Raw genomic sequence first — 56,549 nt, 5'->3', positions numbered from 1 at the left:
CGTCGATCAAACGCTGCAGTGAATCCCGACCCGCAATGTTTAGGCCGCTTCTTCCCTCATCAGCGTAGGTGTGGACGATCTCGAAGCCCCTCCGGGCAGCATAGGCGGCAATGATCTCAGCCTGATTTTCAGTCGAGTATTTCTGATGGTCGGTCGACATCCGGACATATTGCGCCGCGCGGATCACGGGACGCTCTTCTTCGGAAATAATGCCGATGCCCCTTTGCACGATCACCTCTATCGGATGCGAACTGACCAAATCGAGGTCATATTTCGCTCTCCATCTATGTGGAGCGTGGGGTCATGTCGTTTACGGAGAACGACCGAAAAATTCAGTCGGAAAACGGAAAAGCTTTTCCGCCGGGTGAGCAAACTGAGCCGCTACCGCCATTCGTGGTCGCCATCGCTCGTGCCCTACGCGGCGAGTTCGGCAATTCCCCGAGCACCATGAAAACCGTTGCGCGCATGACCGGTACGAACGAACGAACCGTCAGAAATTGGTTCGAGGAGAGGAATGGCCCGACCGGCGAGAACCTTGTCGTTCTGATGCAGAACTCGGACCAGGTGTTGCATACGGTTCTGCTGCTAGCGGGTCGCAACGATCTTCTGGTCGCCGCCAAGATCGCCACGACAAGAACTCAACTGAGAGAAACACTGAGCGCCCTTGATCAACTCCTGTCAGGTGACGAGCGATCGGCGTAAAGCATCCGAAGACGCAAGCGCCACAAGATCAAAGGCAATCGTATGCAGGTGATCAGATGGATGTCGGCAACTGATCGAATGTCCATGTGCTACCTTGGCGCAGGCACTGGCCCGCGAGCTGATCGACCGCCTACACGACCTCGTCAGTGCGATCGACTGGCTCAGGGGTCGCCAGACCCGCGCCGCTGTGTTGTCGGAAATTAGGGTGAAGTTGAACGAGCTGCCGGAGGCACCCTATCCCGAGGACCTTTGGAACGGGAAGGTTGAGCAGGTGTGGGATTTCGTGCTGCACCGCTACGCGGCGTGATCACGAAGCGTGGACTGCCTATCGCGGGCCAACTTGCGCCGCCTGAACCTCTCGAACGGTCCAGAGCGTGTGGTACATGGTCGAAGTAGTTGAGCCCGGCATATCGTCGCTACGCCACGGACCAAGCGATAACGTCTGCCCCTTCGGAGCCTTGATAACTATCCTTGCCGATGTCGCTTCGAGAAGCTCGGCCGGAACTCGCACGTCGTTGGGACCCACAATGAAGAGTGACTCGCCTGTGTTCGGAAAATCCCGCTTCCGATCACCAACTATCTGCGAGCTCTCCATAAGAGTGAATACCGTCCCGATGCGAGGTTCCACCGACATATGGTAGGCAAGCCAGTCCATACTGGCGATCTGGGGTCGCGGCGCTCGGTCTTCAAGGGCGCGAAAGTGCCGCCTCCTCATACTCTCCTTGCTGGCTGATCATTGCGTCCGGTGTCGATGTCTTGATCGCCGCTATTCTCTAGACGCGCGGGCGAGGCGAGTCCGCAATATTGTCGTGGCACTCGGCACGCGCCAGGGTGTGCGGGCGTGACCGGCGCGCGTAAGATGACGCGGGACAAGGACTATCGCCCCCCCTTTTTGAAGGCTTCTGGCGCGTTCCGTAAGCGTTTCGACTTCGTGATCCGCCGGCGGTTTGCGGAGATTTCAAGGAGCCACGGCCTTGGAGATTGCTCCGCTTCAGAGTCGATTTTGGACTTCGTGCTGCTGGCGGCTCGAAAATCTTGTCGTTGACGTGTGAGATAACCATCGGCAACTTCCCGAAAGGGGGCTGAAGTGCATGCCGATTGAGCAACGACCGAGTATTGACGTAGCAATTCTGGCCGGACGTGTCCCTCACAAGGATCGGCTCTATGCGATCGGTCCGTTTGCCGAGCGGGTCAGTTTCGCGTCGCAGCAGCGGCGGGCGATGAACCTGATCTGCGCCATCCACGACGAGATTTGCCGGAGCGGCGATGATGCCGGGCTGAAGGGAAAAAGTGCCTGCGTCGTCGGGGCCGGGCTTGCCGGCCTGACGTGCAGCATTGCGCTGGCGGCCTTCAACTGCACCAACTGGATATTGGAAGCCTCGCACCGGCCACTCAACACGACGCGGCATGCCAAGCATCGCGAGATCCATCCGACGATCAATTTCTGGCCCCGCGAGACAGTGAGCATCTCGACCGAGCTGCCGTTCATGAACTGGTACCAAGATCGGTGCGATCTTCTCATGGCGAGGTTGCTCGACAAATGGGAGCGCTTCGCCACCCGGTCGGAGATCATGCCAATCACCTACCGTTCGACGGTGACAGGCGTGCAGCGCAAATCCGGCAAATGGCAGGTGACCACCACCGGCACGGCTTCGCCCGTGCAGGATTTCGACCTGGTCATCTTCGCAACCGGGTTCGGGCTGGAAAAGATCGTCATGAACTCGGGTTCTCCGGCATATTGGAGTCTCGATGGCGACCGCATCGACGCGATCCGTGACGCCTCGCCGCCGGTCGTCAAGAATTTCGTGGTGGGCGGCACCGGCGATGGCGGTCTCATTGAAGTGTTGCGCCTGCTCTACCGGAATTTCCAGGCGGGTCGCGTCAGCTACGGCACCGAAGCCACGCTCGAGAATGACTGGATCCTGAGAACCTTGCGCGAGATCGAGGGACGCGTGAAGCTGCGCGTCTCGGACTATATCCTTCACGAGGGCTTCCCGGTCGATCCGAAGACTAAGGACGAGATCGCGCGCGCGCTCTGGGAGGAATATGCGTCCATCTACGTCAGGCTCGGCGCGCGATTTCGGCAGAGTCTCGAGGAGCAGCGCACTGCGCTTCCCAAGGTCATCCTGATCGGCAAGCGCGCCACACCGGCCGAGCACACGGCGTCGCCCTATCATCGCCTGCTGATCATGCACGCGATACACGAAGGCTGGGTCGAGTATTATCAGCACAGCGGCAGTGTGGTGGTGGCGGATTGCTCGGCGCCCGGGGATCATCGGGATGCGGACCGGCTGCTGGTCAAGCGCAAGCATGTCTCATTCCGGGGCCGGAAGTCCATGATCGGCGACGGCGGCAGCGTCGCGAGCAAACGGCTTCGCGGTACCATGTCGCTCGAAAACTGCTTCTTCATCAACCGCTACGGCACCGACTCGCCGCTGAAGGACATTCTAGACCCGATCTCACCGGACCTGATCGACCAGGTCAAGAAGCGCCAGCTGCTATATGCCGATCAGGACTGGATTTCGCTTGCCCAGGCGAGTGACCTTGCCGAGCGGCTCGGCTGCGCACGCCCCGACGAGCCGGTCAACTGGCTGTTCGAGCAAATGGACGAGGCGCGCATGTTCTTCAGGGACCGCTACCGGCTCCGGGTCCAGGACGAGGTCGTCGAAGGCACGCCGCGGCTACTTCTCTATACCGGCAACGGCAATGATCGTCGGTGGTCCGATGTGAATGAAGCAGGCCCTATTCCCGAGCACTTCTTCGGCGTACCGATTGACAGAACGAAAGTCGTCACGATTCCGCTTGCAAGCAGGACCGGCCACTAAATGGCGGAAATCTCACATCTGACTTCAGTTTGGCGGATAGAACAGCCTTCCGCAGTCGGCCGCCTCGGCCTGATACTCATCGACGACTCGGCCGGCGACGCGATCGCGCTGACCGCCGCGCAAATCACCCGCGGCGCGGACCTAGTCATCCACAAGGGCGGTCTCGTCGGCGCCTGCTCGACCGACAATGATCGCTCTTGGAATCATTTCGACGAACGCCCCGCCTGGACGATGATCGAGGCGGTGCGGATCGACCATTCGGCGGTGCTGGCAGATCCTTCCGTCCGACTCGCGGGGGACCGCCGGACCCCCGGTTTCGGGCTTTGCCGCGACCCGCATTCTCTCGCCGGCAGCCGCGTGCTGGTGCATGGTGGACAGTCCGGACCGCGGCTGGGAATATTGCGCTCGGTGCGCGGGCTCTTTCGCATGCCCGTTCAGGATTTTGCCGAGCCTGTCATTTTCTACGACGCGCTGGTCGTCAACAGCCTCGATGCGGCGCCGCTCTCCGTCGAGGGAGACTCAGGTGCCGCGGTCACCGATCTCGACGGGAACGCGGTCGGTGTCGTGATATGCGGGATCGGAACGACGACCTATGCCGCTCCCATAGGAGCGTTTCTGAGGGGTGACGTGGAGCTGCGGTCGGCTACGCTCGGGGATATCGATCTCTGGAACGCTGACGCCCACTCCTACGAATACGACGAGACGGCGGCGCCGGACGCGGACACGGAAGTGAGGGAGCCCGCGGACGCTGAGAAGCGCAACTGGCTCGCAACCGACGGCTCCGACGAAGACCTTGCCAGAGCTGGGAAGGAGCTCGCGGCCGAATGCCTGTGAGGGAGCCCTCGACCGGCCGAGGCCCCAGCCCCGAGGCAGTACATCGACTATCCACGGATATCGCCAATGCAGTCAATCTACGGGAATTACTCTACCATCGCGATCTAGATCACAAGTTCATCGCATCTGGCGGCAGGATATGTTACGCGATCGACTCCAATATTCTGTACAGTTACTTCCGTACCCAGTCACAAACGACGACGCCGATGTCGGCCCGGATATTCGAGGGCCCCCCGGGGGAGACACGGCCGATCGCGGAAGACCGCGTCCTCGACATCATCGTCACCTATCTGGTGCAAAACCTCGTAAATCGGGACAGCAGCCCCTTTCCGTTGCTCGTGCTCCCCGGCCACGTCATGGAAACCAGGTTTCTCTACGATACGCTACTTCAGAAGCTCGACGACAGCCGCCACGAGCACCGCACCGCAAAGATGCTGCTCCTCACCACGCTGAGAGCGTTGGCGCAGGCGCCTGAAGGCGAGCAGAAGGCCTTGGCGGAGCGAAACGAGGAGCTGCTTCACAAATTGCTATACGCGATCGACGACGGGCGCGAGAAGCTCCGGCGCTTCAATGCGTTGATGGCCGACGGCAAGCTTCGTACCGCGGCCAAGCTCTCGCATGATCGGCAGTGGGCGGCGGTGATGCGCACTCGGCCCGCGATTCACGCGATCCTAGAGGCGGGCGCCGAGACCGAGGCTCGCGACGACGACGGCGAGGGGTCCGCCGAATGGTGGCGGCGCCGCCTAACTTCGATGCCCGAGCGCTTCGTCCAGCGCGACAAGGCCGCGCTTTCGACGCTCGATCGGCTGAACCGGCTCCTGAAGGACGACGGAATCCGGATCGTGCTCTTCACCGAAAACTACGCGATCGAGCGGCAAGGCCGCCGGTATCGCCCGTTCCGGCATCTAGACGAGGACCTCGGGCGCTATACATTCAGTGAGCTGTATATCCGGCATCCGAAGGCATTGTTGTTCGAGTCCGCGATTCTGCATCCCGGCCAGGAAGAGGAGGCGGTCTCGGACCCGGGCTGGCTCGACGCCTTCTTGTCCAAGGTGATCGGGAGCGACGGCGCTAGAGGCCTGATAGCGTTTCGAACGCATCTCCAAGGGGTGCGGGGGCTCGACGGGTACCGCGAGGTGGCCAAGGCAGCGCTCAACGATTGGAGCGAGGCCCACTCGCAACTCTATGCAAACTGGCTGGAGCACATTCACAACATCACCTTGGCCCATTCGGCGACCAGTTCGGTCGGTCGACGGATGATGGAGCAGATCCTTGGGCAACCTCGCGAACCCCTGCCGGATTTGAGCGCCCTCGAAGAGGAACTCGATACCCTGACCGAGATCAGCTGGGACAGCTTCTACATCACTGCTGCTAAATCCGGCTATGAGATGATCGGCATTTCTCCGGAGAAGGTCCGAGGGCAGAAGCGGAATGTCCCGATCCTGTTCCTTCGCGACATGGACCCCGGCGAGGAAGCGCTCGACCTGATCTACGAGCATGATGGCGTCATCATCAACGAGCAGGCGATCCGGCAGCTTCTCGGTCAACTGGACGGGTTGACGACGAGGCGCGCGCGCTATTTGAGTTCACTTTGCTACGCGCTGTTGTTTGCCTATGCGGACCGCTGGTCGGTTGCCTCGTCGCTTGCCAAACGGGCGGTCGAGATCGCTGAGCCGGCGCAGTCCGAGGTGGCACCGCGTTTCATCGACAATGTCACCGGCCGCGAAGCTTATTACCTCGCTTGCGTGACCCGGCGACTGACGAGCCGGGAGCGCGGAGATTTGGCAATATGCCAGCATTATCTCGAGCTCGCCCGCGAGGCGCTGGCCAAGGATGTTCGGGCCGAGCGCGAAGGCGAGAAGATCTATCCGCCCATCACGGGCTTGCGCTTCGATGCAGAGGACGTCGCAGTGGCGACCGCTCGGGCCCTGTTCGACGGGTTTGCCCAGAAATGGAGGCTTGCGGGCAACACCCACCTCGTCGGACAGGTTCGCGAAAATCTGCATCGAATTGCCGAAATCCTCAATCCCGACGATGTCTGCGGCGATGAACGAATCCGCCGTCATTCGTATCTGAGCCTTCGGACCAACTATTTCTCGAACCTGTTCCTTCTGGAGTGCGCCGGCGTCCTAGGCGCCCCGGATCTCGTCGATATCTCGCGCGTGGTTGCTGGCCAGCTCAGCGATTGGCGCGCAGGCGTCGGTCTCGACGAAAGGGTCGATGTCTCCGCAATGGACATGCAGACGCTTCTCTACGGGGGTTCCCTGATGGCTCTCCCCGATGTTCCCAGCTCTCTCGCCACGATCGAATTTTTCCAGGCCTATCCGGCTACCGTCGGCGGTCGTTTCCTCATGCCCTACGACCAGAGCCGCTACGAAAGAATGGCGGCACTTGCCGCAAGCCATCGCTCGCAATTCCCCGAACAAAGCTGAGGCGACTCCTCCCAACCGCTCGACGCACGGCAACGAACGCCGATCTCCGACCTTGGGTGCCGATGGTGACCGCCCCAGGGCCGGCGCCTCGCGCGCCGGCCCGGCAGTGGAACGTAGGATTTGCGGTGCCCGCACGGGCGTTTGGCTGGCCCCACCCCACTAAATCAGCTGGCTGCGCTGACGACGATGCGCGCGGCGGAACTCCGTATCAGTCGGACATGGCTGTCAGCGCGGCGCAGATATGTTTGGTGGATGACGAAGGGCCAATGCATCGGTGCATCTTGGGCGGCGAGAGGAAGCCTGACAATAGTTCGGTCCGGTGCCGGGGTTTTGAAGGCGGACCATGGCTACTCGAGACCCCAACGTCACGATAAACAGCGACGCGATAAGGAGAGTAGCTTGGGCGATGATCTCGACGCAGTGCGGATTATGTTCGCCGCGAATAGTCCGGCACGCGCCGCTTTCGAATATATTCTGGCGCATGCGAAGGCCGCGTCGTTCCGCTTCGTTCTGCGGACCAACGAGGTGCGGGCGGTCGAGCTGCAGCGGCCAGATCGCAAGCTGAATCCATTCGCGATCCAGGCCCAGGCAAACCATCTCAATTTCTATCTACGTCGCCCGATCCTAAGTGAGCACCCGGGTCTGTTCGAGGCGGCGGTCGCGACTTTTGGCCCGGTCAAACCAAATAGGCTTGGCGAATATCGCACCCATCTGAAGGACGTCGCTGAAGTTGACGCCATGCTCGCATTCTTACGAAATCACGATGCGTGGCCGTCGAAGCGGTCCGACCGCCGCTTCGTGGCCGAGACATTCGAGCGGCTTACCGGTGAGCACTTCTTGCATTCGGCGCGCCGGCTCGCGGCTGGCTTCAAGGATCATCCGTTCGGGCCATCTACCGACTACGACCTGCTATTCGACGGGATGCGCTTGCCGCCCAAAGCTGTCTTCGGTCTAGCTGCGAGCGAAGCGCTCGGTTTTCCCGTCAAGCCGGAGAATTTCAGCGCCGGCGAAAGCATGGTCTGTTTCCGCATGCTCCGCGCAAGTGGCTATCAGATCGTTGCCAAGGGGGAGAGCGACACGATCGATCCATCGCTAATCAGCGACGAGGATCGCAGCTGGTCCGAAGGGCGCCCGCGGCTCGTCACGCACTTGCGCCGCGAGCGTGGCACGGGATTGGGGCGCGCCAAGCGCGATCAATTCCGCGCCACTCATGGCTATTTGTACTGTGAGCGATGCGGCATGGACCCAGTTTCGACGTTTGGCTCGGACGTCGGCGAGGCCTGCATCGAGGTCCATCACCACAGCACCCACGTCGCTGAAATGGATGACGGCCATCAAACCAGGCTCGAAGATCTTCAATGTCTTTGCGCAAATTGCCACCGGGTCACGCATCGAGAACTCAAGGCCCAGCTGACCGGGTTGCATTGAAGCCACCGGAATCAATAGCTAGTCCAGCGCGAGTACGTCGTCATTTCATCCCGTGGCGATATTCCCAAGATTGGGCAGAATGGCAGACTATAATCTCAACAAGCTTTCCCATGCGGACTTCGAGGAATTGATCCATGATCTGCTCGAAGCCGAGTGGGGAATGCCGCTCGAGAGCTTCAAAACCGGCCGTGATGGGGGCGTGGATCTGCGCCATATCGATGCCGGTTCCCGCACCGTCGTTCAGTGCAAGCACTTTGAGGGCAGCAGCTTCTCCTCACTTCTTTCCAAGCTCAAATCGCACGAGCTTGCCAAGGTGCAGGCGCTCGCCCCTACGCGATACATCCTTGTCACTTCGGTTGGGCTCACGCCTGGAAATAAGGACTCGATCGTCGAGGCGATGCAGCCTTTCATATTGACGCCCAACGACGTCATCGGCGCATCCGAAGTCGAGGATTTGCTGCGCAACCACAGCGACGTCGTCAAGAGTCACTACAAATTGTGGCTGACCAGCACGGCGGTGATGGAGCGTGTACTGCATGCGGCAGAACACGCGCGCACCGAAATCCATATCGAGAAGATCATCCGGAAACTGCCGCTGTTCGTGCGAAACGACGCGTTCCCGCGAGCACTCAAGGCGCTGGAGGATCATCGGCAAGTGATCCTGTCCGGTCCACCAGGCATCGGGAAAAGCACGCTTGCAGACATCTTGTTGTACGCACATTTGGAAGACGGATTCCTGCCAGCGATCATCACCGGGGATCTGGCGGAAGGCCATGTGCTCGCATGTGCGGGTAAGCGCATGCTATTCTATTACGATGATTTTCTGGGCGAAACCTATCTCGGCGATCGGCCCGAATATCTAGGGCGTAAGGAGGACAAGGCGCTTGTCGATTTCATCGACTATGTGCAGCAATCCGAGGGCAGCCGCTTCATACTGACTTCACGCGAGCACATCTTAGCCGATGCGCTCCAACGTTCGGAACGTTTGCGCCAAAGCGGGTTTGCGGATCATCGCTGTGTGATTGAGCTCTCGGATTACACCAAAGCCCAACGCGCTCGCATTCTTTACAACCATCTTTATTTCAGTGGCTTACCTGAGCCATACAAGGAAGAGATGCTCAAGGAGGATTTCTTCCTAACCATCATTGAACACGAGCATTTCAATCCTCGTGTGATCGAATGGCTATCGACGCTGCGCCGACTGCAAGCCGTGCCTCCGGAAGCATATCGGGATTACGTCACCCGGTTGCTCGAAAATCCCGAAGAAATCTGGCGGCACGCATTCGAGCAGGAGATTTCGCGCGCAGCACGCGGCGTTTTGATCTTGGTGTACAGCTTGGGCTATTTCGTCGGCCTGGATGATCTGCAGCCTGCTTGGGCAGCGTATGAGCGCCACTGCGCCGCAAAATATAACTACAGCACAGCGCCGAACAGCTATCGCGACGCGCTCAAGGAGCTCGACGGTTCATTTCTCCGATATTCGGAAGGGCGCGTTCTCTTTCTGAATCCCTCGGTCAGAGATTTCATGGCGACCGTCATCGCGCACAGCCCGGAAATCATCTCAGACCTGTTTTCGACGGCCGTTAGATTTCGGCAGATAGCTGATATTTCGGATACGGCGCTGCTGCCCGACGCTTCGCCCGAGCTGAAAGCATTTGTGCAGCGTAATGCGCCGGAAATGCTCGTGGCTTATGGCCGACTCATCAGGACTGAGAGCCTCAAATGGGTTCGGGAGAAGCGCGGCCGAATCGGGCACTATGTCGACTTTTCACCTTCGCAAAAGGTGCGGCACCTTATTGACGTCTCGGACGACTTACGGACGGCTGCGGCGCTAGACGTAGTGCGTCAGGCGCTCGATCACTTGCTCACATCCAACGACGTCGGCGGTCTCGTCTATGCAATCCAAGGGTTTCTGGAGAACAGCTGGCTCAATCAGAAATCCACTCGCCATCTGGTGGAACCCGCCATCGAGCGACTGCTGGAACTGTTGCCGTTCGCTCAAGCTTCCGATTGCCTAACCTTGCTCGACGTCATGCAAAGCGGCCTCTCTTTCGACGCGCCGGTCCGTAAGCAAATCGACGACGCCATAGATGAGCTCGTACATGACGGCTTTTCCAGCGAGCGCGACAACTGCAACGGCGCCGACGATCTCACGGATCTAAAAGATACAATGACGCGTATCCAGGACCGCCATGGCAAAAACCTGAAAGTAGAGATCACGTCTCTTACCGATGCTATTGCTGAATACGACGAGGACGAAGAAGATACTGGGACTGGTGAGGGGTTAACGGTATCGAATCAGCCAGCGACGGCCGGTGCCTATGGCGACGATGATATACGCGAACTTTTCGGAACGCTCTTTGATTGAACCTGGATACTGTTGCGGCCCGACCGTGTTTCGATAGCGACCTCACAGATCCTTATTCACGTGAAGGCTGGGGTAGGCAATCGCTATTAGCAATTCAAAGGAGATGGGCTTTCGGCCAATTTCGGTCGCTCGAGCTTTAGCCAGCGCCCTGCTGGTCGGGCTGCACTAGCTCGATGTGCGACACCCCTAACGCCATTGCGATCTCGTAGATCGTGACGATCGTCGGGTTGCGTTGGCCGCGCTCCAGACCACTCAAATACTGCTGACTTAGCCCGCAAAGCTCAGCCAGCGCTTCCTGGGTCAGACCACGCTCGCGGCGGATCCGCGCGACATTCGCACCGACGAGTTTGCGCATGTCCATGCACAAACCACTGGCGATCAACGCCGCCGGAGTTTATCAACTATAGTATGTATTTCGTATTGTGCGCCCGTGACTTAATCTCTCTGCCGAACATGACCAATGGTGGCGCGTTGCTTGGCGGGCCAAATTGATCAGCCCTTCTCCGACCATCGCCCGCGCAACGGCAACGAGCATTCGCACCAGGGCGGCCGAGGTCGCGTTTGGCCAATCTCTTGTCACAAATAATCTGCGAGGCCTCGTCGCCGAGACCATCGTCGCCTCGATCTTAGGGCCTGAGTGGCGGTGGTGCTCCGCGGACTGGGCAGGATGGGATTTCGAGCGCAATGATGGGCTCAGGCTCGAGGTGAAGCAGTCGGCCTCACGACAAACGTGGACGAGGTCGAACGGCAAGCCGAGCAAATGCCGGTTTGATATCAAGGCGCGCCAAGGGCGCTATGAGGGTGCAGATTGGTATCCCGGGCACGGGCGTAATGCTGACGTGTTTGTAATGGCGCATCATTTCGTCAGCGACGACGCGGCCGACCACTGTGCGCCTGAGCAATGGCGGTTCTTTGTCATCCCGGAAACGCGGCTTCCTCAAACCGAGAGTATAGGAGTCCGGCCACTCGAAAGACTCGTCGACGCGTGCGGCTACGACACGCTCGCCAGGGCCATCGCAGTGTGCGCGAACACATTACGCCCACGAGGCACTATCGTTGGTAATTCGGGTTGTATTTAATCTGCCATTCCTCCTCGGTCATTGCCTCGCGTACAATAAAAACTCCCTTTGGGATGGAGGATTGCTCTGAAGCATCCTCGCCTGTGAGATAATCATAGAGGTTCAGCGCGCGCGGATCGCCCCTGGCTGCGGCATTGCGCACTGCGAGAAGCACCAACTCTAGAGTCGATGCCCTACGCCGCTGTCCCGCCTCTACATATTCGCGGACCTCCGCCGCAATCTGGCGGACCCATGACTTCTGATTTCGCGAGCCGCGGGGTCGCCCCCTCGGGTTGGGTGACGGGGAGCCCTTTTGAAATTGGTGAGCTACGGGTGGCCGTGCGTAACCAATCTCGTAATCGAGGTCATCGGTTGGTCCATCTGCCATCTTGCTCGCGCCTGTCTGCCGGTATGAGGCCATCTCGCTCACCCGGCCACGGTGGCGGTCCGAGTTCATCGAACTTTGCCCTCCACTCATCATAGTCCCATTCCTTGGGGACCCTATGAACGTAGACGTGGTCGTCCAATGCTTCCGGCATCTCAAAGAGGCCCGCTGATTCGCATTGTTTTAGAAAGCGTTTTGCAGCGCGCATGCAGCCGCCAATCGCTTTTGACGCCACGGACCTGATCGAGGCTTCGGCGGGGTGCATCCCCTTGGTCACGCCGCCTTGCACGACCTGGATCCGGCGATGCAGGATTTTTCCAATATCAAGCGGGGCTTCTCCAGCCCGTGCTGAGCGGGCCTTCCCCGGTTTACCGGGCTCGGTCGTATTCATTCAACGGACCCTGCAGCAGCGACATCTCGAGAAGATCGGGACGCCCTCACTTGCGAGAATGTCTGGCCATCGCACGCTAACGTTGCTTCCAAGCCCTCGGATTCAGCACGGCGGATGATCACATCGCAGTAGTGCGGATCGAGTTCGATCAACCTGGCCTTGCGACCGCAACGCTCCGCGGCAACCAGTGTGGTGCCCGAACCTCCGAACGCGTCGAGGACGACGTCGTTTGGATCACTGACATCTCGGATGGCCTCGGTGATCATGTCGAGATTTTTCACAGTAGGGTGCATTGCGAGATCCGATTTCGATCGGCCACCTGTCGAGTTTGCACCCGGATATTCCCAGACGTTGGTTCGATATCGCCCATTCGCACCCAGGGCGACGTTGTTCTTGTGAGCCCGCTTACCGTGCTTGAAGAGCGCGACCATCTCGTGACGAGACCGATAGAGCGTGCCCATGCCGCCGTTGCTTTTCACCCACACAATGATGTTGATCAGCTCATCAAACGCCTCCTCCCCCGCGGCGAGCAGGGCGCCAATCGATCGCCAGTCCATGAAGATGAAATGCAGCGAGCCAGAGCGGCTGAACCGAGCCAAATTCACGCATGTTAGCGACAGGAAACGCTCGAACTGCTCGGGCGTCATTTCGCCCGACGCCATCACAAATTCGGGGTGTTGGATGACCCCGCTGCCACAAACGTGGCCCGAAATAGCAACGTTGTATGGCGGATCTGTCACGACCAGATCGGCCAGCTCTTTGCCGAGCAATCGGTCATAAGAACCTGGATCGAGCGCGTTCCCGCAAAGGAGACGGTGCTCCCCAATATCCCAGATATCGCCAAGCTGGCTAATCGGGGTCCCAGATCTCTCCACTGCCGGCACAGGGCAGTCAGGCTGGCGAGTTTTTGATCCGGCGACATCGCGCAGCAAATCCAGGTCATGCACTTCGAAGCCGGTAACCGTGAGATCTAGGTCTATCGCGATCTCGCTCAGCTCTGCGATTTCGAGAGAAAGAAGCTCCCGATCCCAGCCCGCCAAACTGGCAAGCTGATTGTCGGCAATGACATATGCTCGGATTTCCTCCGGGCTAAGATGCTCAAGCATGAGCGTGGGGATCTGCGAAAGCCCCAGGATTTTGGCCGCCATCAGGCGACCGTGCCCGGCAATCACAGTCAGGGTCGGGTCGATGAGGATTGGGGTGACGAACCCGAACTTCTCAATGGAATCTGCAATTTTCCGGATCTGCTTCTTGCCGTGGGTCCGAGGATTTCTGGCCCTGGCACGCAGAGCTGCGACCGCGCGCATGACAATTTTTGAGTTCGTAAGCGACATGGCTGGATTCTCCGGCGCACTGCGACCAGGGCCGAAAAGCGCGCTATAAATTCAAGGGAAAACCCACCGACCATCGGTCAAGCGAGGGTGCGAGCCATCGGCTCACTGGTTTCGGCTTCGCCGAGTGCCATGGCTTACCACAGCAGCCTGTCCGAGATCCTCGGAAGGCACTCGTGTAGATTCACCCCGAAAGCAGGTCATGTCAATTCGGGTTCGGCGGGGCAGCCGATTTTGCCTGTTTTTGCCTGATAGGGTGAAAGAGGTTCCCTGTTACCTGCTTTTGGTTTCCCTGTTCTGGGATCCAGCTCTTTCAACGAAGAGGCGAAAAACCCTCGGATTTCTGCCATATTTTCAGGCGAGATGACGCGACCGAATTGATCAGAATTCCCTGTTTTCGCGTGAGACCGGTTCGCGAGTGACTGCGTCGCGCACCATCTTTTTCAATCACTTAACGTTTTCATAACCTGCGGTTGAAACCCGCTGGTGTAATTCCTGTGTAATCAGGCCGCGATTTCACCGATCCCAAGGCTGATTCGATCCTCAAGCTTATCCATCGCCGCGTCGATGTGCGCGCCGTTGGCATGGGCATAGCTACCCGCACCCTGGGTAAGACTAGAGGATCAAGTGCATTGCAATTTTCTTTGATTACGGCGAGTGTCTCCGAAGACGCGGAGAGGGGGCACCGGTGTCAACAGGAAGGCAGTTTGACGTAATTCTCAACAATCGGCTTAAGATTTCCGATTGATGGCCGACAGGAAATCGAACCTCAGTCCTGCCGAAATCAAAGCGCGGACCCTCGCGTGGTGGTCGCGCAAGCCCTTTTCTCCGCCAGCGCCGCCGCTGTCGGTGCACGAACCACCGCCGTTACTTCATAGCGACTCCCTAGGGCAAAAAGGGGAGGAACCGCATCCACACCGGCATTGGATCGTCGCCGAAGAGAAGACGACGCGCACGACATTGCTGACGCTTGCGATTTGCAGCGCCATCTTTTTCTTCGCACTCCTTTGGCAGCAGCGAATCGATGGTCCGGACGATTATCCGGAGCTGCTGCGGCGATGCGTCGGCGGCGCGACGATTCTTGAAGATTGCAAGGCCGCAATCACCGAGTTTCACGAGAAGCGGCACACTTTTCGCGGCATTGATATGCCCCTCGCCGGGGTCGATGTGCTGAAGTCTCTAAGTGTCGCTCTATTGGTTTCAGTAGTCGTGTCGAACCTTTTTGAGCGAGGCAACCGCAAGCGATTGAACGACACATTGAGCGCCAAAGCTGAGCAAATCTCCATCAATGTATTTGACGGCCTCTTTGGAAACTCCCACCCGCCCGCTGCCCTCACTGCGATCAAAAAGATGCTAGAGCGGCCGATTCTCAGAAAGCGGTTGGACATCTCATACACGCTTACAATCTGGGAGACATCCGAAGGCCGTCTGGCAGGACGAAAGTTCGTATGCGTCGACGTCGTTTTTGCCGGTCTTACGCAAAATATTGCCAATCCCAAGATGTCTCAGGACGCGTCGTTCGATGTCCCCGTTTCTCTAAGTTTGCCTAATCCGCTCGTCGACGAGCTGAGACCGCTGGTTGTGCTCAAATCGGTAAAGATTAACGACGAGCCGATAGCCGACGAAGCATTGGACAGGGCGAACGCGCAGATTCAAGCTGGGTTCGCCGAGGACAGTGCGGACGGCAACGTCGATATCTGTATCTACAATCTCAAGCCCGGCGAGGAACTGCGCGTAGAAGCCTGCTACACGATGATGAAGGAATTTGAAGATACCGAGGTGTTTCGATCATTTCAGATCACGGAGGCGCTAACGCTCTCGGTCATCGATAGAACCGGGGAGAACCTCCTAATTCGGGCGCGGGCGATCCATCCCGGGACACTGCGCAGTATCGGGTCAAACGCGTCCTTCCTGAAATGGGAGCTATATGACATCGTGCTGCCGCAGCAGGGTCTAATGGTCTGGTGGAAAAAGCCTTTGCCGAGTGCGTCGCAACCCGTTAGTGCGCGTCAACCACGGCGCAAAGCCGGAACAGGGGGGGCGGCTTAAGCATTCGGTCAGCTTGCCGTACCATAAGGCCGAAGAGGGAGTTCATAATGACGATCCAGGTGCGCACGCTGGTTGACGGCGGTTCCGGCTTTTGATTTCGACCTCGCGCTTTGTGCGGAGTTTTCGCACGCGCATTCAGTTTTAGCGCTGACAGTTGTGGCAGGGAGCCTCGGTTCCTTTCCGCTCCGGCTCTCGCTCTCCAAACAGCCTCTGCTTCACGTTGATCGCATCGGGTTTGACGGCCTTACAGTTGTGTCTGAGCACGCCGGCCGACGCGTATTCGCTGAAACGACTGCGTTCCTGCTCTGGTGTAATTCCTGTGTAGAGGCGCCGGGATTACGCAGGCTTTCGCGAGAACAACCGCGAACCGTGCCGGCGATCTAATCGCCCAACCGCCTTGAAGACAGAGCTGAATGGAACAGCCCAGAACCCGCCGGATTAGTCGCCAAGGAAACTGAAAATCGCAGTGTCGGCGGTTCGACTCCGTCCCCGGGCGCCACTATTAAGTATCTGTTTTAAGACGATTTTTTCTCTCGGATACACCTGCAATAGTGGCGTGCTTTCCGTCGCTTGCGCCGATGGCAGTATCACTTTCGGGGACAGAGACACTTTCAGCCCGAGGAAATACTCGCAATCCAGGGCTCCGTCTCTCCAAGGCATTGATGGAGCACTGAAAATTATTACGACGTCGACGGCATCCACGCCGCTTGGCGCTTGCGGCCGCTAATCAATCGTCTTTCGGCTTCGCGTTTTCTCGTGGTGCGCCCGTTGCTTTGAGCGCTTTGGCCAACGTCACCCCACCCCAAGCCGTGTCGGCCTTCGCCGGCGTCACCCGAGGCATCGCTATTGCCTCCCGAGCGCAGTTCGGTTGATGTGCGTTCCTCTGCCGCGCGCTCGACAGCCGTATCGCTCATAAGGACGCGGTCGATTCGCTTCGAGAAACGGTCGGCCGCGCTCAGGGGCCGGTCGAATAAATGGGATCGTGCCGATTTCGCCAGTTTCACCTGTGTGCCTGTTCCCTGCGCGAACCGTCGTGGAGGAATCCGGTGCTATTGCCGCGCGGATACGCGATGCGCTTCTGCGGCGCCGGCCGGTAGTGCTCCGACGCTTTCTCGACGCCGATCTTCTCCGCCTGCTGATCCGAATCCTGTCGGATGCGAGCTTCGTGCCGTCGAACATCGACGATGTCGGTGCCCGCACAATCGAGGCGCCCGGCCATGCAGGCGATGCGCTCTGCCTGGCGCTCGGGCGGCCGGAGGTGTTGCGGTTCATGGAGTCGCTTGTCGGCGATGCGCGGCTGACCGAGGTCGCGGGCGCGGTTGCGCAATTCGGCGCGGCTTCCGGGGATCGGCTCGGTTGGCACGACGATCGCGTCGAGCCGCGGCGCAAGCTCGCGATCACGATAAATCTCGGCACCGTCGGGTATCAGGGCGGCGTATTCGAGTTTCGGGATCTGCAATCCGACGCCCCGACGTTTCGCCATGTCCATTCCGAGCCGGGCGAGGCGCTCTTGTTCCCGATCGGCGCTGGCTTGCAGCACCGGCTACTGCCAGTGACTGCGGGCGGCCCGCGAACGGTGTTTGCCGGGTGGTTTCTCGGAGACGCGAATTGATCAAGAATGGGCTCTACGGCCTTGTTTCACTCAACGGTGCGCCGCTCGACCGCGCCGATTGCGCGACGTTGGGACTCGCCGTGCCGGTTGCGAATACTTCTGTCGCCGTCGGATTGCGGGACGAATCCGCCGAGGTGGCGGATTCGAGCATCGGCGAAACCGGCGAGATCACGGTCGCATTTCTGGGATATCTCGATGACAAACCCGGCCTCGCCGCCGCACTCGCGCGGCCGGCCGCAACCGAGCCCGCGCTGCTCGTGCTCGCCGCGCTCGAACGTTGGGGAGACGCGGCTTTTGCTCGGCTGCGCGGCGAATGGAGCCTGCTGCTATTCGATCGTCGCGAGCGCGTTTTGCATCTCGCGGTGTCGGAGACCATGCGCGATCAGATGTATTTCGCCTGTGACGGCACGCGCGTCGCCATCGCTCCCCAAGCGGCCACGCTCGCCCGGCTGGCCTGGGTCGGAGGCGAATTCGATCCGCTGGGCCTGATCTGCTCGATGGGGCGATGGTCGTTTCGCAAGCAGCGCGAGGGTCGCACCTTTCTGCGCAATGTGACGTCGGTCGAATGCGGAACGGTGCACCGTATCGACGGCCTCGGCCGGCGCCGGACCGTGTTCGCGGCGCAGCCGGCCTTCGATCCCTGGAACGACAGCTACGAAGATGCCATCGCCGCGCTGGAGGCGGAAACGCGCACGGCGATTCGTCGCCATCTTCACCGTCACCAAAGCGCCGCGGTGATGCTGAGCGGTGGCCTGGATTCTTCGCTGATAGCGCTGCTGGCAATGGAGGAAAAGCGGCCGGGGCAGAGGTTGTTTGCGCTTTCGTCGGTTGCACCCGACGGGAGCGGCCTGCGCGACGAGCGCGAATTTATGGAGATTGTCGGCCACGCACTCGGGCTGCCGGTCACCTATCTGTCGCCGTCCGCGGACAGCAACGCCTATCGGCCACCAGCCAATGTCTTCGCGCATGCCGAGGAACCCGTCGTTGGCCAGCGTCATTATCTTTACGGCGCATTTTACGACGCGGCGCAGCGCGAAGGCGCCACGCTGCTGCTCGACGGCGTCTTCGGTGAGATGGCGCTCACGCGAGCTGCGCCTCAGGCAACGTTTATCGGCCGTTACAGGAGGCTTCGAACGAACGCCCGCAGGATCGTGACCGAGGCGATCCACCCCCCGCGCTGGCCCCATGAGGGTCTGCTGGTCACCCTCTCGCCCTGGGCACTTGAACTGTTGGCGCAAAGCTTCGGCACCAGGCCGATCAAGCTGACCAAGGTCTTTCCGGTCATGCGCCCCGATCAACCGCTCGGCCTGGCCGCGGCCTATTTCAAGAGCGGCAAGGTCGCGACCGCGACATGGCAGCCGTCGGTGCGTCAGGTCTATCCGTATCGCGATCGGGCGCTGCTACAGCTCGCCGCGCGGTTTCCGTCCCGCTTCACCGAAGGCCTGGGACTGCCGCGCTCGCTCGCGCGTGCGATCATGCGCGACCGACTCCCCGACCGGATCGTGATGCGCAACACCAAGGACGTCTTCTCGCCCGATTTCCATCGCCGCCTGATGCGCCAGGCGCCAGCGGCACGCGAAAGGCTGGCGCTCCACCGCAGCAACGGTGCCGCGGACTGGCTGGATCTCGATTGGGCCGAAGGCCAACTCGCCGCGCTCGGCGCAGGCGGCTCGCTGGTGGGCGAGGCATGGTCGCGTATTCAATCCACGGTCATCGCCGCGGAATTTTTCACATGGTGGGCCGACGCGATGCGCGCCGATTCGGATCAGGCCTGATCGTCAGACGTGATTGCAGTCCGCTACGCCGCCGTCGCTGAGGACGCTGGGGTTGTTTGCGGTCCGGCTGATTTCAAGCTCGCCGAGCTCGGGGGCCGTCCATGGCTTCCGCGCCGCGCCGGCGTCGCGCTCCACGTCCGATTTTTCCTGCTGCATTACTTGGCGCCCTTTTGTCACTGTTGCATGCTTGCTTACTCCGCAGCGCAGTTCCGGACAAGGACGGACTTCGGAGCGGGCTGTGCACCAACCGTCGGACGTCGGAATCGATCCGTCGTTCGATGCGCTAAGCGGCCTGTCGGACCAGCCCCTTCGCAAGGAGCTGGTTGAAAAACCTGTCCACGTCGCCGCTGCACTGTTCGGGCGATACCTCGTAGGTATCGGTCAATATTTCGACGAGTTGCGCGAGGGTCCGGGGGGTTTGCAGCAAATCCCAGATCGCCAGCGCTGTATCGTCGAATGAATAATAACGGCCCGAATCCAGATCGAGGATCACGGTTCCCTCTCCGACCGGGGCAGAGACAAATCCGTCGGTCCGTTGCCACATTTGCGAGTCCGCCACGATCAAGGTCCACATCCGATGAATGACGCCCGGCTCATTCACGCATCTGGCGCAAGGTGCAATCCCGAACCCGCGCACAAAGCGGCGACCTCGCTCTCACCGAGCGCAACTTGGCCCTCCTCCCTTCGCCAATCATACATCGGGACGGCCTCGGCGATGCGCGCCAGCGCCGGCAGCATCGTCCTTGCCAGACCGAGCATGCGCGGAATGCGGGGACGATATTGGTAAGCCAGCAGGACGTGCATGCGACGTTCCACAGCCAGTGCGTGAAACGCGGGTGCCTCTGGCGCGCGGGGCACGGTCAGCACATGAACCGCATCCAGCACCGCCACGGCACATCGCTGCTCAAGGGGAATTTCGCAATATGAACCTCCCGCGCTCGCTGACAATCCAGCGGGGAGCCCGCTGATCGCAAACCCGGGGGTTATCCGGATGATGTCGTCCGCCACAATGCGCGCGCCGGCCTCGGCACATTGGCGCAAGACCGTCGTCTTGCCGCTCCCGGAGTGGCCGGCGACGATGATTGCCGCATCGGCGCCGGGCAGGATCACGGCTCCCGCATGCAAGAGAATATCGCCGCGCATCCACAGCAGCGCCGGGATCGCAAAGGCGGATAGCCCGGCGGCGATATCGGCGGCGGCGGCGCCAGGGGCCGGGTCCACGAGAATGTGATTCGAGTCCGCGCATAGATAATTCGCGCGGCCTGGAAGCGAGGCCACCATTCCCCGGCCCAGGCGGGCAAAGTGTCCGCGGCGATCGTACCAGGATTCGAGCGCGACGTGCTGCTTCATAATCGTGACATCAGGGGTGACCCCGGCTTCGCCACGTTCGATTTCGGTCGCGCCCGGAATGTCGAAGGCGGACTCGAATATCAGATCATAGCCCCGGTAGCGCCGGCTCATGCGGTTTCGACGCCCGGGCGACGATCGGGGACGATGTCGAATGCCACGCTGATCCGCTTCGCCGGCGATCCGGTCGGGAGAGTCCGGTGGTAGAGATGCGACGGGAACAACAGCAATTGACCCGGCCACGGCTGGATCCGACGCCGCCTGCCGTTGAACGTCCGCTCGACACCCGGGAGTTCGGGACAGCCGAATTCGATGCTGCCCGAGGAGGCGCCTTGCGGCCGATCGGGAATCTGGACGTAATAGACCCCGCTCATCCACCCGCGAACATGCATGTGCCAGGCATCGAACGCATCGTCGTGCGTGGTCATGCTCCACGCATGCAGCAAAGCGTGGGCGGGGCGCGCCTGGCACCAGATATGATCCCGGCCGAGAAGTGCCGCGACCTGCTTTTCGATCTGGATCCGCAGCGCCGTCAACAGCGCCGGCACGACCCGCGAGCGCTCGAGCAACAAATTATCGACGCGCCATCGCGCATTGCCTTCGCTTCCCTGGCGCGGACGCTTGCGCCCGGGATGCGCGAGCAATTCTTCGGCGAGCGCGGCGTTGAACGCGTCCAGCGAGTTCCAGCCTTCGGGAGGCTGCAGCATGCCTTCCCACAGCAAATCGTCCATGGCCTCGAAGTCCGCCGCTGCGGCCGTCCGCGACAAAGCACTCAGCGCGAGATAGCGCCCGGCCAGAACGCTGGAATCCGCGACGCCATCCGCCAGCGTCGACTCGGCGCGATCCAGAAGCTCGCGCTCGCGATGTTCGCGCAGGTCCAGCGTCGTAATCCGCGAGAATCCGTAAGGCGTACGTGCATCCTCTGTGAGGGCGGCGTCGAGCGCCGCGCGCGCTTCGTGATCGTGTCCCGACAGGAGATGCGATTTGCCGAGCTCGGAAAGCGCCGCGGCCCGCGCAAGCTGGCCCGGGGCGGACTCCACTGCTTTCTCAAGGGGCCGGCGCGCGGCGATGGCATCACCTTCGCCATTCCGGCCGAGATACGAAAGCCCCAGGAGCATGTTTCGCGGATGCGCGTGCGTCCGGTCGAGCGTTTCGTCCGAAAGCAGTTCGATGACCTCACCGTCGCGGTGCAGTGCCTGGAGCAATTGCGCGAGCTTCAGCGTGTAGGCTCCACCGCCCTCGCGGTCGCGAGCCATTCGCACCAGCGCTATCTCTTCCGAGGGCGTCAGGGCCTTGGGCGTTGGAAGCGCGAGCGAGAACGGGCCGGGCATGACTCTTCCCTAGGCCGGTGGCGAAGACGCGCCAAGGTCGGCGCCATCGCGTGGCGACGACAGCGACAGGTCCGCCCCGTCGAGGCGGCGGATCTGCGTCGGCGCTGCGGGCAGGTGATGGCGCGCGATCCGGCGGTACGAACGATCGAGGAAGGTCACGAACCCCGGGATGAGCTCGCGTACCGGCCGGTGTCCGAACAGCGAGCTGCCAACAACGATTTCGTCCACGCCAACCGACAGTCCGCGCGTCATCAGGGCGTCGATCTTCACCACGGTCTCGCGCACGTCGATCAGCGATCCGTGCAGCGAATTGCACACCAGAAACCGGTCATCTTCGAGCATCACGATGTCGTGACACGCCATATCCAGCAGAGGGATACGGCGGCGCTCGCGGAACGCGCGATCGACCTCGAGGATCTCGCTCGGTCGCTCGAGCCGTCCGTTGTGGAGCAACAGGAAGATCGAATCGCCGCGGCCGAGGAAGGAATTGACGTGGAAATAGTCGGGACCCGCCTCGCCGTAGCGTACCGGCTGCACTGGAAAATGTGTCCCAGACAGCCGCCAGTCGCGATCATATTCGAGGATCTGCTGGTTGTAGGTATCGACGACGAAGCAGCTCCCCATGAAGAAATCGATCTGGTGGCAGCCATTGTCGAGCCCCTCGACCAGGATTTCGCGCTCGCCGACGCCCTCGGCGGTGCGCCGGAACCGGACGATCCGGCCCAACCGGCTCGGCACCCAGGGATGGTCGCCCGCCTCGAAGCAATAGAGGTCGTCACCGCGTAGCGTCAGGCCGAAGAACAGCCCTTCCGCAACCCGCGCAAAGCCCGATCGATGCGCCAGAAAAAGGCCGTCGCGCGAGGCGATTGCGTGGGTGAACGGCTCAGGCGCGGACGACATCGAAGGCGATCGAGATGCGATTGCGCGCCTGCCTCACGGGGATCGTGCGGTGCGCGTAGGAGGATGGGAACAGGGCCAGCAGGCCATTGGCCGGGCGCACGATCCGTCGCCAGCCAGCCTGGCTTTCCGCACCGCCGAGCGGCAGGAGCCCTAGTTCGAGAGCGCCGGCCTCGCCATCTCCCCCATCGGGAACATCGACGTAATAGACACCGCTGACGAGGCCCGAGGGGTGGATGTGCCATTGCTCGTGCGCCGCCCCGTCCAGAATGAGCGCCCATATCGTCAACGTCACCGCGCCGCCGGAATAGCGGCCGAGCGGGTTGCGGGCGCCCCGCTGGATACTCGCCGCGTAGGCGTCGATCGCATCGCGAATGCAGTCGGTGAGTTGCGCGACCAGCGGCGAGTCGCGCGTGCGCAGATCGTCGATGCGTTCGCCGCCGATCGTCGCCCTGGAGGAATGCGGCTTGACGAGATTGCGGTGCCCGAGAAGCTCCTCGCGCAGCGCGAGGTTGAAATCGTCGGGCCGCGCTCGCGCCGATGCGCCGATATCAGCGACCGACAGGAACGACGCATAGTCGATGAGTCGGCTCACGCCCGCATCATCCCCGCACGCGGCCCTCGCGCTCGCCCACACCGCGAAGAGCTCGGCGTTCCGCGCGCCCCGCCGTTCCAGGTCGACGCACAATTCCTCGAGCTCGCGGTGCTTTCCCGCTGCCGTCAGGTGGCTGGCCTCGATGCCCAGCGCCTGCCAGTTGTCGGGCGTTTCCGCGAGGACGGCGCGCGCGACCGGCGAAGCGACGGCGAGGCCGTCGCGCCGTGCCACCGCCAGCGCCAGTGCGACGAGGCTGCCGGGCACGGACAAGCCATTCGCGGTTTCCAGCGCCTTTACCGCCGCGTCGAAATCACCCGCCGCGCCGGCGATTTCGCCGTGCAATCGCAGCGCGACACCGTCCTCCTTCGCCACTGCGGGCGCGAGAACCGCGACGGCTTCCGCCAGGCGCGATTGATCGTAGAGCAGTCCGGCGAGTTTGCGGCGCAGCAGCATATTGCCCGCGTCACGCGCCAGGCCGTCCCGCAGCAGCGCTTCCGCCATGTCATTGTCGGCCGAGCGGCGATCGAGACCAACCCAGTCGAGCGGGGGAATTCTGTCTGTCGTGCCCGGAGCGAGCGAGTGCATGGCCAGTTCCAGCCGCATATTGTAGGGGTTGATCGAGCGCTCATACGGGATCAAGTCTTGCCGCGATATTCGATTTGTGGCTGGCAGTTGCAGAGCGAGATCGAATTGACGGACCTTCGGGCGCGGCCCGAAGTCCTGGCATCCGATTTCATCCTCGAGCGAGGCACCCTCGCGGCGCAAGCCGCACGCGGCATCGCGATCGGCCCGGTGCTGTGGCAATTGCCGGGGGGCGACCTGCTATTTGATCCAGGCGATATCGGTCGCGCGCTGATTACCGGCGGCAGGCGGATCGTCGTCGATGTCGCCGCCGACGCCACTCCCGGTGAGTTGCAGGCCTTCGTGCTTGGCCCGATCCTCGTCCTGCTCGGTCATTTGAAAGGGTGCATTCCGCTCCACGCGTCCTGCGTCGCAATGCCCCTTGGTGCCGTCGCCTTCTCCGGGCGGGCGGGGGCGGGCAAGTCGAGCCTCGCCGCGGGCCTGGCGCGACGCGGATACCGGCTGCTTGCCGAGGACGTCTGCATGATTTCGCCCGAAGGGAAGGTCCTGTCCGCTGCACCGCTGGTGAAGCTGACGCGAAAATCCGCAACGCAATTGTCGCTCGGCGCGGCCGAAACCGAGGTCCGCCACAAGCAGTTCTTTCGCGTGGCGAAAGAAGACGACCGCGCGCCGGTGCCGCTGGAGACAATCTATTTTCTCGAACACAGCGCTGCGGCGGCTGCGCCGACGATCGACACTCTCTCGACTAATGCCGCGGTTGCTCAGGTGCACGGCGCTGCCCTGATGCCGGCAGCCGCAACCGCGCTGTACGGCGACGCCGGCCATTTCGCCGCTACAGCCGCACTGACGCGAAGGGTCGGCGTCCGGAAGCTCATCTGGCCCTTCGATCTGACTCGTATCGGCGAAACGCTGGACATGATCGAGCGCGCCGGGCTCGGCTAGCGAAAATAGTCCAGGTTGCGATGGAACTGGCCGATCTGCGTGTAGAATTGACGCAGGATTGCCCGCAGCCGATTGCGAAAGCGAATCCCCATGTCGCGTTGCACGCCTTTCGCGTTGATCTGCCATCGCAGCGCGATGTGACGCTCGCCTCCAGCGTCTTCGACTTTTTCGGCGCTCAGGAATTTGGCGTTTTCCGCTCCCAGCATCGCCGCGAGCAGGAAATTGAACGCGAGCCCTTCGTGCTGGCGATGAAAGACGCAGGTCAGTTCGCCACGCAAACATTCGCCGATCGCCGCGATCGCGCAAAGCCAGCTCCGCGGCTCGCCCCAAGGGTCGGGGTGGCGGATGAAGCAGAGATCATAGGGAGCGCCCGGCGGCTCGAAATCCAGAATGTCGAGAAGCTGGTGGTGGATGGTGATTGCAACCGGAGCGTCGCCCACGAACGCCCGCACCACGTCGAGCGGGAAAGTGACCTTGCCGAACGCGTCGATGGTGCGACAGTCGCGCCAGGCCGGGGGCAGATCGGCGAAACCCTCGAATGCCAGAACCAGGCCGCGCATGTCGTATCCTCAACGCAAAGGGCGCGGTACAGTTGTGGCATGGACACGAAACTGGCGCCAGAATTTCGCCTGCTGCTTCTGGCCGCACAGGCATCGCGCACGCCGGAACGCGCGGATGCGCTGGATCGTGCCGTGCAGGAACCTATCGATTGGACGATCCTGATCGCGGGTGCGCAACGGCACGGGCTATCGTCGTCGCTCCTTGCGGCGACGGGCCGGGTATCGGGGGTGCCCGCGCAAGCGCTGGCGAAGATGCGCCGCCTCGCGACGCGCCGCGCCGCCGCCACGCTCGCCCGGGTCGAGGAGACGGTTCGCGTCGCGGGTGCCTTCCGGCGGGCGGGACTGCGGTTCCTTGTCGTGAAGGGCGTCCCGCTCTCGGTCCAGCTCCACGGCAATCCGGCGGCGCGCGATGCACGCGACATCGATGTTATCGTCGAGGCGGGGGAAATCGCACGTGCTGGCGACGCCCTCGGCGCCATCGGATATGATCCGCTTGACGGCGAATTGCCGGCGCCCGAGCTCGCGTCACGCTTCGAGCGGACAAAAGAGATCAAGTTCGTCCATCGTGCCAGCGGCACCTGCGTCGAACTCCATCACCGCCTGACGGACAACCCCGAGTTGCTGCCATGGACCTTCGACACGCTCTGGCAGGAACGCGAGAACGTCAGTGTCGCGCAAGGCGAAATCCCGACACTCGCCCGTCATCGCCTCGCGCCCTATTTGTGCGTGCATGGCGCGACGCATTGCTGGGCCCGCCTGATCTGGCTGGTGGATCTGGCGACAGCGGTGGCGGCACCCGAGGCTGCTTCGCCGGCGCTGGCGCAGGCGACGGAGCTCGGCTTCGAACCCTTGATGCTGCACGCCATGACCTTGGCGAGCAACTGGTTGAAGGTGCCCATTCCAGACGCCTGCCGGGCGCGGGCGCGGCGCAGTTCGCGCATTGCCTGCCTGGATTTCATCGTGAAGCGATTCTTTTCCGGTGCGCGCTGGCGCGGCGAAGCGCCCCCCGGTTCAGCCGGCCGGTTCGTCCGCTACTCGATCTGGCTACGTCTCTATCGCTATGCGATGAAGTCGAGTTGGCGCTATTGGCGCCGCGAGCTTGCCGGCGAACTCCTTTCGGCCGACGACCGGAAGGCGTTTCGCGTTCCAGATCAGCTTCGCTTCCTCTATCCGGTCCTGCGCCCCGTGGGCTGGCTGATCCGACGGTTGCGGACATGAAAGCTCGCTCTGGGAGGTACGCGAAAAGGCAACCTGCTCCGTGGCAGGTTCGCGTTCGGCAAGCAAAAAGTGCACGGCGCTTGAGCCGCAAACCGGCCCGGAAACACCCAGTGTTGGTTGCTCGATTCCAGAAATTCCAGCGCGCAAACAGAGACGATTTCGCCCTCTGAGCCGCGACGAAATATCGGAGATATCTCTGTGGGCCAATGATGGAGCACCAGGAATTTTCGTGACGCCCAAGCCGGCTCAGGAGAATCCGAGAGAGACCCGCTGCTGCTGCCAGCACAATGGAAGCCCGGCCCACCGGATGAGCTTCGAGCGGGTGAGTTCGCGGGGTTGACGACCATCGAGGATCGCCGAGATGATGTCGGGTGCGGGGTAGCCGATCCGCAGCAGATTGGCGGCGTGCTCACGGCCATATCCGATGGCAGCAGCGACCTCATCAAAGTCGTCCGAGTCACAAGTCGCCAGCGCCTCTCGCGCCGCGGCGGCCTGGGTTACCAGCTTGATGAGAGCGGGATTCTTGTTCGTACCGTCGGGCGTCGGCGCAGGCGGCATCATGAGCTTGAGCATCTTGCCCGACCGCACGCAGTTGATTGGAACAACGCGAACCGTTTCCTGCGCGGCTAACAAGGGATCCAAGCTCTCGAATGTCAGACTGACGATCATCGAATCCTGATGCAACTCGACCCGTTGGATCAGGTCGATCGCCAGCTGCCGCTGTTCGCGACCCGAGCCGTGCCGCAGCTTTGTGATTGCGGCGAATGCAGTGGCCTGCGCTCGCTCGATTTCCCCTGTGCGTGCCACGGCATCGTCGGCACAACCGCGGCTCGCCTCATCCAACACTTCCGCCGCGACGTCGATCACGCGTGCTTCAATATCAGGAGCACTGATGCGCCAGATCGGATTGAATCCTGCTTCGGCGTCATCAGCGCGGGAGTTGTAGTAGCGATATCGCCCTGCCACCCTTCCCCGGGGCATTGATGGAGCACCGAAAATTCGAGGATCGGCGGTGGTAATGCGCCCGCGCGAACCGATCGCCAAGGCTGAATGGCGGCTCGGAATCGCCGTGCTGCGCCGCATCAAAAATACGAGTTAGCGCTTGCCAGGCCCGCCACGTCCATTGAGACTGGGCGGATGATGCTGCGAGTCTCCGACCGCGAGCCCCAGGCTCCGCCTGCCTCTCGCGAGACGGAGCATCCGCAGCCGCACTCCGGGGGCGTGCTGTTGCAGCGCACAAGAGGCGATGGGCGCATTGCCGTCGATCGTCCGGCTTCGGGCGGCCATCGCGTTGCCGGGTTGAGGCAGTCGGGCGCGGCGAAGATATTATGCCCTCGCAACCATCTGGACGCCGCTTTCGAAGCCGTGCTGCTCAACACGGCGGGCGGATTGACCGGAGGGGACCGGATGCGCTGGGAGGCGTCGGCAGGGCGCGGCGCGAACCTGCGCGTCACCACGCAGACCGCAGAGCGGGTCTATCGGTCGAACAGCGGGGATGCCCTGGTTGAGACGCACCTGCACGCTGAAGCGGGTGCGGCGCTGGAATGGCTGCCGCAGGAGACGATCCTGTTCGACGGCGCCCGGCTTTCGCGCACCCTCTCGATCGAACTCGCCAACAATGCGTCGCTGCTCGCGGTCGAAGCGATCGTCTTCGGGCGCCGCGCGCATGGCGAGTGCGTGCGGTCGGGCGCGCTGCGCGACCAGTGGCGCGTCCGGCAGGGGGGGCGGCTGATCTACGCGGACAATGTCCGGATCGACGGCGATATCGCGGCGCTGGCCGATCGCCCGGCGACCTTGGGCGGCGCACAGGCTTTCGCCACGCTCCTGCTGGCGGGCCACGGCCGGATGCCGATCGAAACGCTTCGTGCGATCTTGCCGGATGATGACGGCCTGGAAGCCGGCGCGTCGGCGCTGCCCCACGTCACCATCGTCCGCGTGATCGCCGCGCATGGCGACATCCTGCGGCCCGCGCTGGCCGGGCTGCTCCATGCCCTGCGCGGCGCCGCCCTCCCTCGTGTCTGGCAGGCCTGACTCATGCAGCTCACTCCCCGCGAAAAGGACAAATTGCTGATCGCGATGGCGGCGATCGTCGCCCGCAAGCGGCTCGAGCGCGGCGTCAGGCTCAACCATCCCGAAGCAATCGCGCTGATCAGCGATTTCGTGGTCGAGGGCGCACGCGACGGACGCTCGGTCGCGGACCTGATGGAGGCCGGCGGGCATGTCATCCGCCGCGATCAGGTGATGGAGGGGATCGCCGAGATGATCCACGACGTGCAGGTCGAAGCGACCTTCCCCGACGGCACCAAGCTCGTCACCATCCACCATCCGATCCGCTGAGGAGCTACGTATGCGCCTAGCCAGAATGACCGCCGCCGCCGTCCTGCTGATCGCCGCCAGCCCCGCGCTGGCGCATGACGGACACGGCGGCGGCCTTGCCGGGGGCTTCGCCCACCCCTTCACCGGCGCGGATCACATGCTGGCGATGATCGCGGTCGGGCTGTTCGCGGCGCTGAAAGGCGGACGGGCGGTCTGGGCGTGGCCGGCGATGTTCGTGGGCGCGGCGGCGCTTGGGTTTGCCGGCGCGCGCTTCGGCGTGGCGCTGCCGCTCGTCGAGCCGATGATCCTTGCCTCGATGCTGGTGCTTGGCCTGCTCGTCGCGGCGGCGGTGCCGGTGGCGGTGGTGCCCGGGATCGCCTTGGTCGCGCTGTTCGGCTTGGCGCACGGTCAGGCGCATGCGTTCGAGGCGGGGTCGCAATCGATCGCCGCCTTTGCCGCGGGCTTCCTGCTCGCCAGTGCCGGGCTGCATGCGGCGGGCATCAGTTTTTATCGCATCCTCGGCCAGGTCCCCGGCAGGCTGGCGGGCGCCGCAACGGTCGCGGGCGGCCTTGCGCTGGCTTTCGCATGATCCCGGGCGAGGTCTTCACGCTTCCGGGCGACATCGTCCTCAACGAAGGACGCGAAGCGGTGACGCTGACGGTCGCCAATCGCGGCGACCGGCCGGTGCAGGTCGGCAGCCACTATCATTTCGCCGAGACCAACGCCGCGCTCGATTTCGACCGCGATGCGGCGCGCGGGCGCAGGCTCGATATCCCGGCTGGAACCGCGGTGCGCTTCGAGCCCGGGCAGAGCCGCGAGGTTCACCTGATCGCCTATGTCGGCGCGCGGCGGGCGGTGGGCTTCACGGCCAAGGTGATGGGGGACCTCGACGCATGAGCATCGCGATCCCGCGCAGCCTCTACGCCGATCTCTACGGCCCCACCACGGGCGACAAGGTGCGGCTGGCCGATACCGAGCTGATCGTCGAAGTCGAACGCGACCTGACCGTCTATGGCGAGGAGGTGGTGTTCGGCGGCGGCAAGGTGATCCGCGACGGCATGGGCCAATCGCAGGCGACGCGCGCCGAGGGCGCTGTCGACACGGTGATCACCAACGCGCTGATCATGGATGCGGCGGGCATCTGGAAGGCCGATATCGGGCTGAAGGACGGGCGCATCGCCGCGATCGGCAAGGCGGGCAATCCCGATACCCAGCCCGGGGTGACGATCGTCATCGGCCCCGGCACCGAGATCATCGCCGGCGAAGGCAAGATCGTCACCGCGGGCGGGATCGACTCGCACATCCACTTCATCTGCCCGCAACAGGCCGAAGACGCGCTGATGAGCGGCGTCACCACGATGATCGGCGGCGGCACGGGACCCGCGACGGGTACCAACGCCACCACCTGTACGCCCGGCCCCTGGCATCTCGCGCGGATGCTCCAGGCCGCCGACGGCTTGCCCGTGAACATCGGCCTCACCGGCAAGGGCAATGCGGCCACGCCCGCCGCGCTGGTCGAGCAGATCCGGGCGGGCGCCTGCGCGCTCAAGCTCCACGAGGATTGGGGCACCACGCCCGCGACGATCGATTGCTGCCTCTCGGTCGCCGACGACCATGACGTGCAGGTGATGATCCATACCGACACGCTCAACGAAAGCGGGTTCGTCGAGGATACGATCGCCGCGTTCAAGGGCCGCACGATCCACGCCTTCCATACCGAGGGCGCGGGCGGCGGGCATGCGCCCGACATCATCAAGGTCTGCGGCCTGCCCAATGTCCTGCCGGGCTCGACCAATCCGACGCGGCCCTACACCGTCAACACCGTCGAGGAGCATCTCGACATGCTGATGGTGTGCCACCATCTCGATCCCAACATCCCCGAGGACGTGGCGTTCGCGGAGAGCCGGATCCGCAAGGAGACGATCGCGGCGGAGGACATCCTCCACGATCTCGGCGCGTTCAGCATCATCGCCTCGGACAGCCAGGCGATGGGCCGGGTGGGCGAGGTGCTGATCCGCACCTGGCAGACCGCCGACAAGATGAAGCGCCAGCGCGGAAGCCTGCCCGGGGAAAGCGGCGGCAACGACAATCTGCGCGTGCGGCGCTACATCGCCAAATACACGATCAACCCGGCGATCGCGCAGGGCATCGCGCATGAGGTCGGATCGGTCGCGGTCGGCAAGCGCGCCGATCTCGTGCTGTGGGACTTCGCCTTTTTCGGCGTGAAGCCGGCGATGATCCTGATCGGCGGAACGATCGCGGCGGCGGCGATGGGCGATCCCAACGCCTCGATCCCGACCCCGCAGCCGGTCCATTACCGCCCGATGTTCGGCGCCTATGGCGGTGCGCTGGCCGCGACCGGCGCGACCTTCGTCTCGCAGGCGGCGCTGGACGGCGGGATCGCCGCGCGGCTCGGCCTGTCCAAATCGCTTCTGGCGGTGCGCAACACGCGCGGCGGGATCTCCAAGGCGTCGATGGTGCTCAACGATGCGACCCCGCACATGGAGGTCGATCCCGAAACCTATGAGGTACGCGCGGACGGCGAGCTCCTGACCTGCGAACCCGCCACGGTGCTGCCGATGGCACAGCGATACTTCCTGTTCTGATGCGCGCGACCCACATCCTGCCGCATGATCACGCGGCCATGGCAGACGACAGCGTGCTGCTCGATTTCGATGGACGGCACCGGCGCCGGATGATGCTGACCACCGAGAACGGGGCCGAGCTGCTGCTCGATCTGCCCGAGACCGTGGCGCTCGCCGATGGCGACCGGCTGGTCACCGAGGACGGGCAGCATATCCGCGTCGTCGCGAAGCCGGAGGCGCTGATGGAAGTCTCCGCCGCCGATCCCGCGCGGCTGGTGCGGCTCGCCTGGCATGTCGGCAACCGGCATCTCCCCACCGAGATCGCCGGGGAAACGCTCTATCTCCGCCACGACCATGTCATCGCCGCGATGCTCGAGCAGCTCGGCGCCACGGTCCGTTTCGTCGATCGGCCGTTCAATCCCGAGGGCGGCGCCTATGGCCATGGCCGGACCCACGGGCACGATCATCACGACCACGACCACCATCATGGTCACGGCCATCACCATCATGACTGAGGCCCGCTATCGGCTGATGACCTGGCTTTCGCCGGCCTATCCGGTCGGCGCGTTCAGCTATTCGCATGGGCTGGAATATGCCGTCGAGGCCGGCCTGGCGGCGGATTGTGCGAGCCTGTCGGACTGGATCGAGGATTGCCTGCGCCACGGCGCGGGGCGCAGCGACGCGATCATCGTTGCCCATGCCTGGCGCGCCGAGGATGCGGGGGCACGCGCCGAGCTCGCCGAGCTGGCGCTCGCATTGCAACCGGCGCGCGAACGCCTGCTCGAAACCGAGGCGCAGGGCGCGGCGTTCCAGCTGGTGACCTCGGCAGTCTGGCCGGCGGAGCCGATCGACGCCGCCCCGCTGCCCTATCCCGTGGCGGTCGGCGTCGCGGCGCGGGCGCATGCGATTCCCCTCGACGAAACGCTCCAGGCGTATCTCTGGGCGTTCGCTGCCAACCTGGTCTCGGCGGGGGTTAGGCTCGTTCCGCTCGGCCAGACCGACGGCCAGCGCGCCCAGGCAACCCTGATGCCGGCCATCCTCGACGTCGCGCGCGAGGCGGAAACGGCCGATCTCGACGATATCGGCGGCTGCGCCTTCCGCGCCGAGATCGCGGCGATGCGCCATGAAACCCAGCATGTGAGGCTCTTTCGATCATGAATTCGCAGCGTAACGGCCCCCTGCGCGTGGGCATCGGCGGTCCGGTCGGATCCGGCAAGACCGCGCTGATGGACGCCCTGTGCAAGGCGATGCGCGATCGCTGGTCGATCGCGGCGATCACCAACGATATCTACACGCGCGAGGACGCCGAATTTCTCGAGCGATCGGGCGCGCTTCCGATCGAGCGGATCATGGGCGTCGAAACCGGCGGCTGCCCGCACACCGCGATCCGCGAGGACGCCTCGATCAATCTCGCCGCGGTCGCCCAGATGCGCGACCGCTTCCCCGCGCTCGACATGATCCTGATCGAATCGGGGGGCGACAACCTTGCGGCGACCTTCAGCCCCGAACTCGCCGACATCACCCTCTACGTGATCGACGTTTCGGCGGGCGACAAAATCCCGCGCAAGGGCGGCCCCGGCATCACGCGTTCGGACCTGCTCATCATCAACAAGATCGATCTCGCGCCCCATGTCGGCGCGAGCCTGGAGGTGATGGACCGCGACGCGCGCAAGATGCGCGGCGAGCGGCCGTTCGTCTTCACCAACATCCGGGCTGGCGAAGGCGTGGCGGACGTGGCGGATTTCGTTGCCGGGTTCGGTGGGCTGCCATGACCGTGACTCCGTTCCCGCATCCATCCGCCGCCCGGCCCCAGTAGTTCCCGTCAATCGCCGCCACCCGGCCCGATCGACGGAGCAAGAATGACGATGAGCTGGTTCGACGCGCGCAGCCTCGCCTTTGCCATCGCGGGCCTGATCCTCGTGCTCGCCGCGAGTCCGGCTTTCGCTCAGCCGCCAGTCCGCGATGGCTATGCCCGGGGCGCGGATGGCGTGCGGCTCCATTACCGGATCGTCGGCCCGGGCACGCCGAGCGCGGTCTTCCTGCATGGCGGGCCGGGGCTGCACATGGGCAATGGCTGGCCCGATCTCGCCGGCCTCGGCGAGGGGCGCACGGTGCTGCTCTATGACCAGCGCGGCGGCGGCCGTTCGGACATCGTTACCGATCCCGCACGCCTGACGGCGGAGGATCATGTCCGCGATCTCGAGGCGCTCAGACAGCATTTCGGGATCGGGAAAATGACGCTGATCGGCTATTCCTGGGGCACCGGACTGGCGGCGCTCTACGCCGCGAAATATCCGGACCATGTCGATCGCCTGCTGCTGCTGAGCCCGATGCCGCCCGCCAAGACCCCGTTCGCGGCCGATCGGGCATTGCGCGAGCGAGCGCTGACCCCCGCCGCCGAACTGTCCCGGATGGAGGCGCTCGATCGCGCCATGCCCGACGCGGCGGATCCCGTCGCCACGTGCAGGGAACTCGATCGGCTCGGCTACGGCCCCTATTTCGCCGACCCCGGCAAGCTGGCGCTGATGAAGGGCGAGAATTGCGATGCGCCGCCGGCCGCGCTCAGGAATAGCGGAACCGTCTATGCCGCCACCATCGGCTCGCTCGGCGACTGGGATTTCAGGCCGCTGGTGCGCGGTCTTCGCGTGCCCGTGCTCGTGGTCGAAGGCGCCGACAGCCAGATCGCGGTCGGCTCGCCCCAGGCCTGGAGCGATGCGTTCCCGAACGCCAGGCTGCTGCTCATCCCCCATGCCGGCCATATGCCGCATATCGAGCAGCCCGATGCGTTCTTCCCTGCCGCACGCGCCTTTCTTTCGGGGCGTTGGCCCGAGGGAGCGATCGGCCACTGACCCGCGCCGGCCGCGCGCCAAAATTTTTTTGTTGTCGGGTGCATCCGTTCGGCGGCCCGCGCCGGTAGTCTCGCGCAAGCTGTATCGCCAGCTGGTCGCGTAGAGGGATGCCATGTTGATTCAGGTTTTACGGATTGGCTTGGGCCGCCCATTATGTCGCATTCCGTAGCGGAATTGGCTAGACCGCCCCTGATGTCCCGGGATTCCGAGAGTCTCGAAGCGCTGCTGCGCGAAGTCGCGAATGGCGACAAGCGCGCCTTCCGCCGGGTCTACGACCTGGCGGGCGGGCGGCTGCTGGCGATCACCCTCAAGATTCTGCGCGACCGGCAAACGGCCGAGGACGCAACGCAGGAGGCGTTCCTGCGCATCTGGCGCAATGCCGCGCGATACGATCCCGCGCGCGGCGCGCCGCTTGCCTGGATGGGGGTGATCGCCCGCAATGCCGCGCTCGACATGGCGCAGGTGCGGCGGCCGCAGGAGGAGCTCGACGCGGCCGATACGATCGAGCTGGCCACGCCGGCAGTCGAGCCGCCCGACGCGCGGCTGGGCCAGTGCCTCAAGCGCCTGCCGTCGGACCAGGCACGCGCGATCGTGACCATGTACACCTATGGCATGAGTCACTCGGAACTGGCCGAACATCTCTCCGTTCCGCTTGGGACGGTGAAAAGCTGGGTACGGCGTGGTACCGAATCACTGAAGGAGTGCATGACGTTTTGACGAAGGATCTGGCCCGCGATTTCGTGTTCGGCAATCTCTCGCCCGGCGAGCGCGGGGAAGTTGCGCGCGCGCGGCTGAGCAATGCCGAACTCGACGCCGAGATCCGCGAGTTCGAGGCGCAGCTGGCGCCCTTGACCGGCGCTGCCGGGGACATTCCTCCGCCGCCGGCCTTGTTCGACCGCATCATCGACGCGATCGACGAGCATGACCGCGAGCTTGCGGGCAAGACCGCGCAGGGCATCGACGAGGGCATCTGGCTGCCCTGGTTGCCCGGCATCGAGGCGCGGCGGATGTGGACGCCCAGGACGGTGATGCTGCGCTGCCAGCCCGGCGCGGTGCTGCCCGCGCACGATCATGACGAGGACGAGCATATCATCGTCGTCTCGGGCGATTTCGTGGTCGGCGGGCGCACCTTCCGCGCGGGCGATTATCATTGCTCGCCCAAGGGCAATCCGCACGGCAATGCCTTCACGCGCGGGGGATGCCTGCTGCTGATCCAGTGCCTCGCGTAGCGCGCGCAGCCGCTTTGCATCCGAAAACCCGCGCGCCCGAGTAATATCCCCCATGAATGCAGATCCGAGAGCCCGGGATTTCGTTTTCGGCGCGCTGTCGCCGGCCGAACGCGCGAGCATCATCCGCGCGCGGCTCTATGACCGTGACCTCGATTCGGCGATCGCTGTGCTCGAGGCGCAATTCGGCGCGCTCGGCCTTTCCGGGCCCTCGGCGGAGGATCCCGGCCTCTGGGACAGCATCGACGCCGCGATCGACCTCGAAGATTGCGAGCTGGCGGGGAAGCGGATCGAGGCGGCTGCCGACGGCAAATGGTTCGATCACGCCCCGGGCATCGAGGCCAAGCGGCTATGGCCCGCCGCGGTGCTGCTCCGCTGCGTCCCCGGTGCGCGCGATGCCGCGCATGAGCAGGACCGCGACGAGCATATCGTCGTCATCGCGGGCGACCTGATCGTCGGCGGACGAACGCTCGGAACCGGCGATCATCTCTTCCTGCCGGTCGGTACGCATCACCCCGCGATGCGCACCGTCGAGGGCTGCCTGCTCTTCATCCAGTTCCACTAAAGAAATAGCCGGGCGGCCGTGAGAGAGGGGGTCCTTGGCCGCCCGGCATCGCCCGCATCAGGCGAGGGCGACCTCATGCGCCGCGGCGATCGCGACCACCGGCTCCAGCGACTCCAGCGGCCCGGTGATCGTCGCGTCGATGTCGCGGAAGAAATTCCCCGAGCCGGGACCGGCCGAGACCGCGATGTAGCGGGCACATTCCGAAACGACGGTATAGGCGTGCGCCGTTCCCGCAGGCAGCGCGACGAAATCGCCGGCGCGCACGATCCGCTTCTCCGCGCCGATCGACACCTCGATCTCGCCGTCGAGGATCGTCATCGTCTCCGACCAGTCGTGCCGATGCGGGGGCGGGCCCTCGCCCCTGTGGGCCGTCACCTCGAACATCTCGAACACGCCGCACGTCGCCTCGGTCGGCGCCAGCACGCGGACCTTTTCACCGAGCACATTGTAGACGGTGCCTCCATCGGCACCCAGGAAATAGCCTTCCATGATCGCATGCTCCTGTCTGTCACGAGCAATACGGCCGGGGTGGGCAGTTCAGATGCTAGAGCCGCCGATAATTATAATGGTCGAGCAGCCGCCATTTGCCTGCCACCCATTCGAAGTTTTCGACGCTATAGGCGTCCGGGCCACGGCGCGTCATGATCTGGCGCAACCGGGTCTTCATCCCGATGACGACGAAATCGCCTTCGAAGACGAGGCGCCCTTCATTCCAGCCCGTCGCGGCGGAGATGATGTTCGCATTGCCGTAGCTGTCCAGCCCGAGGCTCGTCCATTGGCGTGTCGCGGGGTTGAAGCCCAGATAGCTCACGTCCTGGACGCTGTTGCCGGGATAGGTGTCGCGTATTTCCAGCCAGACGCCGCCGAACAAGCGGGTGACCTCGCTGATGCCCTTGTCCTCCGGCTTTTCGGTCTCTTCCCGCGCCGAACTGACCTCCCAGCGCCCGACCATCCAATCGACGTCGGACATCTGCGCCGCGGGCTTGCCGACGCTGGCCGCCAGCGCCGGATCGGCGGTGAGCCGCGCCTCGATGCGCGCGTAGATGTCGCGTCCGGTCGCAGCCGGCATGGCGCATCCTGCCAGCGCCGCCATCAGTGCCGCAGCGATCGTGCCTCGATACATGTGCGTTGCTCCTGGCTGATCCGGTGTTCGTTGAGGCGCGCGCTGTGTCAGCAGCGCGGCACAGGCAGGCAGCTATAGGACGGGAATGAGCTGCCTCCCCACATATTGAACGTGCATTGCTGGCGCGTCGTACAGCGCCTGCCGCCGGCGCGAGGTGGGGGCGCGGGTTTCGGTGCCGGGGCGTAGGCGGTGAAGCTCGCCGGCAGCGGCCGCGCCGGGCGCGCGAGCCGGTGCCCCAGATTCGCGAACGTCATCGATTCGAGCAGCTTGTCGAAATCCCCCGCCGCCGGGCCGAAATCGCGATCGCTCCCGGCAACCTTGAGCAACGCGATCGCGACGCGCCCGCTCACGCGGACCGGCACGTAGCGGCTCAGCAGCATGTTTCCCGCGCGACCCGCGCGCGCATCGATCACACAGGCTTCGATCCGCCGGTCCGGGTCCGAAAGGATCCTCGGCTCGGACGCCAGCGCATCGGCGCCCAGATCGGCCACCGCCAGCGCATAGCCGACCGACGCGCAGAACGCCTTGAAGGGCTGGCGCATCAGCTTGGCGTCGCGTTCGATGTCGGTCGCGTTGATGAGCGCCATATAGGTCGAGACCTGCGCCTGCCGCGCCTGCGCCTCGGGTGCGAGCGCGACGATCTGGGGGTTGCCGACCCCGACCCATCCGGGCGGGATCGCATAGAGGATATTGCCCACCTGCCGGTCCTGGGCGGGTCCCGCCAGGGTCGCCGAAGCGGTCGCGGACAGCAACAGCGCGCCGATGACGAGGAAGCGTATGGCCGTCATCTTATCCCTCCGTGTTGCTGCATCGCCCGCCGCGCCACGAATCGGCCGATATCGTCGAGCGTCGGCGCGCGTTCGCGCAGCGGGCGGGAGAGGGCGAGCATGATGTCGGCATGGCTGACACCCGGATAGGTCTTGAGCTCGACGGGATCGCCGGCCGCTTTGAGCCTCGCATAGAGCGCCTCGCTGTTTCGCGGCCGGACCCGGTCGTCCGCGGTACCGTGCAGCAACAGGATCGGCGGAGCCGGACCGACATGATTGACCGGCTGCGTGTCCGCGGCGTCGGGCCAGCCGCCGAACGCGGCAATCGCCGCCTGGTCGTCGAACGGCACGAAGTCATAGGGACCCGCGATCCCCACCACGCCGCGGATCGCGCCGCGCTCGCTGCCGAGCCAGCGGCCGTCGAGCGCGAGCATCATCGCATTATAGGCTCCCGCCGAATGGCCGATGAGGAAGAGGCGCTCGCCGTCCCCGCCAAACTCGCGCGCGTGGCCGCGCGCCCAGCGCACCGCCGCGGCGCAATCGCGCAGGAAATCCGGGAAGACGATTTCGGGCACCAGCCGATAGTCCGGCACGATGACGACGAAGCCCCGCGCGGCGAGCGCCCGCGCGGCAAATTCATAGTCGCCGCGCGACCCGCTGCTCCACGCGCCGCCATAGAAGAAGACGATCGTCGGCAGCCCCTGCGCGGCTCCCGCGGGCCGGTACACATCCAGCCGCTGCCGGCTCTCGGACCCATAGGCGATGCCGGACGCCGCGATGCGCGAGCCCGCATCCTTGGGCGCGATTAGGTTGAAGGCAGCGAGCGGGTTCCACGTGACCAGCAGCGCGGCAACCGCGACGACACTGAGCAGGGTCACCAGCAGCAGCCGGCGCGGCAGGCTGGTCCTCATGCCTCGGCGAGCGCGCGTTCGAGGCCCCGGCGCCCCTGCTCCATGACGCGGTTATGGTTCCAGATGAAGACCGGGGCGAGCAGCGGCACCAGCCACCGCATCCAGCGCTTCCGCAGGCCGACCGTCCATTGGTAGCGCACATGGGTCGCGTCCGCCGCCTCGCGAAGCGTCCAGAGACCGCGGCCGTCAAGGTCGCCGACCGCCCGGCCCTCGATCAGCGCCATCGGCTCGAGACGGGTCACCCGCATCTCGAACGCCAGCCGATAGGGCAACGCCGTCTGCCACTCGAAATGGTTGACCGCGCCCACCCCGGTCTCGTCGCCATGCTCGACCTGCTCGACGCGCAGCACCGCGGGCCACCAGCGCGGCCAGCCCCGCGGGTCGTGCAACAGCTTCCACACGCGCTCGATCGGCTGGTCGAAGGTCCAGTCGGTCACAAGGTCGAACTGCACGGCGATCTCCAAAACGGCATGGACCGCTTACCGGGAGGCGCCGCCGTTCGGATGCAGCCGGGCCGGCTATCGGCGGCGAAGCATCGCGAGAACCTCGTCGACCGCCGCGACGACCGCACCGGGCTCGGTCAGGAAACTGCGATGGTCGCTCCCGGGCACGAGCCGCTCGACCCCGCGCCGGGACATAAGCGCGAGTTGCTGGTGCCGCCGGCGCCACACCAGCGAGAATGCATCGGACTCGGCCTTGAGACCGGGCGATACCGGCGGATCGATCCCGGCGCTCAGCACGATCAGCGGCTTGTCGCCAAGGTCGAGGCGCGCGGTATCGAACGGCCCCGCCTGCTCCATCCCCGCGAGAATCCTGAGCTCGCTCGCGAACAGCATCGGACCCGTCGTGAGCCTGGGCCAGATCGCGCTCAACTCGGCGGGCGCGCCCTCCGGAAGCGGCAGCATGCAATCGTCCGCCAGGGGCGAACCCGGCACGATCGGACCGGCGCGGGCGGCGGCCTCGCAGGCCCGGAGCGTCTTTTCCCACGCCGCATCCTCGGCCGCGATTCCGGGGGCGACTTCGGCCATGGCGGCCTCCTGGCGCTCGATGCTGGTATCGACCAGCACCATCGCCGCGACCTCGTCCGGCCAGCGCGCGGCGAACATGCGCATCTCGATCCCGCCCACCGAATGCCCGACCAGCACATAGGGGCCCGGTATCCCGGCCGCGTGCAACGCCGCGTGGAGGTCCCCGGCGGTCTCGAACAGAGCCTGCGCCGCGGCGGGCGGGTCGCTGTGCCCGAACCCGGCGCGGTCGGCCGCGCACACGCGGACCCGGCGCGCGACCAGCGGCTGGACATGGCGCCAATGCAGCGACCAGAAACCGAGGCCGGCTGAAAGCACCACCGTCGGCCCACCGCTGCCTTCGCAGCGCAATTCGATCCGGCGTCCATCGGGCAGCGCCACCAGCCCGGCCGGCCTCGCATAGGCTGACAGCGGATAGGGAGCCGGTCCGGCTTGCGCGTGCGCCGCGCAGGGTGCCAGCAGGGCTGCGAGCACGAATGCGAGCAAGCGCGAAGGAGCGGGAAAGCACATGCCGCCGATACCAGTGAACCCTTCCTTTCGGATGCGGGCGGGCGCAGCATCCGAACGGCGCGCCTCCGCCGTATTCTCCGCGAAGAGGAGGGTTCCATGCCGTTGGATATGATCGTGGGGCTGTCGCTGCCCCTGCTTTTCCTGCTGTTCATGCTGATCGAGCCTGCCGCCCGCGATACGCAGTATTTCCCGCGCATCCGCCTTTGGCGCGTACTGGGCATCGCCGCGCTGATCGTCTCGCTCGCGGTCAACGCCGCAGTGCCCCCGCTCCTCCTCCCGCTGCTGCCGCAGGCAAGTCCGCTCGACCTGGCCTGGATGGGGCTATGGGGCGCGGCGCCGGTCCTGCTGCTGACGACCTTCCTCACCTATTGGACGCACCGCATCCAGCACCGCTTCGACCTGCTCTGGCGGATGGGGCACCAGCTTCATCATTCGGTGCAGCGCGTCGATATCGCCTCGGCGATGATGTTCCACCCGTTCGACGTCGCGGTGCAGGCCGGGATGACGACGCTCGCCGCCTGGCTGCTCGGCGGATCGCCCGCCGCGGCGGCGATTGCGGGCCTTGCTGGCTTCGTCATCGCGCTGTTCCAGCATTGGAACCTGCGCACGCCGCGCTGGGTCGGCTGGTTCGTCCAGCGTCCCGAGGCGCATTGCCTGCATCACGAACGCGGGGTCCATTCGCGCAACTTCGGCGACCTGCCGGTGTGGGACATGATCTTCGGCACCTATGCCAATCCGGCGACCGTCGATGTCGCGGTCGGCTTCGATGCCGGGCGCAGCCGCCGCGTGCTGGCGATGCTGTTCTGGCGCGACGTCAATCGCGACGCGGACGGCGAGAAAGCCCGCGCCTGACGGCGTGTCCTAAAGCCCGCTGAACCAGTTATAGCCGTAGGTTTCCCAATAGCCGCCGGTATAGTCGTCGCCGATCTCGATCTCCCCGATATGCTTGGGGTTCTTGAAACCGAGCTTGGTGGGGATCCGCAGCTTCATCGGGAAGCCATAGGCGCGCGGCAATATCTGGTCGTCGAACCAGAAGCAGAGCTGGGTCTGCGGATGCAGCGCGGTCGGCATGTCGATCGAGGTGACGTAATTGTCGTCGCAGCGGAAGGTGACGTATTTCGCGCGCGTGTCCGCGCCGATCCGCGCGAGGAAATCGGAGAAGCGGACGCCGGTCCATTTCCCGATCGCGCTCCAGCCCTCGATGCAGATGTGCCGCGTGATCTGGGTGAAGCGCGGGAGTGCGTAGAGCTGGGGCAGGGTCCAGTCCGCCTTGCGCTCGGCCTTGCCGGTCACGTTCAGGACGAAGCCGACGGGATCGATCACCGGCGCGAGATCGGGTGAATTGGGGGTGTAGAAGGAGTTGAACGGGAAGGGCCGGGTGATCGCGCTGGCCGGATATTCGGGCGCGAGCTGTCTCGGATTGAACAGCCAGGCCTGCACGCGATCGTTGAAGTCCGACATGCCGCCCAGCACCCGCTCGGCGCTGAAGCCGTCGATCACGTCGCATCCGGACAGCATCGAGAGCGTGCCGAGCCCCGCGGCGCTGCGCAGAAAGGCGCGCCGCGTCGGCAGGTCCAGCCGGCCCGCCGCGTCGCGCAGGATATAGCCCGTGTCCTTCTCGCGCATCGCTCAATATCCTCGGATCATCGCGCGCAGGCTCTTCGGGACCAGCAGCGCCATCGCAACATGGATGAGGGTGAACAGGAAGATGCCCGTCATCGCCGTGAAATGGACGATGCGGGCATTGTCGAAATCGCCGAACAGGATGCGCAGCAGCGGGAACTGCACCGGCTTCCAGATCGCCATCCCGCTCGCCACGACGAGCACGCCGAGCGCGATCACGCCGGCATAGAGCAGCCGCTGCACGCCATTGTACCGCGACAGATCCTCATGCCCGAGCCGCCCGCGCAGCGCGGCGAGCGTGTCGTCGAACGCCGAGCGGAGGCTGATCGGCCTGAGCTTGCGCGCGAACCGGCCCGAGGCGAAGCCATAGACGAGATAGATCAGCCCGTTGATGCCGAGCACCCACATCGCGGCGAAATGCCATTGCAGCGCCCCGATCAGCCCGCCGCCCAGCGTCACGCTTTCGGGAAACAGGAAGGGCGCGATCGGATGGGCATTGTGGATCGCCCAGCCGCTCATCACCATCACGACCATCGCGATGGCGTTGATCCAATGGGCAATCCGCACGAGGAGCGGGTGGATCGGGGCCGGCCGGGCGATGCCCGCAGCGCGCTTCAACCTGATCATGCCCCTGCTCCCCGTGCGGTTGCCTGGTCCGGTGCCGGTTACGGCATCAGGACGGTGTCGACGACGTGGATGACGCCGTTGCTCTGGTTGACGTCGGCGATCGTGATCATCGACATGCCGCCCTTGGCGTCGATCAGCTGGAGCCGGCGGCCCATCGCGCGGACGCGGAGCGTGCCGCCCTCGACCGTCTTGAGCATCGCGGTGCCGCCGCCGGCCTGGATCTTCTGGCGCAGCTGCATCGCCGACCAGCGGCCCGCCACGACATGGTAGGTGAGCACCTTGGTGAGCGTTCCTTTGTTCTCGGGCTTGAGCAGCGAAGGAACGGTGCCCGCGGGCAGCTTGGCGAACGCCGCGTTGACCGGCGCGAACACGGTGAAGGGCCCGGGGCCCGAAAGCGTGTCGACCAGCCCGGCGGCCTTGACCGCGGCGACGAGCGTGGTGTGATCCTTCGAATTGACGGCGTTCTGGATGATGTTCTTGTTGGCATACATCGGCGCGCCGCCGACCATGACCGGACCGCCTTGCGCGACCGCGACCGAAGCGATCGAGAGCGAGGCGAGCCCCGCCGCGATGGCGGTGGTGAGAAGCTTCTTCATGATGGACTCCTGCGTGTGGACATGAGTGGCCGCGTGCGGCGCGGCGGGGGATGCCGGGCCAGCCGCGGAATGTTCACTCGGCCCCGGTTACCGCGGGCGCCCGCGGTTCGGATGCAGGACCGCCAAAAATCGGGTGACGCGCCCCGTGCCCCGCGCGGCGCCGTGCATCCAATCGCGGCGCATCCGGCGTAGCCGCAGGACAGTCAGACAAGGGGCCTCAATGTCCGTATTGAATCAGCCGGCGCCGGTGCAGCCGGAGCGTCGGATCGAGACACTCGATTTCCTGCGCGGCGTCGCGATCTGCGGCATCCTGCTCATGAATATTCCCTATATGGGCCGGCTCACCGAGCGGCCGGCCCCGGATCTGCCGGCGCGCTGGGACCTCAACTGGATCAGCTGGGGCATCCAGGACCTGTTCTTCGAAGGGACGATGCGCGGGCTGTTCGAGCTGCTGTTCGGCGCGGGCATGCTGCTGATGCTGCGGAGCGCCGAGGGCGAGAATCCCCAGGCCGCACCCTTCGACGTCTGGGCGCGGCGATGCCTCGCGCTGATGTTCCTGGGCCTGGTGCAATGGGCGGTGTTCCTGTGGCCCGGCGAGATCCTCTGGTCCTATGGCATCTGCGGCCTCTTCCTGCTCGCCTTCCGGACGGCGAGACCGCGCACCCTGATCATTGCCGGCACGCTGATGCTCACGGTTCTGTCCGCAAACTATGCGATGTACAGCAAATCGCGGGCGGAACTGTTGCAGGCGAGCGTGCCCGCCGCCGCCGCGGCAGCCGCCAACAAGCCGCTTACGCCCGAGCAAAAAAAGGCGATCCAGGCCTATGAAACCGCACGCGAGGCCAACCATCCGTCGCCGGCCAGCATCGCATCCGCAAAGGCCGAGCGCACCCATCTGAGCTCGCTGTTCCAATGGAGCGCCGGTTTCTGGACCCAGTATAATATTTCCGCACTCGGCTGGATCCTGCTGCTCGAGGGCATCGGCACGATGCTGTTGGGCATGGCGCTGTTCCGGCTCGGCATCCTCACCGGCGCGGCGTCGCGCGCGACCTATGTCTGGCTGATGCTGATCGGCTATGGCGGCGGCCTGGCGATCCGCATCGTGGCGCTCGTGCTCACCGCGCGGACCGGATTCGACGTCGATGTCAGCGCATCCGCCGTATCGGTCGCGGTCTTCAGCGGCGGCAGTTACAATCTCGGGCGGATCCTCGTCACGCTCGGCCATGTCGGCGCGCTGGTCGCGGCGTTCCGGTCGGGTTGGTTCGGACGCGCGGCCACGGTCCGCGCGCTCGGCCGGATGGCGCTCACCACCTATTCGCTGCAATCGATCCTGACATCATCGCTGTTTTACGGCCTTGGCTATGTCGGCGCCTTCAGCTTCGCCGAGTTGATGGGGATCGCGGCGGCGATCTGGATCGTGACCGCCATTTTCTGCCGGCTATGGCTGCGCGGCTTTGCCATGGGCCCGGCGGAATATGTTCTGCGCGCCATCGCCTATGGAAGATGGAGCGTGCCCCGCAACGGCGCGCCCGCCTTGACCCCGGCGCTATCCGCCTCGGCGATACCGCGATGAGCGCCCGCCGCGAACATGCGCTCGTCCTTGGCGCCGGGGTCGGCGGCCTGCTCGCCGCGCGCGCGCTGTCGGGGCATTTCAAGGCGGTGACCCTTGTCGAGCGCGATGCACTCCCCAACGGTCCCGAGTCCCGCAAGGGCGTTCCGCAAGGCCGTCACGCCCATGGTCTCCTTGCCCGAGGCCTGGCGATCATGGAGACCTGGTTTCCGGGCTTCACCGCCGACCTCATCGCGCATGGCGGCGCCGACGGCGATGTCGGCCAGAAGGTGGGCTATCTGGGCTATGGCGTGGTGCTGCGTCCCGTCGAAACGGGCCTTACCGCTGTCGCGGTGCCGCGTCCGCTGCTCGAATACCGGCTTCGCCGGCACTTGCTCGAACGGCCCAATGTCTTCGTGCGCGACGGACTCGCCATCGACGATGTGGTCTATGATCCGGAGAACGCGCGGGTCACGGGCGCGGTGGTCCGAACCGCTGGCGGCGCGGCGGAGCATATCGCGGCCGACCTCGTGGTCGACGCGCGCGGCCGCGGCGCGCCGGTCGCGCTCGTGCTCCGGAAATGGGGTTTCGACGCGGCGCCGGAAGAGGCGATCGAGATCGGCCTTGGCTATACCCGCCGCGTCTATCGCCGGCGTGAGGGGGATCTCGGCGGCCGCATCGCCGTGATCATCCCCGGCGGACCGCCCAATTGGCGGACCGGGGTGATCGTCGCGCATGGCGAGGACGGCTGGATGGTGACGATCGGCGGCTATTTCGGCGATCATCCGCCCGCCGACGAGGCCGGCTATCTGGCCTTCGCCCGGTCCTTGCCGACGCAGGACATCGCCGAGGTGATGGCCCGCGGCGAACCGCTCAGCGACTTTGCGAGCTTCAACTATCCGGCCAGCCGCCGCCGGCGCTTCGCCGGGATGCGCTTTCCGTCAGGCTATCTTCCCTTTGCCGACGCGATCTGCAGCTTCAACCCGGTCTATGGCCAGGGCATGACGGTCGCGGCCGAGCAATCCGAAATCCTCGACCGGCTGTTGCGCGCACGCGAACCGTCGCTCGCCCCCGCCTTCTTCGCCAAGGCCGACGCCATCATCGATCGCGCCTGGGCCGTCTCCGCCGGCAACGATCTTCGCCATCCCGATGTGACCACAAGGGCCTCGCTCCCGGCGCGGGTGATCAACCGCTATATCGGCCGGGTCCATCGCGCCGCGGCCAGGGACCCGGTGGTGTCGCGGGCGTTCATCCGCGTCGCCAATATGATCGATCCGCCGCCAAGCCTGTTCGCGCCCGCTATCCTCTCGCGCGTGATGCTGGCGCGGGCTCGCTAGGCCGGTCCCTCGAGCAGGTGAACGACATTGCCCGGCAGCGCGACGGCGCCGCGGAAGCCGGCCGACGCTGCCTCGAGATTGCTGCGCGCGGCGTCGATCAGCTGGATTCGCAGGCGGCCATGAAGGCGGGTGGCGTCGCGAATATTATCGGCGCCGCCGAGCGCCGTCACCAGCGCGGGAGACAGATCGGCGCGCGCGGTGGTGGTGGTCGCAGGCGTGCCCGCCCCCGCCGCCCCCATCGCATCGCGCATCTCCATCGCCACGGCATCGGCGATGGGCCCGAGCACCACCTGCACCGCCTTGGCCGATGGCTTGACGATCCCGCGCGAGCCGAGCGCCTTGAGCGCCGCCTCGTCGATCGCGGCCTGATCCCTGACGATCAGTCGAAGCCGGGTGGTGCAGGCATCGACGCTCTCCAGATTGGCCGCGCCGCCGAACGCCGCGACGAAGGCCGAGCCGCGCGGAAGGGCGGCGACCGCCGGCGCGGGCGCCGGGGCTTCGTCGGCCTCGCGCCCCGGGGTCTTCAGATCGAACTTGCGGATCACCACCCGGAACAAGCCATAATAGAGCAGCGCATAGACCCCGCCGACCGGCAGCAGCAGCCAGGGGTTGGTCGCCTTGCCGAAGTTCAGCACATAGTCGAACAGTCCGGCGGAAAAGCCGAAGCCCAGCTTCACGTTGAGCGCGTCCATCAGCGCCATCGCGATGCCGGTCAGCACCGCATGGATCAGATAGAGCAGGGGCGCCAGGAACATGAAGGTGAACTCGATCGGCTCGGTCACGCCGGTCAGGAAGCTGGTGAGCGCGAGGCTGAAGAACATGCCCGCGACCGCCTTGCGCCGCTCGGGCCGCGCCTCGTGGTACATGGCGAGGCAGGCGGCGGGCAGGCCGAACATCATCACCGGGAAGAAGCCCGACATGAACGCCCCCGCGCTCGGATCGCCCGCGAAGAAGCGGCGTAGGTCGCCAGTGGTGCCCTGGAAATCGCCGACCACGAACCAGGCGATATTGTTGATGATGTGATGCAGCCCGGTGACGATCAGCAGCCGGTTGATCACGCCGAACGCGAACAGCCCGACCCCGCCCGCGCCCACGACCGCGCGGCTGGCGGTGTCCATGCCGGTGGTGATCTGTTCATAGCCCAGGCCGATCAGCCCGGCGAGCACGAGCCCGGCGACGCCCGCGGCGATCGGCACGAAGCGCCGCCCGCCGAAAAAGGCCAGATATTCTGGCAGCTTGATCCCCGAGAAACGATTGTAGAAATTGCCGCCGATCAGGCCGGAAAGGATGCCGATCGGCACTTCGAGCTTGGCCACCGCGCCATCCTTGAAGGCGTTGGTGGCCAGTTTGACCGCGTCGCCGGTAAAGGCCTGGATCGCCTCGGGCGGCACCGCGATGAAGAGCTTGAGCCCCTGCCCCGTCACGAGGAAGCAGACCACCCCGGCAAGCGCCGCGGCGCCATTGCCGTCGCGTGCAAAGCCCGTCGCCACGCCCACCGCGAACAGCAGCCCCAGATGGTTGAAGATCGCATCGCCCGCGGCGCTCACGAATGCGATGTCGAGCAGATCGGGCTGGCCGAGCCGCAGCAGCAACGCCGCGACGGGCAGCACCGCGATCGGCAGCATCAGCGCGCGGCCGAGGGGCTGAAGCGTTTCGATGGCCTTGCGCATCAGTTGAGCTCCTCGAGCGTGGCGCGGACGAGCGCGCGGATTTCGGCGGCGGAACCGAGCGCGAGCGCCCGATCGGCGAGCGTGCGGCACGTGGCGAGATCGAGCCGGCGGACCAGCGCCTTGGCCTCGGGGACGAAGCCCGGCGCGACCGACAGTTCGGTGACGCCGAGCCCGAGCAGCAGCGGGATACCCAATCGGTCGGAGGCCAGCCCCCCGCACACGCCGACCGGACGCCTGTGCCCGGCGCCGCCCACGCAGCTCATCGCGATCAGGCGGAGGACGGCGGGATGCAGCGCATCGACGCCCGCGGCGACCGCGCCATTCTCGCGGTCCATCGCCAGCGTGTATTGGGTGAGATCGTTGGTGCCGATCGAGAGGAAATCGGCTTCGGCAGCGATCAGATCGGCGATCGTCGCGGCGGCCGGGGTCTCGATCATCACGCCGAGCGGGGCGGCGGGAAGGCCGAGCTCGGCAGCGGCGCGGGCCAGTGCGGCGCGGACGGCGCGAAGCTCGTCGAGGCCGCTGATCATCGGCGCCATGATCCGGCAATCGCCCTTCACGCGCAGGATCGCGCGGAGCTGGACGTCGAGCAATTCGGGATGCGCGAGGCTGACGCGCACGCCGCGCACGCCCAGCATCGGGTTCCTCTCCACCGCCATCGGCAGCCAGGGCGCGGGCTTGTCGCCGCCGATATCGAGCAGCCGGATGATGACCGGTCGGCCGGTCATGGCGTCCGCGATCGCCTGATAGGTTGCGCATTGCTCGTCCTCGCCGGGCGCGGCGGCGCGATCCATGAACAGGAATTCGGTGCGGACCAGGCCCGAGCCTTCGGCTCCCTGCTCGGCGGCGAGGATAGCATCGTCGACCGAGCCGAGATTGGCGAAGAGTTCGATCCGCGTGCCGTCGGCGGCGCAGCAGGGATCGTGCGCGGCGGCGAGCGCGGCGGCCCGGACGGACTCGCGCTGGACGAAGCGTTCGCGCTGGGCGTCGACCGCCTCGGCGGAAGGCGCGACGTGGAGCAAGCCGGCATCGGCGTCGAGCACCAGCGGGGTGCCCGCCTCGATCGCCGCCAGCGCGGCGCCGGTCGCGACAAGCATCGGCAGCCCGCGCGCGGCGGCGAGGATGGCGGCGTGCGAGGTCGGACCGCCCGCGGCGAGCACAATCCCCGTCACATTGGCATCGAGCGCGATCAGCTGCGAGGGGAGCAGGTCGTTCGCGAGCAGGATCGTACCGGGCGCGAAGCGCCGCGCCTCGGGCGCGCGGCCGAGCAGGGCGAGCTGGACCTGATGGTCGAGGTCTTCGAGATCGGCGGCGCGTTCGGCGAAACGGGGATTGCCCGACGCGCGGAGCTGCGCGGTCTGCGCGGCGATCGCCTCGCGCCAGCCCTGCCCGGCGCTGCGGCCCGCGGCGATCCGCGTGCGGGCGGCGGCGAGGAGGTCGGCATCGCCCAAAAAGGCGAGATGGGCGTCGAGGATATGGCACTGGGCCTCGCTATCTCCATCGGCGGCTGTGGCGATGCGGTTGCGCACGCGCTCCAGTGCAGCGTCGAGCGCCGCGCTTTCGGCAGCGGCATCGGCCGCGTCCGGCGCGATCTCGATCGCTTCGGCGGCGAGCCAGGCCGCCCTGCCGATGGCGAGGCCCGACGCGGCGGTGACACCCGCCAGCGCGCCTTCGGGAATCTCGGCGGGCGGCGTGGCCATGGGCGCCGCAGCCACGGCCTCCTCCATCCCCTCGATCAGATCGCCGACCGCCGCCAGCGCCGCTTCGGCTTCGCGCCCGCGCGCTTCGATGACGACCTGTTCGCCCTGGCCAAGCCCCAGCCCCATCAGCGCCACCGCGTGATGCGCGTTCACGCGCCGGTCCCCGCTGACGATCTCGACCTGCGCATCAAAGGCACGCGCGGCCGCGCCGATGCGCGCGGCGGGGCGCGCATGGATGCCATGGGCGAGCGGGATGGCGACGGTTCGCGTGAAGGTGTCGCCATCGATGGCGGACCAGAGCGGGGGCGTGATCGGGCTCAACACCATCAGCGCGTCGCCGGTCTCGACCTTTTGCCCCACCGTCCTGCGCTCGATCAGGAAAGCGTCGCCATTGGTGACCACCACCGGCGTCACAAGGCTGACCGCGCCGAGCGCGACCGCGTCCATGTCAAATTCGATCAGCGGATCGCCGCGCGATACCGAAGCGCCTTCCACCGTCAGCGCGCGGAAGCCCTTGCCGCCCAGCGCCACGGTCTCCAGCCCGATATGGATCAGGATTTCGGCGCCGCTTTGGTGGCGAACCGTAACCGCATGCCGCGCGGCGTGGAGCGCCGCCACCACCCCGTCGCACGGCGCCACGACCGTCGATCCCGCCGGATGGATCGCGACCCCGTCGCCCATCATGCGATCGGCGAAGACCGGATCGGGGACTTCGCTGAGCGGCGCGGCCCAGCCCTTGACCGGCGCGGTGATGATCAGATCGGCCATGGCTTCCCCCCTATCCACGTCTCGCGCGGCTTCAGCCCCGCGTCGAGCACCACCCAATCGGCGCGCCGCCCCGCCGCCAGCGTGCCGTGCGTCGCCGAAAGCCCCAGAAACGCCGCGGCGGACTCGCTCGACATGCGGACGATATCGGCGGGCGGCAGGCCGGTGATCGCCGCGGTGTTGCGGAAGGCCGTGGCCATATCGAGGTCCGATCCGGCGAGCGTACCGTCGGCATAGGTGCAGACGCCGTCGCGGACTTCGATCCTCTTGCCCTGCAGCTCGAACGCGTCGCTGTCGGTCCCCACGCTCGGCATCGCGTCGGTCACCAGCATGATGCGGTCGAGCCCCTTGGCCTTGATCGCGATGCGGACCGTGGCCGGGTGGAGATGGGCGTTGTCGACGATCAGCCCGCACCAGGTGCCGGCCGAATCGAGCGCCGCACCCACCATGCCGGGCGCGCGGTGCGTGAGCGGCGACATGGCGTTGAAGAGATGGGTGAAGCCGGTCATCCCCGCGGCGATGGCGGCCTTGGTCTCTTCATAGGTCGCATTGCTGTGGCCGGCGGAGACGAGCACGCCCGCGCCGGCGAGGGCCCGGATCGCCTCCGTGCCAACGATCTCGGGTGCTACCGTCAGCAATACGCGGCCCGCGCGGGGACGGCTGAGCAATGCGGCCAACCCGGCGTCGATCGGGCGGATGCGGTCGGCCTCGTGTATGCCGCGCCTGGCTTCGTTGATGAAGGGACCCTCGATATGCACCCCCACCACCCCCGGCACGCCCGCCGCGATCGCCGCGTCGGCGGCGTCGAGCGCCGCGGCGATGCGCTCCGGGGAGTCGCTGATCAGGGTCGGCAGGAAGGCGGTGGTACCGAAGCGCGCATGCGCGGCGCCGATCGCGGCGATGGCCTCGACCGTGATGGAATCGTTGAACAACACGCCGCCGCCGCCATTGACCTGGGTGTCGATGAAGCCCGGGACCAGCCAGCCGCCGCCGAGATCGATGTCCGGGGCGCCCGAGGCATCGGGCGCGATATCGGCGATCCGCCCGTCCTCGACATGGATCGTCGCGGCGGGGAGGACCGCGCGGCCGGCAACGATGCCCCCATTGGCGACGCGCAGCCTCATTGGGTGCGGGTGACCTTGGCGAGGAAGGGCGGCGCATCGGGATCGAAGCCGCGCGCGACCGCGAGCCGCTCGGCCATCCGGTAGAAGCTCGCGATCATCAGGATCGGTTCGACCGCGGGATGCGTCGGCAGGAAGGGCAGGCCGTCGATCACCGTCGCGCCGCGCGACGCGAACAGCGCCGCGGTTTCGCGGACATCGTCGCCCGCGGCGCCGCTGCCCTCGAAAGCGAGGATCGGGAAGCCCTCCCCCACGATCGCCATCGGCCCGTGCTTCACCTCAGCGGCGCTGAAGCACTCGGCATGGAGCCCGCACGTCTCCTTGAGCTTGAGCGCGGCCTCCTGCGCGACGCCGAAGCCATAGCCGCGGCCGATCACGAACAGGCTGGTGGCGCCGAGCAACGGCGCGATTGCCGCGGACCAATCGAGCGCGAAGGCGCGCGGTAGCTGATCGGGGAGCTGCGCTACCGCAGCCGCGAGCGCCGCGTCTTCGGCCCAGGCGGCGGTCAGCGCGGCGAGCCCCGCGAGCGAGACGATGTAGGATTTGGTCGCCGCGACCGAGCGTTCCGGCCCCGCATGGAGCGCGAGCAGTTCGTCCGCGATCCCCGCGAGCGGCGAAGTCTCGTCATTGACCAGCGCGATCACGAACGCCCCCGCGTCCCGCTGCGCTTCGACGGCCGCGAGCAAATCGGGGCTGCGGCCCGATTGCGAGATCGCGATGCACAGGCGGCTGGTGCCCGGATCGGTGTGCGCGGGCCGCGCCTGATAGAGCGAGGATACCGACAGCGCCGCCGACGCCGTCACCACCCCGGTCAGCGTCTCGATCAGATATTTGCCATAGGTCGCGGCATGATCGGAAGAACCGCGCGCGCAGGTGACCACCACTTCGGGCGGGTCCGCGCGCAGCCGCGCGCCGATCCGCTCGAGCGCGGCGCTATTGGCGGCGAGGAAGCGCGCGACCGCTGCGCCGGCCTCCTCTGCCTCCGCGAACATCAGGCTAGGCATTCGATCAACGACCACATTACCAACTAGATGGTCCTTCCCTGTAGGATTCAGATAGGTATTATATTGGTATTATTTGGTCAAATCCGAACGATCCATTTGCGGCGGCGGAGATAGTCCATGCAGGCCCAGATGATGGCGATGTAGATCAGCACCGGAGCGAACGAGGCCAGACCGTCGCCGAGCGATCCGCGCAGCGCCTCGAAGGGGAGAAGCATCGCCTGCCAGCCGACCATCGTGGCGGAGAGTTCGTGGAGGACATAGGCGGCGATGGCGTTGATGCCGAAAGCGGTGCCGAACAAGACGAAGGCGCGGGTGGCGCCGGCCGGGGTCCGATCGCGGTCGAGCCAGGCGTGGAGGGCGGCGAGCGCGAGCGTGGTGATCCCGCAGGTCACCAGCACGAAGGGGCTCGACCAGATGTCCTTGATCACCGGGAAAACGAAGCCCCAGGCGATGCCCAGCACGAGCATCCCGGCCCCGGCCAGCGCGAGGGTGCGGGCGGCGCCCGCGGGCCGTTTGAGCAGAACCTCGCCGATCGCCACCCCGATCAGGCCGTGCGCGATCGCGGGGAGCGTGCCGAGCAGGCCTTCGGGATCATAGCCATCGGGACCCTGCACATAAAGATGCGTGCCGAGCAGGACGCGGTCGACCGAGCCAACGAAATTATGGCCGCGCGCCCAGATATCGGTGGGCAGCCCGTCGAGCGCCGGAAGCAGGCTGAGCGGCCAATAAAGGACCAGGATCGCGGCGATGATGCCGAGACGGACGCGCGGGCCGCAGGCCAGGAACAGCAAGGCGCAGGCGCCATAGACCAGCCCGATCCGCTGGAGCACGCCGAACAGCCGCCAGTCGCCGTTCGAGAAATCGGCGAACCAGTAGAGGTTCGAGAGGAGGAAGCCGAGCAGCACCAGCCGCCCCGTCCGCGCAAGGATCGCGCCCGAGGGTTTGGCACCGCTCCCCGCCATCGCCAGCGGGATCGCGGCCCCCATCATCATCAGGAAGCCGGGAAAGACGGTATCTGCGATCGTCAGCCCCTCCCAATGAGCATGGAGCAGCAGTGGGAAGACCTCGGCCTTGGCGCCATATTTCATCCCCGCCATCGAATTGACGAGGATCATCCCCACCACGGTGAGCCCGCGCAGCACGTCGAGCGAAACCAGTCTCGGCCTGACGGTGTCGGTCATGGCTTCCCCCTTCAGCGGCTGTCGAGTTCGGCGACGAGTTCATAGGCGTCGCCGCGATAATAGCTCAGCGTATGTTCGGCGGCGCGCCCGTCGGCGAGGAAGCCGCGGCGTTCGAAGAACAGCCCCGCATCGCCCGGCGCGACCCCCAGCATCGCCGCCTGCTCGGCGGTGAAATTGACCGCGCGCAGCCGCTGGAGCACGCGCGCCGGCATATGCCCCGACGCCGCGAGCGCCTCGTAGAGCGACGCGCCGACCGCGTCCTCGGACGCAAGCGAATAGCCGGGGATCGTCGCATATTCGATCGCCATCGGCAGATCGTCGCCATAGCGGATGCGGTGGAAGCGATAGACCTGGCTGCCTGGCGACAGGCCGAGCGACAGCGCTTCCTCGGGCGTCACCGGCCCCTTGCTGCGGCTGACCCAAACGCTGTGCGGCCGCCGGCCGCGCGCGATCATATCCTCGGAGAAGGAGGTGAGCCGAGAGAATTGCTTCTCGACGCGCGGGGCGGTGACGAAGGTGCCTGCGCCCTGGCGCCGCGCGAGCAGCCCCTCCTCGACCAGCGCATCGACCGCCTTGCGCACGGTGATGCGCGAGATCCCGAACAGCTCGGCAAGATCGCGCTCGTTCGGGATCGCCGCGTCGGGCTGGACGACGCGCTTCTCGATCGCCCGGCGCAGCCCCTTTTGCAGCTGGAGATAGAGCGGCGTCGGATCGCTCTTGCGCAGGGGGCCGATGCTGACGATCAATGACACGCGGCGCAGTCCTCCCGATTGCGGAATGATGTTATATTGGTATTGTCGCGTCAATCGGGGTTCGGGAGAGGACGACGATGAAATTTCTGCGGATCTGGGTGCTGCCCCCCCTGCTGACGCTGGCGCTCGCCGCATCCAATCCTCGTTCCGCACCGAGCCAGGCCGAGTTCGACGCACTCGCGAAGGGCATCGGCGTGCGCTACGAGATCGTCGACAACCGCCCGGCGGTCCATCCGGCGGGGGCCGACGGGACCTTCCTCACCACACTCAGCTTCACCATGCCCGCACACGTCCCCGCGGGCCTGACGCGCGATGATTTCGCGATCTATTTCAGCTTCGTGAACCGGCTGCCGCTCGTCGAGAGCGATGTGTTCCAACACCGGTGGATCAATGGCGATCTCAACCGGCTGACGCTCAAGCCCGGCGCGGTGCTCGAACCCGGCAAGACCTATACGCTCAGGCTGTGGGGCGCGGGGGTTCATCACTCGATCGCGTTCGTGATGCCCAATCTCTATATCGCGGGGAGCGGGGTCGAGGCGCGGGTGATCGCGGCGACGCGGCCGGTGATCAATCCCGAGACGGGGCTGGAGACCCTCCCCTTCGTCGCGCCGATGACCGACGAAGCGAAGCTGGCAGCGAGCGGCGCGGACGACAAGACCGTGTGGCAGACGCCCGAGCGGGCGTTCGAGGCGTTCGCCGCGCGCGGGCCCGCGACGAGCCCCGAAATCGCAATCCTGCCGACGCCGATGGAGGCCAGGCTGCTGCCTGGCAAACCGCTCGACCTGCGCAAGGGCGTGGCGCTGACGCTAAAGGGCGTCACGCGCGCACGGCTGGCGCCCGCGCTCGATGGTCTGGGGGTGGCGCTGACCGGCACGATCCCGTTGGAGATCGAGGTCGATCCCGGCGCGTGGATGACCGCCGAGGGCTATACGATCAACAGCGGCACCGGCGGGATCGTGGTCCGGGCGCCCGATGCCGCGGGCGCCGGTTATGCGCTCCGCGCACTGGCGCAGCAGATCGCATTCGAGCGGGGCCGGCTGCGGCCGATGACGGTCAAGGACGCGCCGCGCTACGGCTTTCGCGGGCTGCACCTCGATCTGGCGCGCAACTTCCACTCCAAGGCCGAGATCCTCAAGCTGATCGAGGCGATGGCGATGTATCGCTTCAACAAGCTCCACCTCCATCTGGCAGACGACGAAGGCTGGCGGCTGCAGATCAAGGCGCTGCCCGAGCTGACCGAAATGGGATCGAAGCGCTGCCACGATCCTTCGGAAACGCGCTGCCTGATGCCCCAGTTGGGCGCGGGGCCCGAGGGAACGGGCGCGGGCAACGGCTATCTCTCCCAAGCCGATTATATCGAGATCGTCCGCGCCGCCGCCGCGCGCGATATCGAGGTGATCCCCTCGCTCGACATGCCGGGCCATTCGCGCGCGGCGATCCGATCGATGGAGGCGCGCTACCGGCGGCTGGCAGCGCGGGGGAAGACCGCCGAGGCAGAGGCCTATCGGCTGGTCGAACCCGGCGATGCGACCCGATATCACAGCATCCAGAACTATACCGACAATACGCTCAACGTGTGCATCGATCAGACCTATCGCTTCCTCGACACCGCGGTGGGCGAGATCGCGGCGATGCACCAAGCGGCGGGGCAGCCGCTCAAGGTCTTCCATATCGGTGCGGACGAGACGGCGGGGGCATGGGGCGATTCGCCGGCGTGCAAGCCGCTGATGGCCTCGACGGGGCGGCCGGCCAAGGCGCTGGGGGGCTATTTCATCGAGCGTGTGGCCGGGATGCTGGCGGGCAAGGGCATCAGGGTCGCGGGATGGAGCGACGGCCTCGGCCATACCGATCCGGCGAAGATGCCCGCAGGCGTGCAGACCAATATCTGGGGCACGCTCTTCTGGGGCGGGGTGACCGAGGCGCACCATCAGGCCAATCTGGGCTGGGACGTGGTGCTCTCGATCCCCGATATCGGCTATCTCGACATGCCCTATGTCCCGCACCCCTATGAGCGCGGCTATGACTGGGCGTCGCGCGGCGTCGATACGATCCAGGTCTTCGGCTTCATGACGGGCAACCTGCCCG

At 65.1% G+C, this 56,549-nt stretch carries 57 protein-coding genes (2 of these 57 running past the window's edge); 29 read left to right on the top strand and 28 right to left on the bottom strand.

All coding sequences use genetic code 11. The annotated features are described in order from the left end of the window. Positions 1-235, bottom strand: partial view of a recombinase family protein gene (locus OF829_RS12615; RefSeq protein WP_264940417.1) — the beginning only. Its footprint begins 1,337 nt before the window's first position; 235 of the gene's 1,572 nt are visible here — the first part of the coding sequence; the start codon lies at positions 233-235; its stop codon lies off the left edge, out of view. Between the two features lie 68 nt (positions 236-303). Between OF829_RS12615 and OF829_RS12610 the strand changes: the two genes are divergently transcribed. From OF829_RS12610 to OF829_RS12575, 8 genes are all read left to right on the top strand, one after another. Next, complete coding sequence (locus OF829_RS12610) at positions 304-702, top strand: transposase family protein (RefSeq protein ID WP_264940416.1); 399 nt, start codon at positions 304-306, stop codon at positions 700-702. 94 nt (positions 703-796) lie between these two features. Then, positions 797-1,009: a hypothetical protein gene (locus OF829_RS12605; RefSeq protein ID WP_264940415.1), complete on the top strand. Its 213-nt coding sequence runs from the start codon at positions 797-799 to the stop codon at positions 1,007-1,009. A 534-nt stretch (positions 1,010-1,543) separates the two neighbouring features. After that, positions 1,544-1,747, top strand: coding sequence for a hypothetical protein (locus tag OF829_RS12600; RefSeq protein WP_264940414.1), 204 nt, complete (start codon positions 1,544-1,546; stop codon positions 1,745-1,747). A gap of 46 nt (positions 1,748-1,793) precedes the next feature. Beyond that, positions 1,794-3,527, top strand: coding sequence for an NAD(P)/FAD-dependent oxidoreductase (locus OF829_RS12595; protein ID WP_264940413.1), 1,734 nt, complete (start codon positions 1,794-1,796; stop codon positions 3,525-3,527). Continuing rightward, on the top strand, positions 3,528-4,361 hold the full coding sequence (locus OF829_RS12590; RefSeq protein ID WP_264940412.1) for a hypothetical protein: 834 nt from the start codon (positions 3,528-3,530) through the stop codon (positions 4,359-4,361). Between the two features lie 206 nt (positions 4,362-4,567). Beyond that, positions 4,568-6,793, top strand: coding sequence for a hypothetical protein (locus OF829_RS12585; RefSeq protein ID WP_264940411.1), 2,226 nt, complete (start codon positions 4,568-4,570; stop codon positions 6,791-6,793). 399 nt (positions 6,794-7,192) lie between these two features. Next, entirely contained in the window at positions 7,193-8,221 is a 1,029-nt protein-coding gene (locus OF829_RS12580) for an HNH endonuclease (protein ID WP_264940410.1), read from the top strand. Positions 8,222-8,300: 79 nt separating this feature from the next. Further along, entirely contained in the window at positions 8,301-10,589 is a 2,289-nt protein-coding gene (locus OF829_RS12575; protein WP_264940409.1) for an nSTAND3 domain-containing NTPase, read from the top strand. A 136-nt stretch (positions 10,590-10,725) separates the two neighbouring features. Here the strand turns inward: OF829_RS12575 and OF829_RS12570 are convergent, their stop codons facing one another. From OF829_RS12570 to OF829_RS12555, 4 genes are all read right to left on the bottom strand, one after another. Continuing rightward, positions 10,726-10,944, bottom strand: coding sequence for a helix-turn-helix domain-containing protein (locus OF829_RS12570; protein WP_406701428.1), 219 nt, complete (start codon positions 10,942-10,944; stop codon positions 10,726-10,728). A 695-nt stretch (positions 10,945-11,639) separates the two neighbouring features. Next, the gene (locus tag OF829_RS12565) at positions 11,640-12,035 is read right to left on the bottom strand and encodes a DUF5681 domain-containing protein (protein WP_264940531.1); all 396 of its coding nucleotides are present in this window, start codon (positions 12,033-12,035) and stop codon (positions 11,640-11,642) included. Next, a complete protein-coding gene (locus OF829_RS12560; RefSeq protein WP_264940537.1) occupies positions 12,013-12,423 on the bottom strand; it encodes a hypothetical protein in 411 nt (136 codons plus the stop codon). The genes OF829_RS12565 and OF829_RS12560 overlap by 23 nt, the downstream gene beginning before the upstream one ends. After that, entirely contained in the window at positions 12,420-13,730 is a 1,311-nt protein-coding gene (locus OF829_RS12555) for a site-specific DNA-methyltransferase (protein ID WP_264940407.1), read from the bottom strand. The genes OF829_RS12560 and OF829_RS12555 overlap by 4 nt, the downstream gene beginning before the upstream one ends. 771 nt (positions 13,731-14,501) lie before the next feature. Here OF829_RS12555 and OF829_RS12550 point away from each other — a divergent pair. The 3 genes from OF829_RS12550 to OF829_RS12540 all read left to right on the top strand — a co-directional run bounded on the left by OF829_RS12550 (position 14,502) and on the right by OF829_RS12540 (position 19,190). Continuing rightward, complete coding sequence (locus OF829_RS12550; protein ID WP_264940406.1) at positions 14,502-15,803, top strand: hypothetical protein; 1,302 nt, start codon at positions 14,502-14,504, stop codon at positions 15,801-15,803. Between the two features lie 1,033 nt (positions 15,804-16,836). Beyond that, positions 16,837-17,415: a 2OG-Fe(II) oxygenase gene (locus OF829_RS12545; protein WP_264940405.1), complete on the top strand. Its 579-nt coding sequence runs from the start codon at positions 16,837-16,839 to the stop codon at positions 17,413-17,415. Further along, entirely contained in the window at positions 17,412-19,190 is a 1,779-nt protein-coding gene (locus OF829_RS12540; protein WP_264940404.1) for an asparagine synthase-related protein, read from the top strand. The genes OF829_RS12545 and OF829_RS12540 overlap by 4 nt, the downstream gene beginning before the upstream one ends. Positions 19,191-19,193: 3 nt before the next feature. Here the strand turns inward: OF829_RS12540 and OF829_RS12535 are convergent, their stop codons facing one another. The 6 genes from OF829_RS12535 to OF829_RS12510 form a co-directional block, all read right to left on the bottom strand. Beyond that, entirely contained in the window at positions 19,194-19,346 is a 153-nt protein-coding gene (locus OF829_RS12535) for a hypothetical protein (RefSeq protein ID WP_264940403.1), read from the bottom strand. 127 nt (positions 19,347-19,473) lie between these two features. Then, entirely contained in the window at positions 19,474-19,683 is a 210-nt protein-coding gene (locus OF829_RS12530) for a PqqD family protein (protein ID WP_264940402.1), read from the bottom strand. Between the two features lie 104 nt (positions 19,684-19,787). Next, positions 19,788-20,651 carry a myosin/kinesin family protein gene (locus OF829_RS12525; RefSeq protein ID WP_264940401.1) on the bottom strand — a complete coding sequence of 288 codons (864 nt, stop codon included), beginning with the start codon at positions 20,649-20,651 and terminating at the stop codon, positions 19,788-19,790. Further along, a complete protein-coding gene (locus OF829_RS12520) occupies positions 20,648-21,868 on the bottom strand; it encodes a 2OG-Fe(II) oxygenase family protein (RefSeq protein ID WP_264940400.1) in 1,221 nt (406 codons plus the stop codon). Before OF829_RS12520 ends, OF829_RS12525 begins: the two co-directional genes overlap by 4 nt. A 9-nt stretch (positions 21,869-21,877) precedes the next feature. Then, entirely contained in the window at positions 21,878-22,768 is an 891-nt protein-coding gene (locus OF829_RS12515) for a hypothetical protein (RefSeq protein WP_264940399.1), read from the bottom strand. Continuing rightward, the gene (locus OF829_RS12510; protein ID WP_264940398.1) at positions 22,752-23,963 is read right to left on the bottom strand and encodes a 2OG-Fe(II) oxygenase family protein; all 1,212 of its coding nucleotides are present in this window, start codon (positions 23,961-23,963) and stop codon (positions 22,752-22,754) included. The genes OF829_RS12515 and OF829_RS12510 overlap by 17 nt, the downstream gene beginning before the upstream one ends. Before the next feature lie 69 nt (positions 23,964-24,032). On the opposite strand from OF829_RS12510, the gene OF829_RS12505 reads away from it, so the two are divergent. After that, positions 24,033-24,884, top strand: a complete 852-nt coding sequence (locus OF829_RS12505; RefSeq protein ID WP_264940397.1) for a phosphoenolpyruvate carboxykinase (ATP) — start codon at positions 24,033-24,035, stop codon at positions 24,882-24,884. Here OF829_RS12505 and OF829_RS12500 read toward each other — a convergent pair. Then, the gene (locus OF829_RS12500; RefSeq protein ID WP_264940396.1) at positions 24,881-25,444 is read right to left on the bottom strand and encodes a hypothetical protein; all 564 of its coding nucleotides are present in this window, start codon (positions 25,442-25,444) and stop codon (positions 24,881-24,883) included. The genes OF829_RS12505 and OF829_RS12500 overlap by 4 nt on opposite strands. Before the next feature lie 39 nt (positions 25,445-25,483). Between OF829_RS12500 and OF829_RS12495 the strand changes: the two genes are divergently transcribed. After that, positions 25,484-26,662 carry a nucleotidyltransferase family protein gene (locus OF829_RS12495; RefSeq protein WP_264940395.1) on the top strand — a complete coding sequence of 393 codons (1,179 nt, stop codon included), beginning with the start codon at positions 25,484-25,486 and terminating at the stop codon, positions 26,660-26,662. Positions 26,663-26,908: 246 nt separating this feature from the next. On the opposite strand, the gene OF829_RS12490 is transcribed toward OF829_RS12495, so the two are convergent. Beyond that, positions 26,909-27,745 carry a hypothetical protein gene (locus tag OF829_RS12490; protein WP_264940394.1) on the bottom strand — a complete coding sequence of 279 codons (837 nt, stop codon included), beginning with the start codon at positions 27,743-27,745 and terminating at the stop codon, positions 26,909-26,911. A 54-nt stretch (positions 27,746-27,799) separates the two neighbouring features. Between OF829_RS12490 and OF829_RS12485 the strand changes: the two genes are divergently transcribed. The 12 genes from OF829_RS12485 (at position 27,800) to OF829_RS12430 (ending at position 36,203) form a co-directional block, all read left to right on the top strand. Continuing rightward, a complete protein-coding gene (locus OF829_RS12485) occupies positions 27,800-28,693 on the top strand; it encodes an urease accessory protein UreD (RefSeq protein ID WP_264940393.1) in 894 nt (297 codons plus the stop codon). A 3-nt stretch (positions 28,694-28,696) separates the two neighbouring features. Further along, positions 28,697-28,999 carry an urease subunit gamma gene (locus tag OF829_RS12480; RefSeq protein WP_264940392.1) on the top strand — a complete coding sequence of 101 codons (303 nt, stop codon included), beginning with the start codon at positions 28,697-28,699 and terminating at the stop codon, positions 28,997-28,999. 10 nt (positions 29,000-29,009) lie between these two features. Further along, positions 29,010-29,567, top strand: a complete 558-nt coding sequence (locus OF829_RS12475) for a HupE/UreJ family protein (protein ID WP_264940391.1) — start codon at positions 29,010-29,012, stop codon at positions 29,565-29,567. Beyond that, entirely contained in the window at positions 29,564-29,875 is a 312-nt protein-coding gene (locus OF829_RS12470) for an urease subunit beta (protein WP_264940390.1), read from the top strand. The genes OF829_RS12475 and OF829_RS12470 overlap by 4 nt, the downstream gene beginning before the upstream one ends. After that, complete coding sequence (ureC, locus tag OF829_RS12465) at positions 29,872-31,584, top strand: urease subunit alpha (RefSeq protein ID WP_264940389.1); 1,713 nt, start codon at positions 29,872-29,874, stop codon at positions 31,582-31,584. The genes OF829_RS12470 and ureC overlap by 4 nt, the downstream gene beginning before the upstream one ends. Further along, on the top strand, positions 31,584-32,078 hold the full coding sequence (gene ureE / locus OF829_RS12460; RefSeq protein WP_264940388.1) for an urease accessory protein UreE: 495 nt from the start codon (positions 31,584-31,586) through the stop codon (positions 32,076-32,078). Before ureC ends, ureE begins: the two co-directional genes overlap by 1 nt. After that, the gene (locus OF829_RS12455) at positions 32,005-32,721 is read left to right on the top strand and encodes an urease accessory protein UreF (RefSeq protein ID WP_264940387.1); all 717 of its coding nucleotides are present in this window, start codon (positions 32,005-32,007) and stop codon (positions 32,719-32,721) included. The genes ureE and OF829_RS12455 overlap by 74 nt, the downstream gene beginning before the upstream one ends. Then, positions 32,718-33,335, top strand: a complete 618-nt coding sequence (gene ureG, locus OF829_RS12450) for an urease accessory protein UreG (RefSeq protein ID WP_264940386.1) — start codon at positions 32,718-32,720, stop codon at positions 33,333-33,335. The genes OF829_RS12455 and ureG overlap by 4 nt, the downstream gene beginning before the upstream one ends. Before the next feature lie 87 nt (positions 33,336-33,422). Beyond that, positions 33,423-34,412 carry an alpha/beta fold hydrolase gene (locus OF829_RS12445; RefSeq protein WP_264940385.1) on the top strand — a complete coding sequence of 330 codons (990 nt, stop codon included), beginning with the start codon at positions 33,423-33,425 and terminating at the stop codon, positions 34,410-34,412. Positions 34,413-34,604: 192 nt separating this feature from the next. Continuing rightward, positions 34,605-35,129 (top strand): sigma-70 family RNA polymerase sigma factor, encoded by a 525-nt coding sequence (locus OF829_RS12440; RefSeq protein ID WP_264940384.1) that lies wholly within the window; start codon positions 34,605-34,607, stop codon positions 35,127-35,129. Then, positions 35,126-35,641: a cupin domain-containing protein gene (locus OF829_RS12435; RefSeq protein ID WP_264940383.1), complete on the top strand. Its 516-nt coding sequence runs from the start codon at positions 35,126-35,128 to the stop codon at positions 35,639-35,641. The genes OF829_RS12440 and OF829_RS12435 overlap by 4 nt, the downstream gene beginning before the upstream one ends. A 52-nt stretch (positions 35,642-35,693) precedes the next feature. Next, positions 35,694-36,203 carry a cupin domain-containing protein gene (locus tag OF829_RS12430; protein ID WP_264940382.1) on the top strand — a complete coding sequence of 170 codons (510 nt, stop codon included), beginning with the start codon at positions 35,694-35,696 and terminating at the stop codon, positions 36,201-36,203. A 57-nt stretch (positions 36,204-36,260) separates the two neighbouring features. Here the strand turns inward: OF829_RS12430 and OF829_RS12425 are convergent, their stop codons facing one another. The 6 genes from OF829_RS12425 to OF829_RS12400 form a co-directional block, all read right to left on the bottom strand. Next, positions 36,261-36,692 carry a cupin domain-containing protein gene (locus OF829_RS12425; RefSeq protein WP_264940381.1) on the bottom strand — a complete coding sequence of 144 codons (432 nt, stop codon included), beginning with the start codon at positions 36,690-36,692 and terminating at the stop codon, positions 36,261-36,263. A gap of 55 nt (positions 36,693-36,747) precedes the next feature. Continuing rightward, entirely contained in the window at positions 36,748-37,326 is a 579-nt protein-coding gene (locus OF829_RS12420) for a DUF1579 family protein (RefSeq protein ID WP_264940380.1), read from the bottom strand. 47 nt (positions 37,327-37,373) lie between these two features. Further along, positions 37,374-38,114: a hypothetical protein gene (locus tag OF829_RS12415; RefSeq protein WP_264940379.1), complete on the bottom strand. Its 741-nt coding sequence runs from the start codon at positions 38,112-38,114 to the stop codon at positions 37,374-37,376. Further along, positions 38,111-39,004, bottom strand: coding sequence for an alpha/beta hydrolase (locus tag OF829_RS12410; protein ID WP_264940378.1), 894 nt, complete (start codon positions 39,002-39,004; stop codon positions 38,111-38,113). Before OF829_RS12410 ends, OF829_RS12415 begins: the two co-directional genes overlap by 4 nt. Continuing rightward, positions 39,001-39,456: an SRPBCC family protein gene (locus tag OF829_RS12405; RefSeq protein ID WP_264940377.1), complete on the bottom strand. Its 456-nt coding sequence runs from the start codon at positions 39,454-39,456 to the stop codon at positions 39,001-39,003. Before OF829_RS12405 ends, OF829_RS12410 begins: the two co-directional genes overlap by 4 nt. 66 nt (positions 39,457-39,522) lie before the next feature. Beyond that, on the bottom strand, positions 39,523-40,503 hold the full coding sequence (locus OF829_RS12400; RefSeq protein WP_264940376.1) for an alpha/beta fold hydrolase: 981 nt from the start codon (positions 40,501-40,503) through the stop codon (positions 39,523-39,525). 132 nt (positions 40,504-40,635) lie between these two features. On the opposite strand from OF829_RS12400, the gene OF829_RS12395 reads away from it, so the two are divergent. Continuing rightward, entirely contained in the window at positions 40,636-41,391 is a 756-nt protein-coding gene (locus tag OF829_RS12395; protein ID WP_264940375.1) for a sterol desaturase family protein, read from the top strand. A gap of 9 nt (positions 41,392-41,400) precedes the next feature. Here OF829_RS12395 and OF829_RS12390 read toward each other — a convergent pair whose 3' ends face one another. From OF829_RS12390 to OF829_RS12380, 3 genes are read right to left on the bottom strand one after another with little or no spacing between them, the layout of a single operon-like run. Next, positions 41,401-42,165 (bottom strand): molybdopterin-dependent oxidoreductase, encoded by a 765-nt coding sequence (locus OF829_RS12390; RefSeq protein WP_264940374.1) that lies wholly within the window; start codon positions 42,163-42,165, stop codon positions 41,401-41,403. 3 nt (positions 42,166-42,168) lie between these two features. Then, complete coding sequence (locus tag OF829_RS12385) at positions 42,169-42,789, bottom strand: cytochrome b/b6 domain-containing protein (protein ID WP_264940373.1); 621 nt, start codon at positions 42,787-42,789, stop codon at positions 42,169-42,171. A gap of 38 nt (positions 42,790-42,827) precedes the next feature. Beyond that, positions 42,828-43,385 carry a fasciclin domain-containing protein gene (locus OF829_RS12380; RefSeq protein ID WP_264940372.1) on the bottom strand — a complete coding sequence of 186 codons (558 nt, stop codon included), beginning with the start codon at positions 43,383-43,385 and terminating at the stop codon, positions 42,828-42,830. A gap of 220 nt (positions 43,386-43,605) precedes the next feature. Here OF829_RS12380 and OF829_RS12375 point away from each other — a divergent pair, with 220 nt between their 5' ends. Beyond that, positions 43,606-44,958, top strand: a complete 1,353-nt coding sequence (locus OF829_RS12375; RefSeq protein ID WP_264940371.1) for a DUF418 domain-containing protein — start codon at positions 43,606-43,608, stop codon at positions 44,956-44,958. Next, on the top strand, positions 44,955-46,271 hold the full coding sequence (locus OF829_RS12370) for an FAD-dependent oxidoreductase (RefSeq protein WP_264940370.1): 1,317 nt from the start codon (positions 44,955-44,957) through the stop codon (positions 46,269-46,271). The genes OF829_RS12375 and OF829_RS12370 overlap by 4 nt, the downstream gene beginning before the upstream one ends. On the opposite strand, the gene nagE is transcribed toward OF829_RS12370, so the two are convergent. From nagE to OF829_RS12340, 6 genes are all read right to left on the bottom strand, one after another. Further along, positions 46,268-47,941 (bottom strand): N-acetylglucosamine-specific PTS transporter subunit IIBC, encoded by a 1,674-nt coding sequence (gene nagE, locus OF829_RS12365; RefSeq protein WP_264940369.1) that lies wholly within the window; start codon positions 47,939-47,941, stop codon positions 46,268-46,270. The genes OF829_RS12370 and nagE overlap by 4 nt on opposite strands. Continuing rightward, positions 47,941-50,409, bottom strand: a complete 2,469-nt coding sequence (gene ptsP / locus OF829_RS12360; protein WP_264940368.1) for a phosphoenolpyruvate--protein phosphotransferase — start codon at positions 50,407-50,409, stop codon at positions 47,941-47,943. The genes nagE and ptsP overlap by 1 nt, the downstream gene beginning before the upstream one ends. Further along, positions 50,397-51,530, bottom strand: coding sequence for an N-acetylglucosamine-6-phosphate deacetylase (nagA, locus tag OF829_RS12355; protein WP_264940366.1), 1,134 nt, complete (start codon positions 51,528-51,530; stop codon positions 50,397-50,399). Before nagA ends, ptsP begins: the two co-directional genes overlap by 13 nt. Further along, positions 51,527-52,519: an SIS domain-containing protein gene (locus OF829_RS12350; RefSeq protein WP_264940365.1), complete on the bottom strand. Its 993-nt coding sequence runs from the start codon at positions 52,517-52,519 to the stop codon at positions 51,527-51,529. Before OF829_RS12350 ends, nagA begins: the two co-directional genes overlap by 4 nt. Positions 52,520-52,608: 89 nt before the next feature. Next, on the bottom strand, positions 52,609-53,712 hold the full coding sequence (locus OF829_RS12345; protein ID WP_264940364.1) for an acyltransferase family protein: 1,104 nt from the start codon (positions 53,710-53,712) through the stop codon (positions 52,609-52,611). Between the two features lie 11 nt (positions 53,713-53,723). After that, the gene (locus tag OF829_RS12340) at positions 53,724-54,464 is read right to left on the bottom strand and encodes a GntR family transcriptional regulator (RefSeq protein ID WP_264940363.1); all 741 of its coding nucleotides are present in this window, start codon (positions 54,462-54,464) and stop codon (positions 53,724-53,726) included. A 77-nt stretch (positions 54,465-54,541) separates the two neighbouring features. On the opposite strand from OF829_RS12340, the gene OF829_RS12335 reads away from it, so the two are divergent. Continuing rightward, positions 54,542-56,549 carry the 5' portion of a family 20 glycosylhydrolase gene (locus OF829_RS12335; RefSeq protein WP_264940362.1) on the top strand. 542 nt of this gene lie beyond the right edge of the window, so only the first 2,008 of its 2,550 coding nucleotides appear in the window; the start codon lies at positions 54,542-54,544; its stop codon lies beyond the right edge, outside the window.

Source organism: Sphingomonas caeni (genome assembly GCF_026013415.1).
In the GTDB taxonomy this organism is placed as follows: domain Bacteria; phylum Pseudomonadota; class Alphaproteobacteria; order Sphingomonadales; family Sphingomonadaceae; genus Sphingomonas; species Sphingomonas caeni.
Note: the sequence above shows the minus strand (reverse complement) of the source record. Positions and strands in the feature narration are given on the sequence as shown.

What these genes read in the sequence shown, in the direction of transcription:
- OF829_RS12610 (WP_264940416.1), top strand. Translation starts at nt 304, where the DNA reads ATGTCGTTTACGGAGAACGACCGAAAAATTCAGTCGGAAAACGGAAAA.
- OF829_RS12595 (WP_264940413.1), top strand. Translation starts at nt 1,794, where the DNA reads ATGCCGATTGAGCAACGACCGAGTATTGACGTAGCAATTCTGGCCGGA.
- OF829_RS12590 (WP_264940412.1), top strand. Translation starts at nt 3,528, where the DNA reads ATGGCGGAAATCTCACATCTGACTTCAGTTTGGCGGATAGAACAGCCT.
- OF829_RS12585 (WP_264940411.1), top strand. Translation starts at nt 4,568, where the DNA reads ATGTCGGCCCGGATATTCGAGGGCCCCCCGGGGGAGACACGGCCGATC.
- OF829_RS12575 (WP_264940409.1), top strand. Translation starts at nt 8,301, where the DNA reads ATGGCAGACTATAATCTCAACAAGCTTTCCCATGCGGACTTCGAGGAA.
- OF829_RS12570 (WP_406701428.1), bottom strand. Translation starts at nt 10,944, where the DNA reads ATGCGCAAACTCGTCGGTGCGAATGTCGCGCGGATCCGCCGCGAGCGT.
- OF829_RS12565 (WP_264940531.1), bottom strand. Translation starts at nt 12,035, where the DNA reads ATGGCAGATGGACCAACCGATGACCTCGATTACGAGATTGGTTACGCA.
- OF829_RS12560 (WP_264940537.1), bottom strand. Translation starts at nt 12,423, where the DNA reads ATGAATACGACCGAGCCCGGTAAACCGGGGAAGGCCCGCTCAGCACGG.
- OF829_RS12555 (WP_264940407.1), bottom strand. Translation starts at nt 13,730, where the DNA reads ATGCGCGCGGTCGCAGCTCTGCGTGCCAGGGCCAGAAATCCTCGGACC.
- OF829_RS12550 (WP_264940406.1), top strand. Translation starts at nt 14,502, where the DNA reads ATGGCCGACAGGAAATCGAACCTCAGTCCTGCCGAAATCAAAGCGCGG.
- OF829_RS12535 (WP_264940403.1), bottom strand. Translation starts at nt 19,346, where the DNA reads ATGCAGCAGGAAAAATCGGACGTGGAGCGCGACGCCGGCGCGGCGCGG.
- OF829_RS12525 (WP_264940401.1), bottom strand. Translation starts at nt 20,651, where the DNA reads ATGAGCCGGCGCTACCGGGGCTATGATCTGATATTCGAGTCCGCCTTC.
- OF829_RS12520 (WP_264940400.1), bottom strand. Translation starts at nt 21,868, where the DNA reads ATGCCCGGCCCGTTCTCGCTCGCGCTTCCAACGCCCAAGGCCCTGACG.
- OF829_RS12515 (WP_264940399.1), bottom strand. Translation starts at nt 22,768, where the DNA reads ATGTCGTCCGCGCCTGAGCCGTTCACCCACGCAATCGCCTCGCGCGAC.
- OF829_RS12510 (WP_264940398.1), bottom strand. Translation starts at nt 23,963, where the DNA reads ATGCGGCTGGAACTGGCCATGCACTCGCTCGCTCCGGGCACGACAGAC.
- OF829_RS12500 (WP_264940396.1), bottom strand. Translation starts at nt 25,444, where the DNA reads ATGCGCGGCCTGGTTCTGGCATTCGAGGGTTTCGCCGATCTGCCCCCG.
- OF829_RS12495 (WP_264940395.1), top strand. Translation starts at nt 25,484, where the DNA reads ATGGACACGAAACTGGCGCCAGAATTTCGCCTGCTGCTTCTGGCCGCA.
- OF829_RS12490 (WP_264940394.1), bottom strand. Translation starts at nt 27,745, where the DNA reads ATGCGGCGCAGCACGGCGATTCCGAGCCGCCATTCAGCCTTGGCGATC.
- OF829_RS12485 (WP_264940393.1), top strand. Translation starts at nt 27,800, where the DNA reads ATGATGCTGCGAGTCTCCGACCGCGAGCCCCAGGCTCCGCCTGCCTCT.
- OF829_RS12480 (WP_264940392.1), top strand. Translation starts at nt 28,697, where the DNA reads ATGCAGCTCACTCCCCGCGAAAAGGACAAATTGCTGATCGCGATGGCG.
- OF829_RS12475 (WP_264940391.1), top strand. Translation starts at nt 29,010, where the DNA reads ATGCGCCTAGCCAGAATGACCGCCGCCGCCGTCCTGCTGATCGCCGCC.
- OF829_RS12470 (WP_264940390.1), top strand. Translation starts at nt 29,564, where the DNA reads ATGATCCCGGGCGAGGTCTTCACGCTTCCGGGCGACATCGTCCTCAAC.
- ureC (WP_264940389.1), top strand. Translation starts at nt 29,872, where the DNA reads ATGAGCATCGCGATCCCGCGCAGCCTCTACGCCGATCTCTACGGCCCC.
- ureE (WP_264940388.1), top strand. Translation starts at nt 31,584, where the DNA reads ATGCGCGCGACCCACATCCTGCCGCATGATCACGCGGCCATGGCAGAC.
- OF829_RS12455 (WP_264940387.1), top strand. Translation starts at nt 32,005, where the DNA reads ATGGCCGGACCCACGGGCACGATCATCACGACCACGACCACCATCATG.
- ureG (WP_264940386.1), top strand. Translation starts at nt 32,718, where the DNA reads ATGAATTCGCAGCGTAACGGCCCCCTGCGCGTGGGCATCGGCGGTCCG.
- OF829_RS12445 (WP_264940385.1), top strand. Translation starts at nt 33,423, where the DNA reads ATGACGATGAGCTGGTTCGACGCGCGCAGCCTCGCCTTTGCCATCGCG.
- OF829_RS12440 (WP_264940384.1), top strand. Translation starts at nt 34,605, where the DNA reads ATGTCCCGGGATTCCGAGAGTCTCGAAGCGCTGCTGCGCGAAGTCGCG.
- OF829_RS12430 (WP_264940382.1), top strand. Translation starts at nt 35,694, where the DNA reads ATGAATGCAGATCCGAGAGCCCGGGATTTCGTTTTCGGCGCGCTGTCG.
- OF829_RS12425 (WP_264940381.1), bottom strand. Translation starts at nt 36,692, where the DNA reads ATGGAAGGCTATTTCCTGGGTGCCGATGGAGGCACCGTCTACAATGTG.
- OF829_RS12420 (WP_264940380.1), bottom strand. Translation starts at nt 37,326, where the DNA reads ATGTATCGAGGCACGATCGCTGCGGCACTGATGGCGGCGCTGGCAGGA.
- OF829_RS12415 (WP_264940379.1), bottom strand. Translation starts at nt 38,114, where the DNA reads ATGACGGCCATACGCTTCCTCGTCATCGGCGCGCTGTTGCTGTCCGCG.
- OF829_RS12410 (WP_264940378.1), bottom strand. Translation starts at nt 39,004, where the DNA reads ATGAGGACCAGCCTGCCGCGCCGGCTGCTGCTGGTGACCCTGCTCAGT.
- OF829_RS12395 (WP_264940375.1), top strand. Translation starts at nt 40,636, where the DNA reads ATGCCGTTGGATATGATCGTGGGGCTGTCGCTGCCCCTGCTTTTCCTG.
- OF829_RS12390 (WP_264940374.1), bottom strand. Translation starts at nt 42,165, where the DNA reads ATGCGCGAGAAGGACACGGGCTATATCCTGCGCGACGCGGCGGGCCGG.
- OF829_RS12385 (WP_264940373.1), bottom strand. Translation starts at nt 42,789, where the DNA reads ATGATCAGGTTGAAGCGCGCTGCGGGCATCGCCCGGCCGGCCCCGATC.
- OF829_RS12380 (WP_264940372.1), bottom strand. Translation starts at nt 43,385, where the DNA reads ATGAAGAAGCTTCTCACCACCGCCATCGCGGCGGGGCTCGCCTCGCTC.
- OF829_RS12375 (WP_264940371.1), top strand. Translation starts at nt 43,606, where the DNA reads ATGTCCGTATTGAATCAGCCGGCGCCGGTGCAGCCGGAGCGTCGGATC.
- OF829_RS12370 (WP_264940370.1), top strand. Translation starts at nt 44,955, where the DNA reads ATGAGCGCCCGCCGCGAACATGCGCTCGTCCTTGGCGCCGGGGTCGGC.
- nagE (WP_264940369.1), bottom strand. Translation starts at nt 47,941, where the DNA reads ATGCGCAAGGCCATCGAAACGCTTCAGCCCCTCGGCCGCGCGCTGATG.
- ptsP (WP_264940368.1), bottom strand. Translation starts at nt 50,409, where the DNA reads ATGGCCGATCTGATCATCACCGCGCCGGTCAAGGGCTGGGCCGCGCCG.
- nagA (WP_264940366.1), bottom strand. Translation starts at nt 51,530, where the DNA reads ATGAGGCTGCGCGTCGCCAATGGGGGCATCGTTGCCGGCCGCGCGGTC.
- OF829_RS12350 (WP_264940365.1), bottom strand. Translation starts at nt 52,519, where the DNA reads ATGTTCGCGGAGGCAGAGGAGGCCGGCGCAGCGGTCGCGCGCTTCCTC.
- OF829_RS12345 (WP_264940364.1), bottom strand. Translation starts at nt 53,712, where the DNA reads ATGACCGACACCGTCAGGCCGAGACTGGTTTCGCTCGACGTGCTGCGC.